Annotated in this window: 44 protein-coding genes, 1 tRNA gene and 1 pseudogene; 17 read left to right on the plus strand and 29 right to left on the minus strand. The window is 71.4% G+C overall.

Going from position 1 to position 50870, the window contains the following annotated elements; translation table 11 throughout:
* Positions 1-172 precede the first annotated feature (172 nt).
* Genes ACWER9_RS23975 through ACWER9_RS23990 form a run of 4 tightly spaced genes read right to left on the minus strand, consistent with a single transcriptional unit; the run spans position 173 to position 2837 of the window.
* Positions 173-931, minus strand: a complete 759-nt coding sequence (locus ACWER9_RS23975) for an energy-coupling factor ABC transporter ATP-binding protein (RefSeq protein WP_452303950.1) — start codon at positions 929-931, stop codon at positions 173-175.
* Positions 928-1698 (minus strand): cobalt ECF transporter T component CbiQ, encoded by a 771-nt coding sequence (gene cbiQ / locus ACWER9_RS23980; protein WP_452303951.1) that lies wholly within the window; start codon positions 1696-1698, stop codon positions 928-930. The genes ACWER9_RS23975 and cbiQ overlap by 4 nt, the downstream gene beginning before the upstream one ends.
* A 15-nt stretch (positions 1699-1713) precedes the next feature.
* The gene (locus ACWER9_RS23985; protein WP_452303952.1) at positions 1714-2124 is read right to left on the minus strand and encodes a PDGLE domain-containing protein; all 411 of its coding nucleotides are present in this window, start codon (positions 2122-2124) and stop codon (positions 1714-1716) included.
* Positions 2121-2837 (minus strand): energy-coupling factor ABC transporter permease, encoded by a 717-nt coding sequence (locus tag ACWER9_RS23990; RefSeq protein ID WP_452303953.1) that lies wholly within the window; start codon positions 2835-2837, stop codon positions 2121-2123. Before ACWER9_RS23990 ends, ACWER9_RS23985 begins: the two co-directional genes overlap by 4 nt.
* Before the next feature lie 177 nt (positions 2838-3014).
* On the opposite strand from ACWER9_RS23990, the gene bcp reads away from it, so the two are divergent.
* The 4 genes from bcp to ACWER9_RS24010 all read left to right on the plus strand — a co-directional run bounded on the left by bcp (position 3015) and on the right by ACWER9_RS24010 (position 5123).
* Positions 3015-3491 carry a thioredoxin-dependent thiol peroxidase gene (gene bcp / locus ACWER9_RS23995; protein ID WP_357352069.1) on the plus strand — a complete coding sequence of 159 codons (477 nt, stop codon included), beginning with the start codon at positions 3015-3017 and terminating at the stop codon, positions 3489-3491.
* 29 nt (positions 3492-3520) lie between these two features.
* A complete protein-coding gene (locus ACWER9_RS24000) occupies positions 3521-4432 on the plus strand; it encodes an HNH endonuclease signature motif containing protein (protein ID WP_452303954.1) in 912 nt (303 codons plus the stop codon).
* Positions 4418-4500, plus strand: a tRNA-Leu gene (locus ACWER9_RS24005). The genes ACWER9_RS24000 and ACWER9_RS24005 overlap by 15 nt, the downstream gene beginning before the upstream one ends.
* 95 nt (positions 4501-4595) lie before the next feature.
* Positions 4596-5123 carry an N-acetyltransferase family protein gene (locus ACWER9_RS24010; RefSeq protein ID WP_452303955.1) on the plus strand — a complete coding sequence of 176 codons (528 nt, stop codon included), beginning with the start codon at positions 4596-4598 and terminating at the stop codon, positions 5121-5123.
* 3 nt (positions 5124-5126) lie between these two features.
* Here the strand turns inward: ACWER9_RS24010 and ACWER9_RS24015 are convergent, their stop codons facing one another.
* The 3 genes from ACWER9_RS24015 to ACWER9_RS24025 all read right to left on the minus strand — a co-directional run bounded on the left by ACWER9_RS24015 (position 5127) and on the right by ACWER9_RS24025 (position 7868).
* Entirely contained in the window at positions 5127-6113 is a 987-nt protein-coding gene (locus tag ACWER9_RS24015) for an expansin EXLX1 family cellulose-binding protein (protein ID WP_452303956.1), read from the minus strand.
* Between the two features lie 98 nt (positions 6114-6211).
* Positions 6212-7030 carry an MOSC domain-containing protein gene (locus ACWER9_RS24020; protein ID WP_452303957.1) on the minus strand — a complete coding sequence of 273 codons (819 nt, stop codon included), beginning with the start codon at positions 7028-7030 and terminating at the stop codon, positions 6212-6214.
* Positions 7031-7034: 4 nt separating this feature from the next.
* On the minus strand, positions 7035-7868 hold the full coding sequence (locus tag ACWER9_RS24025; RefSeq protein WP_452303958.1) for an O-methyltransferase: 834 nt from the start codon (positions 7866-7868) through the stop codon (positions 7035-7037).
* 119 nt (positions 7869-7987) lie between these two features.
* On the opposite strand from ACWER9_RS24025, the gene ACWER9_RS24030 reads away from it, so the two are divergent.
* Complete coding sequence (locus ACWER9_RS24030) at positions 7988-9052, plus strand: LCP family protein (RefSeq protein ID WP_452303959.1); 1065 nt, start codon at positions 7988-7990, stop codon at positions 9050-9052.
* 256 nt (positions 9053-9308) lie between these two features.
* Positions 9309-10739, plus strand: a complete 1431-nt coding sequence (locus ACWER9_RS24035) for a sugar transferase (protein ID WP_452303990.1) — start codon at positions 9309-9311, stop codon at positions 10737-10739.
* 31 nt (positions 10740-10770) lie between these two features.
* On the opposite strand, the gene ACWER9_RS24040 is transcribed toward ACWER9_RS24035, so the two are convergent.
* The 4 genes from ACWER9_RS24040 to ACWER9_RS24055 form a co-directional block, all read right to left on the minus strand.
* The gene (locus ACWER9_RS24040) at positions 10771-12033 is read right to left on the minus strand and encodes a DUF1501 domain-containing protein (RefSeq protein WP_452303960.1); all 1263 of its coding nucleotides are present in this window, start codon (positions 12031-12033) and stop codon (positions 10771-10773) included.
* 1 nt (position 12034) lies between these two features.
* Positions 12035-13303: a DUF1800 domain-containing protein gene (locus tag ACWER9_RS24045; protein ID WP_452303961.1), complete on the minus strand. Its 1269-nt coding sequence runs from the start codon at positions 13301-13303 to the stop codon at positions 12035-12037.
* 117 nt (positions 13304-13420) lie between these two features.
* Entirely contained in the window at positions 13421-14848 is a 1428-nt protein-coding gene (locus tag ACWER9_RS24050) for a glycosyltransferase family 39 protein (RefSeq protein ID WP_452303962.1), read from the minus strand.
* A gap of 191 nt (positions 14849-15039) precedes the next feature.
* Complete coding sequence (locus ACWER9_RS24055; RefSeq protein WP_452303963.1) at positions 15040-15924, minus strand: GH25 family lysozyme; 885 nt, start codon at positions 15922-15924, stop codon at positions 15040-15042.
* A gap of 320 nt (positions 15925-16244) precedes the next feature.
* Here ACWER9_RS24055 and ACWER9_RS24060 point away from each other — a divergent pair, with 320 nt between their 5' ends.
* Complete coding sequence (locus tag ACWER9_RS24060; protein WP_452303964.1) at positions 16245-18299, plus strand: S8 family serine peptidase; 2055 nt, start codon at positions 16245-16247, stop codon at positions 18297-18299.
* 97 nt (positions 18300-18396) lie between these two features.
* Here ACWER9_RS24060 and ACWER9_RS24065 read toward each other — a convergent pair whose 3' ends face one another.
* From ACWER9_RS24065 to ACWER9_RS24095, 7 genes are all read right to left on the minus strand, one after another.
* Positions 18397-19569, minus strand: coding sequence for a glycosyltransferase (locus ACWER9_RS24065; protein ID WP_452303965.1), 1173 nt, complete (start codon positions 19567-19569; stop codon positions 18397-18399).
* Positions 19566-20396: a glycosyltransferase family 2 protein gene (locus ACWER9_RS24070; protein WP_452303966.1), complete on the minus strand. Its 831-nt coding sequence runs from the start codon at positions 20394-20396 to the stop codon at positions 19566-19568. Before ACWER9_RS24070 ends, ACWER9_RS24065 begins: the two co-directional genes overlap by 4 nt.
* Positions 20393-21544 (minus strand): glycosyltransferase family 4 protein, encoded by a 1152-nt coding sequence (locus ACWER9_RS24075; protein WP_452303967.1) that lies wholly within the window; start codon positions 21542-21544, stop codon positions 20393-20395. Before ACWER9_RS24075 ends, ACWER9_RS24070 begins: the two co-directional genes overlap by 4 nt.
* A complete protein-coding gene (locus ACWER9_RS24080) occupies positions 21544-22653 on the minus strand; it encodes a polysaccharide pyruvyl transferase family protein (protein WP_452303968.1) in 1110 nt (369 codons plus the stop codon). Before ACWER9_RS24080 ends, ACWER9_RS24075 begins: the two co-directional genes overlap by 1 nt.
* Positions 22650-24089, minus strand: a complete 1440-nt coding sequence (locus ACWER9_RS24085) for a hypothetical protein (RefSeq protein ID WP_452303969.1) — start codon at positions 24087-24089, stop codon at positions 22650-22652. The genes ACWER9_RS24080 and ACWER9_RS24085 overlap by 4 nt, the downstream gene beginning before the upstream one ends.
* Positions 24076-25617 carry an O-antigen ligase family protein gene (locus tag ACWER9_RS24090; protein WP_452303970.1) on the minus strand — a complete coding sequence of 514 codons (1542 nt, stop codon included), beginning with the start codon at positions 25615-25617 and terminating at the stop codon, positions 24076-24078. Before ACWER9_RS24090 ends, ACWER9_RS24085 begins: the two co-directional genes overlap by 14 nt.
* 202 nt (positions 25618-25819) lie before the next feature.
* Positions 25820-27175 carry a hypothetical protein gene (locus ACWER9_RS24095; RefSeq protein WP_452303971.1) on the minus strand — a complete coding sequence of 452 codons (1356 nt, stop codon included), beginning with the start codon at positions 27173-27175 and terminating at the stop codon, positions 25820-25822.
* A gap of 128 nt (positions 27176-27303) precedes the next feature.
* Here ACWER9_RS24095 and ACWER9_RS24100 point away from each other — a divergent pair, with 128 nt between their 5' ends.
* The 6 genes from ACWER9_RS24100 to hutH are packed head-to-tail and all read left to right on the plus strand — an operon-like array spanning position 27304 to position 35110.
* On the plus strand, positions 27304-28155 hold the full coding sequence (locus ACWER9_RS24100; RefSeq protein ID WP_452303972.1) for a MurR/RpiR family transcriptional regulator: 852 nt from the start codon (positions 27304-27306) through the stop codon (positions 28153-28155).
* 17 nt (positions 28156-28172) lie between these two features.
* Positions 28173-29828 (plus strand): urocanate hydratase, encoded by a 1656-nt coding sequence (gene hutU, locus ACWER9_RS24105; RefSeq protein ID WP_452303973.1) that lies wholly within the window; start codon positions 28173-28175, stop codon positions 29826-29828.
* Positions 29825-31027 carry an allantoate amidohydrolase gene (locus ACWER9_RS24110; protein ID WP_452303974.1) on the plus strand — a complete coding sequence of 401 codons (1203 nt, stop codon included), beginning with the start codon at positions 29825-29827 and terminating at the stop codon, positions 31025-31027. The genes hutU and ACWER9_RS24110 overlap by 4 nt, the downstream gene beginning before the upstream one ends.
* Positions 31018-32385 carry a formimidoylglutamate deiminase gene (locus tag ACWER9_RS24115; protein ID WP_452303975.1) on the plus strand — a complete coding sequence of 456 codons (1368 nt, stop codon included), beginning with the start codon at positions 31018-31020 and terminating at the stop codon, positions 32383-32385. Before ACWER9_RS24110 ends, ACWER9_RS24115 begins: the two co-directional genes overlap by 10 nt.
* On the plus strand, positions 32382-33575 hold the full coding sequence (gene hutI / locus ACWER9_RS24120) for an imidazolonepropionase (RefSeq protein WP_452303976.1): 1194 nt from the start codon (positions 32382-32384) through the stop codon (positions 33573-33575). The genes ACWER9_RS24115 and hutI overlap by 4 nt, the downstream gene beginning before the upstream one ends.
* Positions 33572-35110, plus strand: coding sequence for a histidine ammonia-lyase (hutH, locus tag ACWER9_RS24125; protein WP_452303977.1), 1539 nt, complete (start codon positions 33572-33574; stop codon positions 35108-35110). The genes hutI and hutH overlap by 4 nt, the downstream gene beginning before the upstream one ends.
* 32 nt (positions 35111-35142) lie before the next feature.
* Here hutH and rdgB read toward each other — a convergent pair whose 3' ends face one another.
* From rdgB to ACWER9_RS24180, 11 genes and pseudogenes are all read right to left on the minus strand, one after another.
* On the minus strand, positions 35143-35760 hold the full coding sequence (rdgB, locus tag ACWER9_RS24130; protein WP_452303978.1) for an RdgB/HAM1 family non-canonical purine NTP pyrophosphatase: 618 nt from the start codon (positions 35758-35760) through the stop codon (positions 35143-35145).
* Complete coding sequence (gene rph, locus ACWER9_RS24135; protein WP_452303979.1) at positions 35757-36482, minus strand: ribonuclease PH; 726 nt, start codon at positions 36480-36482, stop codon at positions 35757-35759. The genes rdgB and rph overlap by 4 nt, the downstream gene beginning before the upstream one ends.
* 9 nt (positions 36483-36491) lie before the next feature.
* A complete protein-coding gene (locus ACWER9_RS24140) occupies positions 36492-37661 on the minus strand; it encodes a glycosyltransferase (protein ID WP_452303980.1) in 1170 nt (389 codons plus the stop codon).
* Positions 37658-38797 (minus strand): glycosyltransferase family 4 protein, encoded by a 1140-nt coding sequence (locus tag ACWER9_RS24145; RefSeq protein WP_452303981.1) that lies wholly within the window; start codon positions 38795-38797, stop codon positions 37658-37660. Before ACWER9_RS24145 ends, ACWER9_RS24140 begins: the two co-directional genes overlap by 4 nt.
* A 109-nt stretch (positions 38798-38906) precedes the next feature.
* Positions 38907-39650 carry an MBL fold metallo-hydrolase gene (locus tag ACWER9_RS24150; protein ID WP_452303982.1) on the minus strand — a complete coding sequence of 248 codons (744 nt, stop codon included), beginning with the start codon at positions 39648-39650 and terminating at the stop codon, positions 38907-38909.
* Positions 39651-39873: 223 nt separating this feature from the next.
* A complete protein-coding gene (locus ACWER9_RS24155; RefSeq protein WP_452303983.1) occupies positions 39874-40839 on the minus strand; it encodes a PLP-dependent cysteine synthase family protein in 966 nt (321 codons plus the stop codon).
* 152 nt (positions 40840-40991) lie between these two features.
* Positions 40992-41291: pseudogene (locus tag ACWER9_RS24160) on the minus strand (MoaD family protein); the annotation flags it as partial.
* A 65-nt stretch (positions 41292-41356) separates the two neighbouring features.
* Positions 41357-41845, minus strand: a complete 489-nt coding sequence (locus tag ACWER9_RS24165; protein ID WP_088991173.1) for a Mov34/MPN/PAD-1 family protein — start codon at positions 41843-41845, stop codon at positions 41357-41359.
* Between the two features lie 52 nt (positions 41846-41897).
* Positions 41898-42398, minus strand: a complete 501-nt coding sequence (locus tag ACWER9_RS24170) for a DUF2017 domain-containing protein (RefSeq protein ID WP_452303984.1) — start codon at positions 42396-42398, stop codon at positions 41898-41900.
* The gene (clpS, locus tag ACWER9_RS24175; protein ID WP_357352126.1) at positions 42395-42685 is read right to left on the minus strand and encodes an ATP-dependent Clp protease adapter ClpS; all 291 of its coding nucleotides are present in this window, start codon (positions 42683-42685) and stop codon (positions 42395-42397) included. Before clpS ends, ACWER9_RS24170 begins: the two co-directional genes overlap by 4 nt.
* A gap of 148 nt (positions 42686-42833) precedes the next feature.
* Positions 42834-44384, minus strand: coding sequence for a hypothetical protein (locus ACWER9_RS24180; RefSeq protein WP_452303985.1), 1551 nt, complete (start codon positions 44382-44384; stop codon positions 42834-42836).
* A 193-nt stretch (positions 44385-44577) separates the two neighbouring features.
* Here ACWER9_RS24180 and ACWER9_RS24185 point away from each other — a divergent pair, with 193 nt between their 5' ends.
* From ACWER9_RS24185 to ACWER9_RS24200, 4 genes are read left to right on the plus strand one after another with little or no spacing between them, the layout of a single operon-like run.
* Positions 44578-47256: a LuxR C-terminal-related transcriptional regulator gene (locus ACWER9_RS24185; RefSeq protein ID WP_452303986.1), complete on the plus strand. Its 2679-nt coding sequence runs from the start codon at positions 44578-44580 to the stop codon at positions 47254-47256.
* A 16-nt stretch (positions 47257-47272) separates the two neighbouring features.
* Complete coding sequence (locus ACWER9_RS24190; RefSeq protein WP_452303987.1) at positions 47273-48559, plus strand: nicotinate phosphoribosyltransferase; 1287 nt, start codon at positions 47273-47275, stop codon at positions 48557-48559.
* A gap of 45 nt (positions 48560-48604) precedes the next feature.
* Complete coding sequence (locus tag ACWER9_RS24195) at positions 48605-49186, plus strand: isochorismatase family protein (protein WP_452303988.1); 582 nt, start codon at positions 48605-48607, stop codon at positions 49184-49186.
* A 40-nt stretch (positions 49187-49226) separates the two neighbouring features.
* The gene (locus tag ACWER9_RS24200; RefSeq protein ID WP_452303989.1) at positions 49227-50477 is read left to right on the plus strand and encodes an MFS transporter; all 1251 of its coding nucleotides are present in this window, start codon (positions 49227-49229) and stop codon (positions 50475-50477) included.
* The last annotated feature ends 393 nt before the right edge of the window (positions 50478-50870 follow it).

Raw genomic sequence — 50870 nt, forward strand, 5'->3', positions numbered from 1 at the left:
GCGCGCCCCGGCGCGGCCCGGCCCGGCGCGGCGCGGCGCGGCGCGACCCCGCGATCTTGCACTTTGTGTTGGGGATATGCGGCATTCGCGGTATAGGCGGGGACAGAAAGTGCAAGATCGGCGGGCGGGCGGGTGGAGGGGCGCGGGCGCGGGGGCCGGGAGGGGGTAGGGGTTAGGGGTTGGGGGTGAAGCCTTGGGGGAGTTCCAGGCGGTGCTTCGCCAGCAGGGGGGCGTCGTTGAGCAGGGTGCGGGTGGGGGCGTCGGCGACGATCCGGCCGCTGTCCAGGATCACCGAGCGCTCGCACAGCTCCGCCGCGTACGGCAGGTCGTGCGTGACCATCAGCAGGGTCACCGGTAGGCCGCGCAGGATCTCGGCGAGCTCCCGCCGGGCTGCCGGGTCGAGGTTCGACGACGGCTCGTCGAGCACCAGGATCTCGGGGTGCATGGCGAGCACGGTGGCGACCGCCACCCGGCGGCGCTGCCCGAACGACAGGTGCTGCGGGGCCCGGTCGCGGTGCTCACCCATCCCCACCGCCGCGAGCGCCTCGTCCACCCGGGCGGCCAGCTCGGCCCCGCGCAGACCGAGGTTTGCCGGCCCGAACGCCACGTCCTCCGCCACGGTGGGCAGGAACAACTGGTCGTCCGGGTCCTGGAAGACGATGCCCACCCGGCGGCGTACCTCGGCGAGGGTGGCCCGATCCGGCGTGACCGTCAGCCCGCCCACGCTCACGCTGCCCTCGGTGGGGGCGAGGATGCCGTTGAGGTGCAGCACCAGCGTGGTCTTGCCGGCGCCGTTGGGGCCGAGCAGCGCCACCCGGTCGCCGCGCGGCACGGTCAGGTCGACCCCCTGAAGGGCGACGTGCCCGTCCGGGTACGCGTAGCGAACGCCCCGAACGTCGAGCGAGACAGCGGTCTGCACGACACCGATCATGACAGCACGACGGCGGTGGCGGCGATGGAGGCCGCCACCACCGGCACGGTGGCCGCGACCAGCCACTGGCCGACGCTCGCCGCGCCCTCGCCCTGCCACACGGCGGGCATCCGCCCGGTGTAACCCCGGGACAGCATCGCCAGATAGACCCGCTCGCCGCGTTCGAAGGCGCGCAGGAACAACGCCCCGATCCCGGCGGCGAAGCCGCGCAACTGCCACAGGAAACGCGGGTCGTCGCCCCGGGAGATCCGGGCGACCCGCATCCGCCGCGCCTCGCCGACGAGCACGTCCAGGTAGCGCAGCATGAACGTGGCGATCTGGGTGAGCACCTGCGGGCAGTGCAGCCGGTCCAGCCCCACGATCAGGTCCCGGGTGGTGGTGGTCGCGGCGAGCAGCAGCGAGGCGAGCACACCGAGGGTGCCCTTGGCCAGGATGTTCCACGCGCCGTGCAACCCGTCCTCGGACAGCCACAGGCCCAGCACCTCGACCCGGTCGCCACTGCCGAGGAACGGCAGGGCGACGGCGAACAGCACGAACGGCAGCTCGATCAATGCTCGGCTGAGCAACCACCGTGGTCCCACCCGGGCCAGCGCCGCCACCAGCGCGACCAGCACGGCGTACGCGCCGAAGGCCCAGAACGCCTCGCGCGGGGTGGCCACCACGGCGAGGGTGAAGACCACCATCGCCACGATCTTGACCTCGGGCGGGAGCCGGTGCACCGGCGAGGCCGACTCGCGGTACAGCACGTGCCGGTGACCGGCTCCCATCCGCGTGCCTCCTGCTCAGTTCGTTGCTGTGGCGCGGGCCGCCGTGGCGTCGCCCTCGGTGGTCGTCGACGCGTCACCGTCGGCCGGCGTGCCGCCTCGACGACGCAGCAGCCAGAAACCGCCAGCCCCGATCGCGAAGGTGACCAACACGCCGAGCACCCCGGACAGGCCGGTGGAGACGAAGCTGTTCGTGACACCCCGTACGCCGTAGTCGGCAAGCGGGCTGTCCCCCAGCTCGTGGTCCTTCGCCTGCTGCGCCGGGCAACTGCCGGCGACGATGGTGTCGTCGGCGTCGACGGTGCAGCCCTTGAGCAGGGACGAGTCCAGCCCGTCCGGGTGGGACGAGGCGTAGTTGCTCACCACACCGGCGAGCAGCAGGGCGACAAGCAGGCCACCGGCCAGGAAGGCCCAGGAGCGGTTCTTCATCGGACACCTCCGGCGACCGGGACAGCGGGGGTGGTGGGCGTACGCAGGGAACGCAGCGCGTACACCAGATCGGGGCGCACCTTGGCGACGGTCAGCACCGTGGTCGCGGTGATCAGGCCCTCGCCGATGCCGATCAGCAGGTGGGTGCCGGCCATCGTGCCGGCCAGGCCGGTCAGGTTGCTGCCCAGGTCGGTGGTGCCGCCGAGCCAGTACTCCAGGATGAAGCCCTGCGACGCGACCACCACGCTCAGCATGGCCGCGACGAAGGCGGTCACGGCCAGACCTGCGGGCGTGCGGGGCAGCACCCGCAGGAGCAGCGCGATCAGCACGTACGCCGCGGCGGTGCCGAGCAGCGCCATGTTCGTGATGTTGAGGCCGAGCATCGCCACGCCGCCGTCGCCGAAGATCAGTGCCTGTACGACGAGCACCACCGACACGCAGAGCGCGCCCACCCACGGGCCGACGAGCATGGCGGCGAGCGCACCACCGAGCAGGTGGCCGCTGACACCGGCCGTGAAGATCGGGAAGTTGAGCATCTGGACCGCGAAGATGAACGCCGCCACCAGGCCGGCCATCGGGGCCAGCCGGTCGTCCAGGTCACGCCGACCGCGCAGGACGCAGGCGGTCAGCGCGGCAAGAGCGAGGGCAGCGAAGATCGCTGCCACGGGACCGTCGATGATCCCGTTCGAGATGTGCATCGCCAGTGTCTCCACGCGACCTCCCACGCGTCAGCGGGCCCGGACCGGGCCGGCGAGGCTCAGCCTATTTCCCGGGTCCCGTTGTTGCCATAGTCTGGCAACAACGGGAGGTGATGATCACCTTTCCCGCAGGTGACGAGCCGAAGGCACCAGCGGCGACGGCACCTGCAGACGCGGCGGTAAGGTCGGGCCATGACCGCGCCCGACCGCCTCTCCCCCGGTGACCCCGCGCCCGACTTCACCCTCGGCACCGACACCGGCGACCAGCTCTCCCTCGCCGACCTGCGCGGCCGCAAGGTCGTCCTCTACGCCTACCCGGCCGCGATGACCCCCGGCTGCACCAAGCAGGCCTGCGACTTCCGCGACTCGCTCGCCTCACTCCAGGCCGCCGGCTACGAGGTCGTCGGCATCTCCCCGGACAAGCCGGAGAAGCTGGCGAAGTTCCGAGAGCGCGACGCGATCACCTTCCCGCTGGTGTCGGACCCGGACAAGGCGGTGCTTGTCGCCTACGGCGCGTACGGCGAGAAGCAGCTGTACGGCAAGACCGTCACCGGCGTGATCCGCTCGACGTTCGTGATCGACGCCGACGGCAAGATCGAGCGGGCGCTCTACAACGTCAAGGCCACCGGGCACGTCGCCAAGCTCCGTCGCGACCTCGGCCTGGACTGACTGTCACATTCGGCCATTACTTTCCGTGAATGGCCCGATACAAATACACCCCCGAGGTGCTCGCCACCGCGGCCGCCGCCGCGCGCAACGTCACCGACGTGATGCGGTTGCTCGGCGTACGCGTCAGCGGCGGCTCGCACGCGCACATCAGCCGTCAGCTCAAGAGGTTCGGCATCGACACGTCGCACTTCACCAGGCAGGCACACAACAAGGGGCGGCGCGGCGAACGGCGCATCACGTCCGCACAGCTCCTGGTCGTGCTGCCGGACGGCTCCCGCCGGACGCCCGGCACACGGTTGAAGTGGGCGCTGGGCACGATCGGCGTGCCGGAGGAGTGCGAGGGTTGTGGGGTCGGGCCGGTGTGGCGAGGCGGCCCGCTCGTCCTGCACGTCGACCACATCAACGGTGACTTCCTCGACAACCGGCCACCGAACCTGCGGATCCTCTGCCCGAACTGCCACAGCCAGACGGCCACCTACGCGGGGCGACGGAAGCGGGCCTTCGATCTCCCCGACCTGGCGATACCGACCGATGGGGAGGAACGCTACGACGGGGTGGCTGGCCGCGATCGTGGCCCAAAGATCGTCGACCTGTTCGGTCGGATCGACGCCCAGCAGGTGACGGCCGTGGAGGCGGCACGGCAGTTGGGCTGGACCCCGGCGTATCTACACAAGGTCCGGCGACGGCTGGAGCAGGACGGCGTGTTGCGGCCACGCCCGAACCGCAGTTGGCGTTCGAGGGCTCGTCGGGACGCGGTGATAGAACAGGCGCTGGCGCATCCGGATGCCGGGCCGAAGCGGCTGTCCGCCATCCTTCGCGGTCTGCCGGTCGGGGCGTGCAGAGTTGGTCACGGCACGATCTCGACCATTCTCAGGGAGGCCGGGCTCAACACCGTCGGAGCCAGACGCTCTAGACTCAGGGAGTTGGCGGGAGTGGCGTAACGGCAGCCGCGCAGGTCTTAGGAACCTGTATCCGGAAGGATGTGGGGGTTCGAATCCCCTCTCCCGCACAGGTCAAGAACACCACCTGCTGGGCGGCACGGCGGCTGTCGGGCGCGTCACTGTCGAGGGCTGCGGACGTCGTCGTGCGGGCAGGATGGCCAGCGTGAGTCTGCGCTTCGTCCTCGACCCCGACCTGACCCCGCGGCTGCGTGCCGAGATCGTCGACCTCTGGGTGGACGTCAGCAACGCCGGCGGCGCGGTCGGCTTCGTACCGCCGGTCAGCACCGCCGACGTGCAGGTCACCGCCGGTCCGACCTTCGCCGGCATCACCGACGGACCGGACCGGCTGCTTGTCGCCTACTCCGGGGGCCGGCTGGTCGGCATGCTGATCTTCAGCGACAACCGCTTCCCGCTCACGGCGCACTGGCGTGTGCTGAAGCGGGTGATGGTCCACCCGGACACCCAGGGCACCGGCCACGGCTCGGCACTGATGGTGGAGGCTGCCCGGCTGGGCCGGACGTTCGGCCTTGAGGCGCTGCACGTCACGGTGCGCGACGGTCTGGGGTTGGACAAGTTCTACGGGCGCCTGGGTTTCCGGGAGGTCGGCCGGTTGCCGGGCGCGTTGCGGTTGGCCCCCGATGACGACCGGGACGAGGTTCTGATGTGGCTCGACCTGACTGTCGTCGACTGAGCGTCAGCCCTCGCACCACCGGGCGTTCGCCCGGGCCGAGCTGCTGGTCGGCGCCTCGGTGGCCGGCGCGCTCGTCTGCGCCACCTCGACCTGCCGACGAGCGGGCGTCGGCGTGACCGCCGGTCTCTTGCTCGGCGGACGGGTCGACGCGGACGGGCGCGGGGTCGGCCCGCCGCCGGGTGCGTACATCCGGACCGTGCTGTTCTGCACCTGGCCCGGTGCCATCCGGATGCCGCTGACGGTGACGCGCTTGCCGTACACGTCGCTGACCCGGAGGTTGAACGGGCCCGGCCCGGCGCCGGAGGCGATCAGCCAGTAGTTGTAGTCCTGCCGGGCGGCCGACTGCCAGGGGCCGCTGTCACCCTGCCGTACCTCGACGGACCGCAGTGGGTTGCCGTGGTTGCCGACGCGGACGGCGAACCACCACTGCGACGCGCCCTCCTTGATCCGGAAGGTGAGTGGTCCGGGCAGCGGCGGGTTGACCACCGCGCGGTAGGTGACCGGGACGAGGCCCTGGACCGGGTCGGCGATCCGGGCGAACGCCTCGCGGGACAGGTCGAGGTGGCCGGGTTCGCACTCCGGGCACTGGTCCATGATGAGCACCCGGACGGTGCCCTTCGGGCCGACGACGTCGAGGAAACCGCCGCAGGCGGCACCGGTCGAGTATTCCGTCGGGCCGAGCGCGACGTAGAGCCGGTTGGCCGGGGCGGCCGGGTTGGAGCAGTTGCCGCCGGCGCCCTTGGAGTCGTAGAAGGTCGCCTTGCCCGTGTGGGTGGCGGTGCCGGTGGGCGGGGCGGCGGCGAGTGTCCGACCGGCGGCGCAGGCCGGTGTGGAGCCGGAGCGCAGGGTGAGGGTGAGCCCGAGCGCCGCCGCGAGGACGGTGACGCCGGCGGCGACCAGCCAGGGCTTCGCCCCGGACGGCGGCGCGGGCCGGTCCTCCGGCGGATGGTCCAGGTCGATGGCGATGTCGACCGTGCTTCCGTCCGTCACGACGGCGATGCTGCCGGACCTGGGCGTGTGCGGACAAGCGGGCTAAGCCAAAGCTAAGACAGTGTCGACGGACGGTGACTGAGAGGTGCCGACCGCGGTCAGGGTGCGACGACGACCGGGGCGCCCACCGCCAGGGGTCCACTGTCGAGCGGGACCAGATTCAGTCCGAAGAGGAGTTTCTGCCCGATGTTGCGGTGCCGTCCGAGGGTGCGCAGCGGCTCTCTGGTGCGTACCCCGGTCTCCTGGTCGGTGGTGGTCACCACGCAGCGGCCGCACGGCCCGGCGGCGCGGAACATCCGGTCACCGACGCGCAGTGGCCGGCCGACCCACTCGTCCTCGGCCCAGGCGGGCGCGCCGCCGACCACCAGGTTGGGTCGGAACCGGGTCATCGGCACAGGCTCCTCCCCCACCTCGGCCAGCCAGTCGTTGAGGACGTCGAGGGACGCGGCGTTCGCCAGCAGCAGCGGGTAGGCGTCGGCGAAGCTGACCTGGTCCCCGGTGTCGTGGTCGCGGGTCCCGGCGGCCAGGTGGCGGGTGGGCTGGGCCAGCCAGACCAGCCGGACCTGTCGGCCGAGCAGCGCGCCGAGCCAGTCGTCGGCCGGTTGGCCGGCGGCCAGCGCGGGGACCGGGAACGCGCGGCTGCGGAAGGTGCGCACCGCTACCGGTTCGCCGCCGGCCGGCTCGGGCACGTCGAGGTCGGGCTGCCCGTCGGCGCGCAGCGACAGGCCGCCGGGGCGCACGTCGGCGCACAGGCCGACGAGCCGGGTGGTGTCCCGTTGGGTGACGCCGACGCCGTCGGCGTCGACGACCATCCAGCGCCGGTCGCCGGCCAGGCCCCAGGGGTGCACGAACGCGCCGTCGTGGTCGAGCCGGTGGCAGCCCTTGATGGGGTACGTGTGAATCGAGGTCAGCCGCACCCGGCTACCATGCCACGCCGATCCCGTCGCCCGGATACCAGTGGTTGGCTGGGCTCTCCCGGTAGGCGAGGAACCGCCGCCCGGTGCGTTCGGCCTGCTCGGCGAGGACGTTGGTGCTTGTGACGTTGTCGGTGAGCAGGATCGCGCCCGGGGCGAGCTTGGCCTCCACGGCGTCGAACTCACGCTTCTCGTGGGCCCGGCTGTGGTCGCTGTCGTGCAGGAACAGGTCGACCGGGCGGTCCAGCGCGCCGATCGAGGCGATGGAGTCACCGATCACCAGGTCGACGACCTCCGACCACGGTGCCACCCGGGCGAGGTAGCCGGCCTCGGGGTTGATGTCCAGCGAGGTGACCCGGCCCGGGTGCCCCTCCTGCGCGTTGCGCAGCAGGGCGGACGCCAGGACACAGGTGCCCAACCCCTTGTCCACGCCGGTCTCCACCACGTGGGCGGGTTTGGTGGCCCGGACGATCGCGTACCAGCCGACACGTCTGGCGTAGCGGACCTTCCTGTCGGCGAGACCGCGGCGGGCCGCGGTGGCGGTGGCCTGCTCGATGTGGTGCCGCAGCACGTCGTCGGACTCGATCTCGGCGACGTAGCCACGGACCTGTTGGACCGGGATGTCGCAGACGACGCTGACGAACCAGGTCAGGTGGTGACGGCTCAGCGTGGTCAGCTCGTAGGTGTAGTTGTGATGTTCACGGGAGGTGACGAGCCACCGGGCCGAGGCGCGCAGCACCTTGGCGTCGTGGCGGGCGACCCGGGCGAGCCGCTTGGGGAATGCGGCGACGGGTGCGAGTGGAGTACGGGCGATGGCTCGGCGCAACTGCGTGGCGTCCACCGCTGCTTCATATCAGGTTCAGGCAATGGTTGGTGGAAAAAGCCGTTTAGCCAGGATGTGCAGCCGGATGGACCAGACGGGGGTACATGCTGGTAACCCGGAATCAGTAGCATCGCGGCATGCAGTATCGCCAGGAGTACGTGGAACCTCAGACCCAGTTCTTCGACCAGCAGTCGCCGCCCGAGCCGACTGAGGCGCCCCGATCGCGGCGTCGCCGCCCCCGGTGGCAGAAGGTCGCCCTGATCACCTTTCTGGTGATGGCGTTGCTCGGCGGTGGCGGTCTCATCGCGGGCGGGCTCTACTTCCGTTCGATCAATTCCGGGATCGACCGGGTCGACGCGTTCGCCGACGTTCCCGAGGAGGGTCGTCCGCAGGCTGCGGTCAAGGGCGCTCTCAACATGCTGATTCTGGGTAGCGATTCCCGTGATCCGGAGGGCACGACCGGTTCGCGTACCGACAGCATCATCCTGGCTCACATTCCAAAGGATCGATCCAGCGCCCAGCTCGTCTCGATCCCCCGCGACACCTGGGTGCCGGTGCCGCGTTCCAAGGACGGCAACAACGGCGGCCGGGATGCCAAGATCAACGCTGCGTACGCCTGGGGCGGCGTGCCGCTGATGGTGCAGACCGTGGAGAAGTTCACCGACGTCCGCATCGACCACGTCATGATCATTGACTTCGCCGGATTCGTCGAGATCATCGACGCACTGGGCGGCGTCGATATCGACTCGGAGAAGTCGTTCACCTCGATCCACCCGCCGTTCCGCAACTTCAAGCAGGGCATGCAGCGGATGGACGGCGAGGCCGCACTCGACTATTCCCGGCAGCGTAAGCAGTTCGCCGACGGCGACTTCGCCCGCATCCGGCACCAGCAGCAGGTCATCAGGGCAATCATGGACAAGGCGGCCTCCGGTGGCATCCTCACCAACCCGGGCCGGCTCAACTCGTTCGTGAAGGCCTCGTCAAGCGCGGTCTCGGTCGACGAGAAGATGTCCCTGCTGGACATGGCGACCGACCTGCGCAACCTGCGCGGCGGCAACATGACCTTCCTGACCAGCCCGACGAAGGGCACCGGCCGGGTCGGCAGCGAGAGCGTCGTCTTCGCCAACACCGAGAAGGCCAAGTCCTTCTACGGTGCGGTCCGACGCGACGCCGTGCCGGAGATCCTGGCCGCCGGTAAGTAGGGCTTCCAATTGTCCATCCGGCTCTGGCGGCGCAGCTGAGCGGCTCATATCCTGCGATCGCCCGAAGGCGCGACATGTAAGGCCGAGGGTAGTCACGGGGGAGGAATCGATCATGTCACGCCATTCGGCGGTCAGTTATTCGAGCACGCCTGAAGGCGGCGCGCAGCAGGCGGTGGTGCCGCAGCAACAGTCGGCTCCACAGCAGTCGGTGGCCACGGAGGGCGAGCCGGCGAACGACGCGCCGACCGTTGCCGCCATGCCGCGGGTCGAGCGGCCCGACCCAGCGGTGAAGGCAGCGATGGTCCCCGGTCTCGACACGACCGCGGTGCTGCCCTACGCCAGCTCCAAGGCCTCGACCGGCACTCGTTTCCTGCGCGCCTGGATGATGACGGCGCCCGTCGATGTCGTGGCGCTGCTGACTCCGTTGCTGCTGACCCAGAACTACTGGCGCGGGACGCTCGCCAACGCCGCCCTCACGGTGGCGATCTTCGCGGCGGGTGGGCTCTACCGGGCCCGCCGGCACGTCAGCATCCTCGACGAACTGCCGATCCTCTGCGGGCGGTTGCTGGCCTCGGCCGCGGTGGTGGCCATCATCGCGGCCGAACGGCACGCCTCGGTGGAGTACGTGACGAGCTTCATGCGCGGGGTCGCGCTCTCCGCGGCGCTGGTGATCGCCGGTCGTGCGTTCAGCCGCAAGTTGACGATCGTCGCGCGTCGGCGGCGGTGGGTGGAGCACAACGCCATCATCATCGGCAGCGGCCCGATCGGCGTGGAGCTGGCCCGGCTGCTGCGGCGCTACCCCCAGTACGGCCTGCGCTTCGTCGGCTGCGTCGACGCCGCATCCCGTCAGGACCCGGGCGCGGTTCCGCTGCTCGGCACCCTCGACAACGTCGAACAACTGGTCCGGCTGCTGAACTGCGACGTCCTGGTCATCGCCGACCCGGACTGCACGGAGTCCACGCTGATCGCGACCCTGCTCCAGCCCAACACCTCGCGCTGCGACCTCTGGGTGGTGCCGCGCCTGTGGGGGTCCCGGTCCCAGGCGGGCTACCCCGACCACATCGGCGCCATCCCGATCGCCAAGATCGGCGACACGACCCTGTCCGGTCCGCGCTGGGCCATCAAGCGTGCCTCCGACGTCCTCGTCGCCACCCTGGCGCTCATCCTGCTGAGCCCGGTGCTGCTGCTCTGCGCGATCGCCACGTTCATCGACGGTGGTCGGGGCATCTTCTTCTACCAGGAGCGGATCGGCAGGTACGGCAAGCCGTTCAACGTCATCAAGTTCCGCTCCATGCGCCCGGTCGACGAGCAGGAGTCACAGACCAACTGGTCCATCGCGCACGACCGGCGGGTCGGCCCGATCGGGCGGTTCATGCGCCGTACGTCCCTCGACGAGCTGCCGCAGCTGTGGAACATCGTGCGCGGTGAGATGAGCGTGGTCGGGCCCCGGCCGGAGCGGCCGCACTTCGTGGAGAAGTTCTCGGCCGAGTACCCGAACTACGCGATGCGCCACCGGGTGCCCGTCGGCCTCACCGGGCTCGCGCAGGTCAGTGGTCTGCGCGGCGACACCCCGATCTCCGACCGGGCCAGGTTCGACAACTACTACATCGAGAACTGGTCGCTGTGGCTCGACGTGAAGGTGGTGCTCCGGACGGTCGCGGAGGTGTTCCGGGGTGGCGGTCGCTGACGACAGCCACCGGCCGGTCCGGTCGTGACCGTCAGTCGCGTGCGAGGAACGGCAACATCTTCGGCTCGTAACCGCCACCGACGTAACGCGCCGGATCGGCCTGCAACACCGAGGCCAGGAGGGTGCCGACGACATCGCGGAAGTCCGTCGTCGCCTTGAGGTCACCGTCGTCCAGGTCGGTCAGGCTCGGCTGCTCCCCGTAGAGCCCGCCGGCAACCTGGGAACCCAGCACGAGGACGGGGCCGGCGGTTCCGTGGTCGGTGCCGTCGGAGGCATTCGCCCGGACCCGCCGGCCGAACTCGCTGTAGACGACTGTGGTGACCTGTCGACCAGCCTCGGTGCGGGACAGCCGGCCAGCGAAGCCGGTCAGGGCCTGGTCGAGCTGACGTAGCAGGAACTCGTGGCCGAGCCGCTCCGAGGCGTGCGTGTCGAACCCGCCGAGACTCACCGAGTACACCCGGGTCGGGACCCCGGCCTCGACACACTGCGCCACCCGCGACAGCTGCGCGGAGAGGACGTTCGACCCGCCCGTGCTCGTGGCCGGGCTGTCCGGCTGGACGGTGGCCTCAGGTGGCGCGCTGACCGCCTCGGCGTGCCGGATCAGCTGGTCGATGTTGATGAGGTTGGCGTACGCATCCGCAGCCCGCGCCTGCAGCTCCGACTCGCTCGGCTCCCGACGCCCCAGCGCCCCGACCATGTCCGCGGTGAGTCCGGGCGGCAACTTGAGCCCACCGATGCTCACGCAGGCCCCGGTGCGGGTCTCCCCGGCGAGCAGCGGCGGAAGCATGGGCTCGAAGCTGACCGCGGCCTCGGGGGCGGCCTTGGTGCCGTCCAACCACCGGCCCACCCACCCCGAGCTGGTCGGACCACTTGGCGAGGCGGTCTGCCAGATGTCCATGGAGCGGAAGTGGCTGCGGTCCGGTTTCGGGTAGCCGGCGCCGAGGACGACCGCCAACCGCTGCTCGCCCCACAGGGAGCTCAGGCCCTTGAGCATCGGGTTCAACCCCAACGCGTCGTCGAGGCGAAGCACCCGCTCCGGCTTGTAGGCCAGCTCGGGCCGGGCCGAGTGGTAGGCCGAACTCGCGTACGGCACGACCGTGTTGAGGCCGTCGTTGCCGCCGTAGAGCGTGACGATGACCAGCTTGGGCGTCTTACGGTGGTCTTCAGCGCCGGACGCCTCACTTGCCGTCCGCAGCAGGTTGCCCAGGCTCAAACTCGCCGCGCCGGCGACGAGGGCGCTGCCTCCGGCAACCCCCGAGGCCAGGAGGAACCTGCGCCGGGTCACTGCATCCATGTCACGTCACCAGGTATTCCGGGCTCGCCAACCCGATGGTCAACAGACGCTGCGGGTCGGAGGTGGCCTTCAGGACCGCGTACGTCCTGTTGGTCCAGGTCTCGATGGTGAGGACGTGCGCGACGTCCTCCGGGGTCAGTCGTTGCGCCGGAACCAACTGGGCGATCCGACCGGCGAAGTTCAGGCGGGCCTGCGCCGCCCCGACCGTCAACCACTCCGCGCCGGCCGGCCACCCCTCGACGCTCGGAGGCGCGAACGGCAGCTGGCCCAGCCGCTCCAGGCCATTGAGGACGTACGTCGACATCTCATCAGACAGCTCGCCGGGCCGCAGCCCCAGGTGCCGCATCGCGCCGACGAACCACTCGGTCGGCTGCTTCACCAACGTGTTGACGGTGGCGCGGAACGCCCCGTCCTCGAAGAGCTTGCGCAGCATGGACATGGAGTTCGGGAAGGCGCCCACCATGGCGTCCCGGGTGGACTTCGGGATCGGGGTGGTCGACGACGCGTAGCGGAACCAGAGCCGTTCGGCGATGAAGGCAGCGCACCGCTCCTGCTTGAGCAGGAGGTCGACGAGCGACCGGGCGCCGAAGTTCTTCGTCTCACCCAGAATCGTCTTCGCCCCGTTGTCGTGCCAGCCGGGGCTGAAGTAGCTGCGGGCGCCGTCGTAGTCGATCCGCCAGCCGGTCAGCGCACGACCCGCCGCCTTCACGTCCTGCTCGGTGTACCGGCCGATGCCGAGCATGAAGAGTTCCAACAGCTCGCGGCCGAGGTTCTCGTTGGGGGCCGTCCGCGTGTTGGACTCGCCGTCGAGCCAGAAGACGAGCGCCGGGTCAGTGACCATCTTGTGCGCCAGCACGGCGAAGTCGAGCGTGCTGCGCAGATTCCGGTGCTGCAACAGCATCAGTTGTGGCCGCATCACCTTCCGCACCGAGGTGGCCCAGTGCCCGTGCCAGAAGAACCACAGCTTCTCGCGCGTCTGGTGATCGGCCACCGTGAGGCGGTCCAGCCACCACAGGGTGATCTGCTTCGTCTGCTCCCAGCGCTGCTCGCTCGCCTTGGCCCGCTGGGCCTCGGTCGCGTTGACCAGCCCGGCGAACGGATCCGGGCCCAGCACCGGAATGGGGGCCAGCGACGCACCCACGTCTGGTGCCGTCGGCGCCGTGAGAGCGGCGACGGTTGCGTCGTACCCTGCCTTCTTCGCCGCGGCCAATTCAGCGGCGGTGGGGCCGAAACCGGCGCGGCGCAGTAGCAACGCGAGATCGTCGGCCATGCCAGCAAATGTATGCGACCGCGATGACACGGTCGACCCACGGGTCTGAAATCCACCCACACCGTGCGGATGCCTGCCGACCCTCCCACCCTGCGGGGTCCGCTCCCCCGGGCGCCCCTACTCGGGGCCGGTCGACCCGCTTCGGGCCGCGAGCAGCACCGCTCGCCCGGTCTCGAACGTGTAGGTCTCCCGCACCTCGTAGTGCTGCCGGATGTACTTGACTTTCCAACCCGGCGCGGCGAGAGGGTCCTGCGACGCCCCGTAGACACCGGCCGCCGGACCGATGAGCCAGATGCGGTCGGCCTTGGCCAGCCTGCCCTGAATGTCGATGAACTCGGTCGCCTCAAGCGTCCCGTTGCTGGCCGCCGTCTGCTTCATCAGGACGTCCGGTGGCTGGACCGCCCCCGCCCAGTCCAACTCGCCCAGGTAGTGCGTGAGGGTCGGCCGCATCGACCAGGCGAAGTCGGTGTAGACGACGACGTCGCCGGTGGTCACGTTGTCGTGGATGGCGGCGGCCATGCCGCGGGTGTCCGGAGAGTTGTGTGTCTGCCGGACCGACCGCTGCACGGGCAGCGAAAGGAGCACCAGCGCTGCCACGACCGCCGCCGCGCGGACCACCCACGGCAGCACCGCCACCGCCCGCAGGCGCGAGGTGGTGACTGTCGCAGCCGCCAGCACCGCAACCGGCGCGAGCAGGAAGATGCCGTACCGCGGCACCCACACCGGCGCGATCAGCGAGGCCCCGATGACCACGACGACCGGCACCGTGCCGAGGACGACCAACTCGACGTACCGACGGGTCGGCACGGCGAAGTACGCGGCGGCGGCGAGCAGCACCAGCAGGTAACCCACGACCGGGCTGAAGGCGACGTCGCCGGGCAGCGCGCCGACGGTCTTCCAGGTCGGTGTCTGCACCCAGTGCAGCTGGGAGTACCGCTGGCTCCGGCCCAACCAGATGAGCGGTGACACGAGCACCAGGGCTGCGCCTATCGCGGGGAGCGCCCGCAACAGCCGGCGATCCCGCTCCGGCCACCAGGCCAGGGCCAGGATCACCACGTGCGCGGCAAGCACGGAGAGCGCCACCAGGTGGAAGACCCCGGTGAGCGCCAGGCACAGCCCGTAGCCCACCCATCGCCACCAGGAGGGCGACGCCACGGCCGAGAGCAACAGCAGGGACGAGAGCGTCGCGAAGAGGAACGCGAACGCGTACGGCCGGGCCGTGTGGGCGAAGAACACCAGGCTGGGTATCGCCGAGCAGATGACGCCGGCCAGGATCCCGGCTGCCAGCCCGGCCACCCGCCGACCGATCTCGGCGGTCACGCCGGCACCGAGGGCCATCGCCACCAGCGAGGGCAGACGCAGGACGACGTCGGACTCGCCGAAGACCGTGACCAGCACGTGCAGCACCAGGTAGAAGGGCGTGATGACCGCGTCCTTGTAGCTGGCCAGCTCCAGCAGCTCACCGAACGACCGGGTCGCCGCGGAAAGCGTCGCGCCCTCGTCCCAGTCCAGTGGAACGCTTGTCAACGAAAAACCGGCAACCACCAGCATCACGGCAAAACCGATGCTGAAGGGAACCAGATCGCTCTTTGCGGCGCGCACTAATTCTCCCACCCGTGATGTCGCCTGGAGACTAGCCGACGGGTTGACCGTGCCCGCCGGCGCAGGCCCGCAATTACCCGACGGCAAAGCGTCGACGAGATGAATTGTCGACGTGCCGGTCGTTGTCGCCCCGATCAGCGGAGCTTCGGCAGGATCGGTCGGCGGATCGGCGGTGGGCCCGGGGGCGCGACACTGACCTCGGGGCTGGTGAGCCGGGTGAGGCCCGCGTAGTCGCCCTTGAAGACGTTCTTGCTGTAGTTGCCGGGCTGGGACGGGTCGCCGGGCGCGTACTGCCAGATGGTCTCGGTGGACCAACCGGCGGGCAGCGGCGGCCGGGTCGTGGTGTAGCCGGCGATGTCCAACAGCAGGCCACCGAAGGAGGCGTCGCTGTTGGTGCAGGGGTTCCAGAAGTTGGTGTTCGTGTAGATCATCATCGGTCGGCCGATACGTGCCTTGACCTGGTTGGTGAAGGCCCGCACCCAGTTGGTCAACTCGGCGGGAGTCAGCCCGTAGCAGGTCGGGGCACCGGACCAGTACGGCCACTCGAAGTCGAGCATCGGCACCAGCGTGCGGGAGTCCTTCGCCCACCGCATGTTGTCGATGAAGTAGTTGGCCTCGCCCACCGGGTCGCGTCCGTCCGGGCGGGCGAAGTGGTACGCGCCGACGAAGAGACCCGCCGCCTTCGCCGCCGTGTAGTCGCCGTTGAAGAAGGGATTGAGGTAGTCGTTGCCCTCGGTGGCCTTGATGTAGACGAACCTGTTACCCCCGGCCACCACCGCGCCCCAGTTGATCGGCCCGAGGTTGTGGTCGTGGCTGGAGATGTCGATGCCCTGGATGGTGTAGCCGGCGGGCGGGTCGGCCAGCGCCGACACCGGGCTCTGCCGTGCTCCCAGCGTGCCCCCGGCGATGGCGCGGCCGCCGCCGTCGGGGGTGGCCGCCGCGCCCGACGCCGGTGGCGTGCCGAGCAGGTTGACAGCCAGCGCGGAAGCGAGCAGCACCGGAATCCATTTCCGTGACATGAGTGTCCCGAATCTCCTTACTCAGGAGCCGACGTCTCGCGCTTCGTCAGCGAACGTGGGCATCGCGTGGACCGGCGGATCAACCGGCGCGAAAACTACTGTCGTACTTTACGCAAGTGAGGGCTCTTCGCGCTGCCCTGCTCGGCAGAAGTGAATGGGCCGGTCCGAGGTTAAGAGGCCGCCGGTGCGTTCACCATCAATCGGTCCGAACGGCTGAGCCATCGATGGCACGCTTCAACGAAGATGGGCTGCGTCTCTGCCGAAAGGCGGGGGCTTTCAAGTGCGTCCGCTCTGGACGCTGACCCCACGGGGAGTCTCACGTGTTCCAACTTCGCCGAGCTGGTCGCTCGGTCACGGCCGGGCTCGCCCTCGCCGTCGTCGCAGCCGCAACGTTCTCCAGTGGCGGTGCCGCGTACGCCGCACCGTCGGACGACGTGCAGAAGCTGCCGAAGGCCCTGACGACCGCCGACAAGGGCGCCATCAAGGACAGCTACATCGTCGTCCTGAAGGACACCAAGGCCAACCCGGCCACCGTCAACGCCAGCGTCAAGGCGCTCAGCAAGCAGTACGGGGGCGCCGTCTCCCACACGTACACCCGCTCGATCCGGGGCTTCGCCGCCCGGATGAACGCGGCGCAGGCCAAGAAGCTGGCCACCGACTCCGCGGTCGCGTACGTGGAGCAGAACCGCAAGGTGTCGAAGAACGACACCCAGCTCAACACGCCGTCGTGGGGCCTGGACCGGCTGGACCAGATCTTCGCGCCGTTGAACAAGCGCTACACGTACCCGAACACGGCGAGCAACGTGCACGCCTACGTGATCGACACCGGCATCCGGATCAGCCACCAGGAGTTCGGTGGCCGGGCCAGCTACGGCTACGACTTCGTCGACAACGACACGGTCGCGAACGACTGTGACGGGCACGGCACGCACGTCGCCGGCACCATCGGCGGCACCAACTACGGTGTGGCCAAGGCCGTCAAGCTGGTCGCCGTGCGGGTGCTCGACTGCGAGGGCAGCGGCAGCTACGCCGAGGTGCTCGCCGGCATCGAATGGGTCACCGCGAACGCGGTGAAGCCGGCCGTCGCCAACATGAGCCTCGGCGGCGAGGCCTACGCGCCGATCGACGCCGCGGTGGAGGCCTCTATCGCCTCCGGCGTGTCGTACTCCGTCGCCGCCGGCAACAGCGGCGGCGACGCCTGCCTCGAGTCGCCGGCCCGCGCGGCCTCGGCGATCACCGTGGGAGCGACCGACGAGGTCGACTTCCGGGCGTCGTTCTCCAACTACGGGTCCTGCGTGGACATCCACGCGCCGGGGCACAACATCCCGTCGTCGGTGGCCAGCAGCGACACGGCGATCGGCAAGTACAGCGGCACCTCGATGGCGAGCCCGCACGTCGCGGGCGCCGCCGCGCTCGCGCTGTCGGCGAACCCGACCTGGACGCCCCTGCAGGTGCGTAACAACCTCGTCTACGGCGGCACCCGACGGGTCGTCCGCAACACGGCGTTCACCGCTACGAGCGACGTGATGCTGCGCATCGGCACCACGGCCGTTCCGCAGGTCACCGGCCTGCGCGCGTTGACCAACGGCAAGACCGTCACGGTGGGAACGGGCGGCACCCAGCCGCTGAAGGCCAGCCAGGCTCCGAGCCAGATCGGTGATCTGGAGAAGTTCACCATCATCAGCGCGGGCACCGGCTACATTGCGTTCTCGTCCTGGGCGAACGGCAAGTACGTCAGCGCCACCTCCGGCGGCGCCGGCTCACTGATCGCCAACGCCAGCACCATCACCGACGCGGAGCGCTTCCAGGTGGTGATGCAGGGCGACGGCACCACCACCCTGATCGCGAAGGTGAACGGCAAGTACGTCACCGTGCCGTCGGGTGGGGCCAGCCCGCTGATCGCCAGCTCCACCACTGTCGGTACGGCCGAGAAGTTCATCTGGGCCTCGCCGGCGGCGGTCGTCGTCCTGAACTCGGTGAGCAACAACCGGATCGTGACCGCGCCGAGCGCCACGTCGCCGCTGATCGCCAACGGCACGACGGTCGGCAACCCCCAGAAGTTCGACCTGCTCGACCTGGGAGACGACGGCGTCGCGTTGCGGGCCCACACCAACTGGCGCTTCGTGACCGCCCCGGTCAACAGCAGCTTCAACCCGTTGCCGTTGATCGCCAACTCCACCACCCTCGGCGACCAGCAGTCGTTCTGGCTCTACCACTGGGGTGACGGCAGCATGCTGTTCCAGTCGCAGTGGAACGGCAACCTGGTGGTGGCACCGAGCACCACCTCGCCGATGATCGCCAGTTTCGACCCGTGGGCCGGGGTCGACCCGGGCCCGTCGACGATGTTCACCCACGTCGTTCAGACCGTCGGCTGAGCACCAACACCTGACCGTCGCGTCCTGACGCGACAAACCCGGAAGGGGCCGCCGAGACATCCGTCTCGGCGGCCCCTTCGCCATCCGGGCTGGTTCGTCAGCGAGTCGGTCCGGCGTCCACCCCTGACCGCCGCGAGAGCGAGGCGTACGCCGCCTGCAGCTGCTGGCGGACCGCTGCCGAACTGTGGTGGGCCACCACCCACTCCCGTCCGTTGACGGCCATCCGCTCGGCGGTCTCCGGTGCGGACAGCAGCGCCGCGACCTTCGCGATCCAGCCGGCCCTGTCGTCGGCGACGCTGACGTGCACACCGTCCTGCACACCGGCACGGTCGGCCACCATGCTCGTCGTCACGCTCGGCACACCTGCGGACATGGCCTGGATGAGCTTCAGCTGCACCCCGGTGCCCCGGAAGATCGGCGCGATGGCGACCGCCGCGTCCGCGTAGTAGGGCTCCACGGCAGGCGCGTTGGCGTGCAGCTCGATGCCGTTGCCGACGAGCGCCTGGACCGCCTTCGGCGGGTCCGTGCCGACGATCCGCAGCCGGGCGTCCGGGACCGCGTCGCGGATGCCCTGCCAGCACTCGCGGACGAACCACATGAGGCCGTTGACGTTCGCCTCGTAGCTGAGCCGACCCACGAACAGGACCGTCGGTGCGATCGGGCCCTGCTGCCGCTGTACGGAGAAGTCGCAGGGGCTCCGGACCAGATAGGTGTTGGGCCGTTCCTGACCGGGCAGGGACGGCGCGGAGAGCATCAGCGGCACGCCCTTACGGACCAGCTCGTCCTCGCGCGCCCGCATCCGGCTCCCCTCCACCCGACCCAACGCCCGCCAGGCGAGGTTGGGCCCGTGGGAGGCCAACTGCTCGTAATACTCGCTGCGGAACTCGTCCAGGTCGACGATGACCGGCGTGTCGCCACAGGCCTCGACCAGGTGGACGGTGCGGAAGACGTTGAGGTGCACCACGTCCGGCTGGAACTCGTCCAGCTGCTGCCGCAGGGCGTCGGTGAGCGCCTTCGGGCTCGCGTACCCCGTCTGCAACGAGACCCCGGTGCCGAGCGCACGGGCGGAGCGCAGCATGGAACCGGCGCGCGGGTTGGGGACGAGGGTGCGCTCCTTGACCGGCAGCTGGTCGGCCAGCTCCACCTCCTTGTCGTCGTGCGTCAGCGCGAGGAAGCGGACATCGTGTTCGGCGGCGAGCATCTCCAGGATCACCAGGCTTCGCGGACGAACCGACGCCGGGATCCAGGGTGCTACGAACAAGATCTTCAAATCGGCAGCCTCCTTAGGGCGGACGCGAGGATTCGCTGAGCTCGCGTTCCGTGCTTCGCGAAATAGACCTGCATGCCGGCCCGGTACAGGTTGTTCTTGCCGACCGCAGCGGTGCTGGTGCTCTCCTTGTGCTCGGCGACGCTCGTCCCGATCGACTTCACACTCCAGCCCCCGGCCCAGAGCCGGGTGCAGAGGTCGACGTCCTCGAAGTAGAGGAAGAAGTCGCGGTCGAACCCGCCGACGGCCCGGAAGGCATCCCCTCGGACGAGCATGCAGAAGCCCGACACCCAGGCGGCCTCGCGTACCTGACCTGTCGGTTCGACATCGAGGTAGTCGAGCATCTGGAACTTCTTCCGCAGCGGCGCCGCCTGCGCCAGTGACCGCTTCAGGCCGCTGGGCACGAGCTCGTCGACGCGGAGGGCGGCCAGCCACTCCTTGGCCATGCTCGGCGAGGGACCCGCCGAGATCCCGAAGCGTCCGTCGGGGTAGCGCATCAGCGGCGCGGCCACCCCCAACGTCGGGTCGGCCCGCAGCGCCTCGACGAGGTGCGCGAAGGACTCGGCCGTGATGTGGCAGTCGGGGTTGAGCAGGAAGTAGGCGTCCGCGTCCGGGACGGCCTCGGCGGCGGCGTTGATGGCCTTGCCGAAGCCGACGTTCGGCAGCGAGATGACCTGGTACCCGAAGGACTTCGCCACCTCGACGCTGTCGTCGGTGGAGGAGTTGTCCACCACCACGACGTGCTCGATCGGCAGGGCACCCAGGCAGCCCAGGCTGAGGGGAAGCTCTTTGGCCGAGTTGTAGGAGACGATGATGGCTGCGATCTTCACTGTCGACCCGCAATCGCGTAGGCGTCGAGGTACGAGCGGACCGTGTCGTCCCACCGGAACGTCCGCTCGATGTGGGCGCGAGCGTTCCGGCCACGCTGCGCGGCGTCCTGCGGTGATTCGACAGCGGCCCGGACGGCCGCCGCGATCTCGTCCGCGCTGGACGCGACGAACAGCATCGAGGCGTCCCCCCGGACCGATTCGGCCGGACCGCTCGACGTGATGACCGGGCAGCCCAGGGCCATGGCGTGCGCCACCTTCATCAGCACACCACCGCCCACGATCGACGGTACGACGACGGCGTGGGCGCCGAGCATCTCCGACTGGAAGTCGGGCACCGCGCCGGTCACCACCACCCGGCTGTCGTGCTCGCCGAGACCGATCACGTCGGCTGTGGGATCCGCCCCGACGATCCTGAGTTCGGCGTCCGGCAGGCTCTGCCACACGATCGGCATCACCTCCCGGGCGAGAAGCTCGGCGACGAGAACGTTCGCACGTCGCCACATCGCCCCGGCGAACACCAGACGCGGTCGGCTGGTCACCGGCGGCGGCGACCAGGACCGCTCCCCCACGTGGATGCCGGGCCGGGCGAGAACGGTGTTGGCGTTGTACGTCCGGGCCACCGCGAAGTCGGCGTCGGACAGGGTGATGACGGCCGCCGCCTGCCGGATCGCCGTCCGCTCGAACCGTCGGGTCCGCACCAGCTCGGCGAGGCGGTACGGCCGTTCCAGGCCGGACGACGCCCGGTACGACTCCCGCATGACCTTCTCGGTGATGTCGTGCAGGCCCAGCACCGACGCCCGGCTGAGCCCGACGACCTCGGCGGACTGGAGGTACTCCGCGTGCACCACGTCGGGCTGGATCCGGCGGATCAGCTCGGCCGCCTCCTGGGTCGCCTCGCGCGGCCACGCCTGGCGCAGCCAGGCCGGTTCGACCCGGAGACGGTCCAGGTGACTCGGGCGCGCGACGACCTCGGACGGCAGCAACGTGTACTTCAGATCGTCCCGTTCGGACGCCGCGGTGTTCCCCGGGGAGTACACGAACAGGTCGACCTGTTCGGCAAGCCGCGGCGTGAGCTGCACGATCGTGTCGGCCGCGGCGTGGTTGTGCTGGCCGTTGGGCGCGAATGGGGTGAGCAGCAGGACCCGCATCAGTCCAGCCGCTTCAACAGCGTCGTGACGAACCCCTGCGCGATGCGTCCCTGGGCGGCGACCCGGCCGGCGGCCTCCCGGAACTGCTCGGTGGCCGCCGCGGCCTGGGTGGCCTTGCGGTAGAGCGTGTCGGCGTCGACGTCCGGCGGCACCACGTACTCGCTGAGCCCCAGGTCGACGAAGGCGTCCTGGACCTTCCGCTCGTAGGCGATGGCCACCGTGGGAACGCCGATCGCCACGGCGAGGAGGGCCGCGTGCAGGCGGGTGCCGAGGACGAGCTGATTCGTCGCGAGCGCCTGCAACCAGGTGCGGAGCGCCCCGGCGAGCGGCTGGCTGCCGTCCAACGGGGTCGGGTCCAGGGTCAGCAGGTCGCGGAAGGCACGCTCGTAGATGACGCGGTCGTCCTCGCCGTGCGCTCCCCGACCGAAGGCCATCGGCAGGAAGGTGCCCGACCACCCCTCCTGGCGCAGCCGGGCGGCGCAACCGGAGGTCGCCGCCAGCAGGGGGGTCTCCAGCTCCGGCGCGAGCGGCCGCATCGACAGCGCGAAGCGACGACCGGCGTCGACCCGCTCCAGGTCGGGCAGCGGCAGGGTGTACGCCATGTCGCCGATGACCTCGGCGCTGGAGCCGAAGTGCGACGCGGTGCGTTCGTCGCGCACACCGACGCCGACACACGCGGCGCCGATGACACGGAGCAACTGGCGACCGAACGGCGTACCGCCCTCCCGGACGCCGACGCCGACGGTGGCGACGGGCGTCCCGGCGATCTTGGCCATCGCGATGATCCGGGCGAACATCGGCAGGGTGCCGGGCCAGGCCAGGTTGGGGGAACGCTCCTGGAAGACCGTGCCGGGGCCGAGGAGCAGCAGGTCACAGGACTTGATCGAGCGTTGGACCGCGACCTGACGCTCCGAGGCGCCCCGAGCCCGCAGCACGGGCATGTTCTCCGTCTCCACGCCGTGCAGTTCGGCGACCCGGTCCGGGTTGGGGCAGAAGACGACGAATGTCGCGTTCTCCTTGACCGCGCGGACGCAGGTAATGAGCGAGTGGAGCAGGATCTCGTCTCCGAGATTGTCCGATCCGAACCACCCGACTATTCCGACCCTCACATGTCCTCCGTCGTCGCGGCCTGCAGGTGACCTGCGGCCCTCCGTTGAGCCAACAATTTGGCGATAGCCAGCACGAGAATGACGCCGCCCAGGATGAAGGACGCCAGGGCCGGTTCCAGGACGGACAGCAGCAGGGCGAGCGCGCCGACCGCCGCCGCCACGGTCACGAACGAGATCACGACCGGCCGTACCAGTTCCTTTATCCGCAGGAACCAGAGCAGCGACCCCGCCACGACCAGTTCGTTCAGCACCATCGCCGTGGCGGAACCGAATGCGCCGTACGTGCCGTCGAGGGCGAGGTTCAGGCCGACGCTGCCACAGATGCTCAACACCAGGACGATCAGCCGGCTGGAGGCACGGCCCTGGGAGAGCAGGATTGCGGACAGGCCGAAGTTGCCGAATCGCAGGACCAGGAAGAAGGTCAGCACCATCGCGAGCGTCGGGATGTTGCCCGCGTGGTCGCCGAACAGCACGGCGGTCCCGATCGGGATTCCGATGAACATGACGCCGGCGGCGGCCTGACCGGCGAGCCCGAAGAACCGGAAGATCGTGAGCGGGTCGTTCGACTGGGCGGCCCCGGACGCCCGGCGCGGCGCGGCGTAGGCGAGCGCGCCGACGCCCATGGACGCCGCGACCTGGACCACCGGCCCGACGATCGCCGCCGCCGACACGTACTCACCGACCTCCGCGGCGGCGACGAAGAACGCGAGGACGAACACGTCGCCGCGGAAGTAGAAGAGACCGAAGAGGTCGGCGGCGAAGTACGGCAGGGCCTGCCGGACGTGCTGGAACGCCCGGACACCCCGGGAGTCACGCAGCGCCGGCAGGATGCGCACGATGAGGAACGCGCCGGCTGACCTGAGGACTGCCGCTATCGACATGTAGACGGCGGCGTCGCCGAGGGAGAGCCCGTCCAGTAGCCACACGTCGACCGCGCACGCGCCCACCAGCAGAAGACCTGCGGACACGTTCGTGAGCGGCTCGGCCCACGCCGAGGGCGTACCCCGGATGAGCACCCACGCCGTCTCGTTCCACTGCTCCAGCAGACTGGCCACGAAGATCAGGAAGAAGGCGACCTGCGCCTGCGGAGGAAGGACCGCGCCGATCACGGGGTACGCGACGGCAGCGGCCACCATCAACGCGAGGAAGCGCCCGCAGTGGATCCGCGCGACCACCGGCGGTGACACCGTGCCCGCGGCGGCTTCCCTGGTCAGGTAGGTCGGCAGGCCGAGGGAGAGCGCGGCGGCGGTGAAGGACGCGATGAGCGTGGCGAGACCGTAGAAGCCGACCGCCTCGGTGCCGGCGCCCCTGGTCAGGAACGCCATGACCACCAGGGTGGTCGAACGGGTGGCCAGGGTGGAGATGCCCAGCAGACCCGACACGATCCCCAGGGACGGTCGCCGTCGCTCCGGCGTCGTGACCTCAGTCGCGACCATAGCCACTCGTCACTCGTACGTGTCGCGACCGGGCGTAGAAGTAGCCGGAGATCAGCGCCAACATCAAGAAGTACGGTCCTTGCATGAGCCCCCATCCCGTCATGCCGATCAGGACAAGGCCTGGCAGCGCGCTGACCAGGACCCGGGGCGCCAGTTCCGAGGTCCGCACCCGGAACACGGCGTGCATGGCGCTGGTGGCGGTCATCGCGAACGGCAGCCAGAGCAGCAGCGCGCCGATGATGCCCAACTCCGCGGCACTGAGCAACAGCACGTTGTGCACGGGCACACCACTCGCGGTCAGTTTGTCGGTGGCGCCGGCGATCGCCACGTAGCTGTTGGGGCCCACGCCTGCCCACGGGTTGTCCCGGATGACGTCGAAGGCGACCTGGAGCAGGTGCTGACGGTCGCCGCCCTCGGGGTCGGCCGTGAACCGCTTGATCAGCCACGGCACCGACAGCAGGCCGAGCAGGCCGGTGATCCCGAGGACGACGAAGTACTTCTTCTGCCAGCGCCCGGTCACGAACTCGAGCACCACCAGGAGGAGGACCATGGAGACCACCGCCGCGAGGACGGAGCGGCTCTGGGTGAGGGAGACGCCGAGGAAGACGGCACCGAGCGTGCTCCAGGCCACCCACCGTTGCCGCACCGTCTTCTGCGGCAGCGTCAACGCACACATCCCGCAGAAGAACAGCAGCTTCGCCAGCTCGCCCGGATGGCTGGTCAGGCCGGTGGCGCGACCGAGCACGTCGAGCGCCTGCTGGCCGGCGATCCGGCGCAGCGGAAGACCGATGACCGCCATCGTGATCGCGAAGAGCTGCAACCACGCCACCGCCGCGAAGGCCCAGAGCAGGACGGAGTTCCGTCGGTCGGCGCGTTCACCGCCGACCCCGATGGCGAACACGATCGCCACCAGGCTGAAGTGCACCAGACCGCTCACGGTACGCAGGGAGGAGTCCCAGGCCAGCACGGCGAACAGGAGCATCCAGCCGAGGAACGGCACCCACGGGAAGAAGGCACGGGCGAGTTGACGCCGCGTCTGGATCCCGATCACGACCACGGCCACCGCGATGGCGATCGTGTACGTGTAGAGCATCGGCGTGCCGGTGGCCACACCGCTGTAGATCACCACCTCGGACGGCGCGAGGGCGATCGGCGCCAGACCGAGTGACGCCACGAGCACGGCCAACACGGCGACGATGCGTTGATCCGGATCGGATCGCAGGCCCTCGACGAACGCCCGGACGGCCGAGGTCAGCTCCGTGAGCAGGCCCGGGCCTCGATGGCGGCCCGCCGAGTGCGGGTCGGGCGTCTGCTCGGCGGGGACCGCGGCCGGCTCGGCGGGGACCGCGGCCGGCTGGACGCTGCGCTGGGCCAGCACCTCGCTGGGGTTCAGCCGGGCCGTCGGGGCATGGCTCAGGTCATCCTGGGGATGACCATCGCCGACGCCGGGCAACATGACGATCTCCGTATCAGCGTTGGTCAACCAGTCACCGCCAGGGCTGCGCTGGTCGTGCGGGGGTCTGCTCACGCCTTGCGGCCAGGACGTAGAGGTGAAGACTCAGAACCGGTGACGATCGGCTCGGGCGAAGCGGTGTTGCGGGCGCTCATCATAGGGGTGGTGTCGACAACGTACACAGGGCCGGGCATGGCTGACTTTCGGGTAAGCGGGCAGCTAGTTCGCCGGTACCGTTGATACGTCTTTTCGGCGGCCGGAACAAGTGGCATGTCGGTCAGAAACGCGCGTTGTCACGCACGGAGTTGACCACTCGGCGAATGTCATTCATATAGTCTGGTGGCCCGGTCATCCGTAGCACCAACTGGCGGTCGATAGCACCGTCCGGTGACGAACGCCAGAATGCCACAAGAACAATGCCGTACTTTTCGGCGCCGTTCAGTTTCACGGTCTCGGCCAGAACGACATACTGCCCGGCGCTGCGCCATTGCAGCCCCCACGCCTCTTCGGCCTTGCGCAGGGCGACCCGTTGGTCCTCTTTGCAATCACGGCACTCGCGGACGATCAACTCGCCGCCGACCTCCGAGTTGTCCCCGATCGAGGCGCCGCAGTTGTACTCGACCTGCCCCTCGGCGCTGCTGCCCGGGGTGCAGTCCCAGTTGGCGGGCGCCAGGAACGTGATGCCCAGTCCCTCCGGGTTGAGGGTGCGAACCGCCCCACCCTGGACGAAGGACGGCCACGTGGGCCAGTCTCCAGGGCGGGGTGGCTCCAGGCCCGGCTGCTGGGGCGGGCCGGCCGGCAACGAGGCCGTCGCACGGGACTCGGCCACCCCGGTGGGCGTGGGGCTCGCCGTCGTCGGCTCGGACGGCCCCCCGAAGCTGCTCCACGCGAGGGCACTCCCACCGGCCACGAGGACCACCACCAGGGCGGCGATCCCGACCCAGAGCCCGGTACGGCTCTTGCGTGGCGGCGAGGGGCGGATCCGTTGGGTCGGCGAGCTGAACGGGTCGTGCGCCGGCGCGACGAAAGTGTCCGGGCTCGATCTGCTCGGCGGTGGGGTGTACGAGGCCGGCGGTGACGAGGTCGCGCCGGCCGGCGAGGTGGGTACGCCGGAGACGGAGTGCGGTGCGGCGGAGACCAACTGGCCGGGGATCGGGCCGGACTGCACCGCCCAGGGGGCCTGCGGGCCGCCGGAGACGGGCTGCGGCGGGCCCGACACCGGCGGGGCGGACACCGCGGGTGGGGCCGAGACGGAGGGCGGAGCGGAGACCGCGGGCGGGGCGGAGACCGAGGGTGGGGCCGACGTCGGTGGGGCCACCGTCGGCGCGGGGACGTAGTCGACACCGAGCGCGCGGAACAGCTTCTCGGCGCCCGGGCCCGCCTCGGCGGGGTAGGCCACCCACGGCGCGGCGGCGGAGAAGTCCGCGTACGTGTAGGGCATCGGATCGGCCGACTGCGCCAGCAGGTCGGCGGCGCCGGCGAACGCCTCACGCCAGCCGGGTGTGGCGGCCACGGCGGCGTCGAGGACAGCGACGGTGACGAATCGACCCTGCTCGTCGATCGCGGCCCATGCTTTCCCCACCGGAGACCCGCCGAGCGCGTGGGTGTACCTGTAGGGGCCTTCCGGCTGCATCCGCACTCCTCCGTTGAACCGCCGTGCGGATAGTACCGACCGTCGGCCAACCCGGCCTGCCCGCCCGGGGCGGGCGGGGAGGGCTGGGATCGCTTGCCAGTGAAAGTTCTCATGCATAGAGTCGGCCCATGAATGAAGGAGCTGTCGAGCCACCCGCTGACCGGGTGCTCGACCTGTTCCAAGGGGTGCGGCTCACCCCCACACAGCGCCGGATCGCGCACTGTCTGGTGCAGCACGCCCCCACCGTGGCCTACCTGTCCGCCGCCGAGGTCGCCGAGCTGGCCGGGGTCAGCCAGCCGTCGGTCACCCGGTTCGCCGTCGCGCTCGGCCACGACGGCTACCCGGCGCTCCGCCGCCGCCTGCGGGACCTGACCACGGCGTCGCCCGGCGGGTCGACGGACGCCGGCAACGAACTCCAGCAGGCGGTACGCGCCGAGATGGTGAACCTGGACCGACTTGCCGGTCAGCTCGCCGACCGGGACCGGATCGCCGAGACCGGGCGGTTGCTCGCGGGAAGTCGTCCACTGCCGGTGCTCGGCCTGCGTGCCGCCGCGCCGCTGGCCGCCTACTTCGCCTACTTCGCGGCAAAGGTGCACCCGGACGTACGGGTTCTCGACGACGGCGGCAGCCTGCTCACCGACCGGCTGGAGCAGGCCGCCGAGGCCGGGGCGTCCGCCGTGCTCGCCTTCGTGCTGCCCCGCTACCCCCGGGAAACCCTCGACGCGCTGCGCGATGCCCGCCACGCCGGGCTGACAGTGGTGGCGATCACCGACTCGCCGGTCAGCCCGGCCACCGAGCACGCCGACGTGGTGCTCGCCGCCGCCGTCGGCGCGCACCTCGTCTTCGACCTGCACACCGCACCGATGACCCTGGCCATGGTGCTGTTGCAGGCGATCTGCGATGCCGCGCCGGCCGACACCCAGCGCCGACTGGAGGCGTTCGAAGCCTCCGCGGCCCGCCGACAGTTGTTCCTCGGTTGACCGGAGGAGATGCAGAGATGACCACGCCGATCCGTGCCGCACGGGGCAGCCAGCTCACCACCCGCGGGTGGCAGCAGGAGGCCGCCCTGCGGATGTTGATGAACAACCTCGACCCCGAGGTGGCCGAACGCCCCGACGACCTCGTCGTCTACGGCGGCACCGGCAAGGCCGCCCGGGACTGGCCGTCCTACCACGCGTTGGTCCGTACGCTCACCGACCTGCGCGAGGACGAGACGATGCTCGTGCAGTCGGGCCGCCCGGTCGGGGTCATGCGCACCCACGAGTGGGCGCCCCGGGTGCTGCTCGCCAACTCGAACCTGGTCGGTGACTGGGCGACCTGGCCGGAGTTCCGCCGCCTCGAACAGCTCGGCCTGACCATGTACGGGCAGATGACCGCCGGTTCGTGGATCTACATCGGCACGCAGGGCATCCTCCAGGGGACCTACGAGACGTTCGCGGCGGTGGCCGCCAAGAGGTTCGACAGCACCCTGGCCGGCACGCTGACGCTCACCGCCGGCTGCGGTGGGATGGGCGGCGCGCAGCCCCTCGCGGTCACCATGAACGACGGCGTCTGCCTGATCGTGGACGTGGACCGCACCCGGCTCGACCGTCGGGTGCGCGACCGCTACCTGGACGAGGTCGCCGACTCCCTGAACGACGCGATCGAGCGGGTGCTCGCCGCGAAGCGGGAGCGTCGGGCGCTGAGCGTCGGCGTGGTCGGCAACGCGGCCGAGGTCTTCCCCGAGTTGCTGAGCCGTGGCGTCGAGATCGACATCGTGACCGACCAGACCAGCGCGCACGACCCGTTGGCGTACCTGCCGGTGGGCGTGGAGCTGGCCGAGGCCCGGGACTACGCCGCCGCGAAGCCGGCCGAGTTCACCGACCGGGCCCGCGCGTCGATGGCGAAGCACGTCGAGGCGATGGTCGGCTTCCTCGACGCGGGCGCCGAGGTGTTCGACTACGGCAACTCGATCCGGGGTGAGGCGCAGCTCGGCGGCTACCAGCGCGCCTTCGACTTCCCGGGCTTCGTGCCCGCGTACATCCGGCCGTTGTTCTGCGAGGGTAAGGGCCCGTTCCGGTGGGCCGCGCTCTCCGGCGACCCGGCCGACATCGCGGCCACCGACCGGGCCATCCTCGACCTGTTCCCGGAGAACGAGTCGCTTGCCCGGTGGATCAAGCTCGCCGGTGAGCGGGTCGCCTTCCAGGGCCTGCCCGCCCGGATCTGCTGGCTGGGCCAGGGCGAACGGGACCGGGCGGGCGTGCGGTTCAACGACATGGTCGCCTCCGGTGAACTCTCCGCCCCGGTGGTGATCGGCCGCGACCACCTGGACACCGGCAGCGTCGCCAGCCCGTACCGGGAGACCGAGGGGATGGCCGACGGCTCCGACGCCATCGCCGACTGGCCGCTGCTCAACGCCCTGGTCAACACGGCCAGCGGGGCTTCCTGGGTCTCCATCCACCACGGCGGCGGGGTGGGCATCGGCAGGTCGATCCACGCCGGTCAGGTGTGCGTGGCCGACGGCACCGCCCTGGCCGGCCAGAAGATCGAGCGGGTGCTCACCAACGACCCGGCGATGGGCGTCATCCGGCACGTCGACGCGGGTTACGACATCGCCCGCGACGTGGCCGAGCGCACCGGGGTCCGCGTCCCCATGACCGAGGGACCTCAATGACAGACGACCTTTCCGCCCGGTTCCGGGCGCTGTGGGACGAGATCGCGCCGGTCGGGCGGGACGCCGGCAGCGGCGGCTACCTGCGGTACGCGTTGACCGACCCGGAGCGGGAGTTGCGCGCCTGGTTCCGCACGCAGGCCGAGCGCCGCGCCCTGCCGGTCACCGAGGACGGCAACGGCAACCTCTTCGCGCACTGGGGTGACCCGGAGGCCGCCGACGCGGTGCTCACCGGCAGCCACTTCGACTCGGTGCCGCACGGCGGGGCGTACGACGGGCCGCTCGGCATCGTGAGCGCCTTCCTCGCCGTGGACGAGCTGCGCGCCGCCGGCGTCACCCCCACCCGGCCGCTGGTCCTGGGCGCCTTCGTGGAGGAGGAGGGGGCGCGCTTCGGCGTACCGTGTCTGGGGTCGCGGCTGCTCACCGGGGCGCTGCCGGCCGAACGCGCGGCCGGCCTGCGCGACGCGGCCGGGGTGAGCTTCGCCGAGGCGCTCGGTGACCAGCCGGCGGGCGCCCGCCCGGATCTGCTGGGCCGGTTCGGCGCCTTCGTGGAGTTGCACGTCGAGCAGGGCCGGGCGCTCGTCGACACGGACGCGCCGGTCGCGGTGGCGAGCGCGATCTGGCCGCACGGTCGCTGGCGCTTCGACGTCGTCGGGGAGGGCAACCACGCGGGTACCACCCTGATGGCCGACCGTCGCGACCCGATGCTCACCTACGCGTTCACGGTGCTCGCGGCCAACAAGGAGGCCCGGCTGCGCGGCGCGCACGCCACCGTGGGCCGGGTCGCCGTCGAGCCCAACGCCACGAACGCGATCCCGTCGAAGGTGACCGGCTGGCTGGACGCCCGGGCCGCCGATCCGGAGACGCTCACCGGGCTTGTCGACGCCGTGCGCGGCAAGCTCGCCGAGCGGGCCCGCCGCGACGGTACGACGGTGACGGTCACCGAGGAGTCGGCCACCCCGGTGGTCGCTTTCGACGGTGACCTGGCCAAGCGGCTGGCCACGCTGCTCGACGCGCCGGTGCTGCCCACCGGCGCGGGACACGACGCAGGAGTGCTCGCCGCGTACCTGCCCACCGCGATGCTCTTCGTGCGCAACCCGACGGGCGTCTCGCACTCCCCCGCCGAGGCCGCCACCGACGACGACTGCGCCGCCGGGGTTCGGGCGTTGGCCGGGGTGCTGGAGGAGCTGACATGCCGGTGACACCGACCCGCTGGCTCGCCGAGTACGCCTGGCTGCCCGAGCACGCCGAGCCCACCCCCGACGTGCTGATCGAGGTCGACGACGGCCGGATCACCGCGGTGACGCCGCTCGTCGGGGCCGGAAGCCCGGAGGCCGGCGTCGAGGTGTTGCGGGACGCCACCCCGTTGCCCGGCCTGACCCTGCCGGGCATGGCCAATGCGCACTCGCACGCCTTCCACCGGGCGCTGCGCGGGCGTACCCACGGCGGGCGGGGTGACTTCTGGAGCTGGCGGGAGCAGATGTACGCCGTCGCCGACCGGCTGGACCCGGACACCTACCTCGCGCTGGCCCGCGCCGTCTACGCCGAGATGGCGCTCGCCGGGATCACCGGTGTGGGCGAGTTCCACTACCTGCACCACCGGCCGGACGGCGGCGCCTACGACGACCCGAACGCGATGAGCGCCGCGCTGGTGGAGGCCGCCGCGCACGCCGGGGTCCGACTCACCCTGCTGGACACCGCCTACCTGACGTCAAGCGTGGACGGTCGACCCCTCGCCGGGCCGCAGCGCCGCTTCGGCGACGGAGACACGGGCCGCTGGGCGCAGCGGGCCGCCGCGTTCCAGCCGGCGGACCCGCACGTGCGGGTCGGCGCGGCCGTGCACTCGGTGCGGGCCGTCCCGGCCGACCAGCTCCGCACGGTCGCCGACTGGGCGCGGGAGCGGCACGCGCCGCTGCACGTGCACCTCTCCGAGCAGCCCGCCGAGAACGACGAGTGCCGGGCCGTGCACGGGCGCTCGCCGACCGCGCTGCTCGCCGAGCACGGTGTGCTCGGGCCGCACACCACAGCCGTGCACGCCACCCACCCGACGAGCGTCGACCTGTCCCTGCTCGCCGACAGCGGGACCGGGGTGTGCCTCTGCCCGACCACCGAACGGGACCTCGCCGACGGGATCGGCCCGGCCCGGCTGATGGCCGACGCGGGGATCCGGCTCAGCCTGGGCAGCGACAGTCACGCCGTGGTCGACCTGTTCGAGGAGGCCCGCGCGGTGGAGCTGGACGAGCGGCTGCGGACCCGCCGGCGCGGCCACTTCGCACCGCTCGACCTGCTGACGGCGGCAAGCGTCGCCGGGCACGCCGCGCTGGGCTGGGCCGACGCCGGCAGGATCGCCGTGGGCGCCCACGCCGACCTGGTGACGGTACGCCTGGACAGCGCCCGCACCGCCGGGGTGCCGCCGGCGGGTGCGTTCTTCGCCGCCGGGGCTGCCGACGTCGAGCAGGTCGTGGTGGACGGCCGGGTGGTGGTGGCCGAGGGCCGGCACCTGACCGTCGACGTGCCGGCCGAGCTGGCGGCGTCGATCGAGGCGGTGCTCCCCGGATGAGCGGCAGCCTGCTTGTCGGCAACATCGGAGAGCTGGTGACCAACGGTTCCGGCGAGGGCCCGCTCGGCATCCGCCGCAACGCCGGAGTGCTCATCGAGGAGGGCCGGGTGGTCTGGGTCGGGCCGTCCGCGTACGCGCCGGCCGCCGACCACCACGTCGACGTCGGTGGGGCGGCCGTGCTGCCCGGCTTCGTGGACAGCCACGCCCACCTGGTCTTCGCCGGGGACCGGGCCACCGAGTTCGCCGCCCGGATGGCCGGGCAGCCCTACACCGGCGGGGGCATCCGGACCACCGTCGGTGCGACCCGGGCCGCCACCGACGACGAGCTACGGGCCACCGTGCGCCGGCTGCGCGGGGAGGCGCTGCGCCAGGGCACCACGACCATGGAGATCAAGAGTGGGTACGGCCTGACCGTCGCCGACGAGGCCCGCTCGCTGCGGATCGCCGCCGAGACCAGCACCGAGACCACCTTCCTGGGCGCACACGTGGTGCCCGCCGAGTACGCCGACCGCCCGGACGACTACGTCGGGTTGGTGTGCGGGCCGATGCTCGCCGCCGCCGCGCCGTACGCGAAGTGGATCGACGTGTTCTGCGAGGAGGGCGCCTTCGACGTGGACCACGCCCGCGCCATCCTGGCCTGCGGTCAGGCCGCCGGACTTGGCGTACGGCTGCACGCCAACCAGCTCGGCCCCGGCCCCGGGGTGCAGCTGGGCGTGGAGCTGGGCGCGGCGAGCGTCGACCACTGCACCCACCTCAGCGACGCCGACGTGGACGCGCTGGCGTCGACCAGGATGGACTGGACGTCGGGGTCGGAGACGACCACCGTGGCCACCCTGCTGCCCGGCGCGGAGTTCTCCACCCGCTCGCCGTACCCGGACGCCCGTCGGCTGCTCGACGCCGGGGTCACCGTCGCGCTGGCGACGGACTGCAACCCCGGTTCGTCGTACACCTCGTCGATGCCGTTCTGCGTGGCCCTCGCGGTCCGCGAGATGCGGATGACCCCGGCGGAGGCGGTCTGGGCCGCCACCGCCGGTGGCGCCCACGCGCTGCGCCGCGACGACATCGGTGTCCTCACCCCCGGCGCGCGGGCCGACCTCGTCGTCCTCGACGCGCCGTCGCACCTGCACCTGGCCTACCGGCCCGGTGTCCCCCTGATCCGCCAGGTAATACGCAACGGAGTTCCGCAATGACGAACGTGACCATCCAGCCCACCGGGATCACCGCCGACGACGTTCTCGCGGTGGCCCGCGGCACCGCCACGGTCGTCCTCGCCCCGGCGACCATCGACGCGATGGCGACCAGCCGGGCCATCGTCGACGGCATCGAGTCGTCGGGTCGTCCCGTCTACGGGGTCTCCACCGGGTTCGGGGCGTTGGCCAACACCTTCATCGCCCCGGAGCGGCGGGCCGAGCTGCAACACGCGCTGATCCGGTCGCACGCCGCCGGGGTGGGCGCGGCGATGCCGCGCGAGGTGGTCCGGGCCATGATGCTGCTGCGGGTCCGGTCCCTCGCCCTGGGCCGCTCCGGGGTCCGCCCGCTGGTCGCCGAGGCCCTCGTCGACCTGCTCAACCACGACATCACCCCGTGGGTGCCGGAGCACGGCTCGCTCGGCGCCTCCGGCGACCTGGCACCGCTGGCACACTGCGCGCTGGTGTTGCTCGGCGAGGGTTGGGTGCTCGGCCCGAACGGTGCGCGGCAGGACGCCTGCGACGCGTTGACCGCCGCCGGGCTCAAGCCGATCGAGCTGGCCGCCAAGGAGGGGCTGGCGCTGATCAACGGCACCGACGGCATGCTCGGCATGCTGCTGCTGGCCATCCACGACGCGGCGCACCTGTTCGCCATGGCCGACGTGACGGCCGCGCTGGCCATCGAGGCGATGCTCGGCTCGGAGCGGCCGTTCCTGCCCGAGCTGCACGCGATCCGGCCGCACCCCGGTCAGGCGGCGTCGGCGGCGAACATCCACCGGTTGTTGCAGGACTCCCGGGTGATGGACTCGCACCGCGACGACCTGGCGCACGCCGTGCAGGACGCGTACTCGATGCGCTGCGCGCCGCAGGTGGCGGGCGCGGCCCGCGACACCCTGGACTTCGTCCGCACCGTCGCCGCCCGGGAGCTGGTGTCCGTCGTGGACAACCCGGTGGTGCTGCCGGACGGCCGGGTCGAGTCGACGGGTAACTTCCACGGCGCGCCGCTCGGCTTCGCCGCTGACTTCCTCGCCATCGCCGCCGCCGAGGTCGGCGCGATCGCCGAGCGGAGGGTGGACCGGCTGCTCGACGTCACCCGCTCCCGGGAACTGCCGGCGTTCCTCTCCCCCGACGCCGGGGTCAACTCCGGGCTGATGATCGCCCAGTACACCGCCGCCGGGATCGTCGCCGAGAACCGTCGGCTTGCCGCCCCCGCCTCGGTGGACTCGCTGCCCACCAGCGGAATGCAGGAGGACCACGTCTCGATGGGCTGGGCGGCGGCCAAGAAGCTGCGGACCGTGCTTGACAACCTGACGAGCCTGCTCGCGGTGGAGCTGCTCGCCGGCGTACGCGGCCTTCAGCTGCGCGCCCCGCTGGAGCCGTCACCGGCCGGCCGCGCGGCCGTCGCCGCGCTCGGTGCGGCAGCCGGTGAGCCCGGTCCGGACGTGTTCCTCGCCCCGGTGATGGAGGCGGCCCGCGCCGTCGTCGCCGGGCCGGACCTGCGCGCCGCCATCGAACGAGAGGTGGGCCCGCTGGGCTGATCTCCGTCGGGTGGCTGTCGTCCGCCGACGGGTCAGGCGGCGGGCGGCAGCACCTTGGCGACCAGCTTGGCCAGCTCGCGCAGCGCCTTGCCCCGGTGGCTGATGGCGTCCTTCTCCTCCGGGGTCAGCTCCGCGTTGGTCCGGTCCTGCCCGTCGCCCAGGAAGATCGGGTCGTAGCCGAACCCGCCCTCGCCGCGCGGCGCGCGCAGAACCCGACCGGGCTGACGGCCATCGACCAGGTGCTCCTTGCCGCCGGGCAGCACCAACGCCACCGTGCAGACGAACGAGGCGGCCCGCTGCTCGTCGGGCACATCGGCGATCTGGTCCAGCACCAGCTGAAGGTTGGCCTGGTCGTCGCCGTGCTTGCCGGACCAGCGGGCGCTGAACACCCCGGGCATCCCGTTGAGCGCGTCCACCGCGATCCCGGAGTCGTCGGCGATGGTGGGCAGCCCGCTCTGCCGGCAGCCCTCCCGTGCCTTGATCAGCGCGTTCTCGCCGAAGGTCAGGCCGGTCTCCGGCAGCTCCGCGTACTGCTCGACGTCGTCAAGGCCGAGCAGCGCGATCCGGTGCGCGCCGAGTGCGCCGTCCAGGATCCGCTGCAGCTCGACGAGCTTCTTGCGGTTGCGAGTGGCGAGCAGGACCTTGTTCATGCGAGTGCCTTCCGCTGGGCTTCGGCCAACTCGGCGCAGCCGGCGACGGCCAGGTCGAGCAGGGCGTCGAGCTGGTCGCGGGCGAACACGCCCGCCTCGCCGGTGCCCTGCACCTCGACGAAGTCGCCCGCGCCGGTGCACACCACGTTCATGTCCACCTCGGCGGCGACGTCCTCCTCGTAGCAGAGGTCGAGCCGGGCCTCCCCGGCGATGACGCCCACGCTGACCGCGGCCACCGACCGGTGCATCACCTTCTCCGGCTTGCCGGCCAACGCCTTGCGGGCGGCGAGCCAGCCCACCGCGTCGTGCAGCGCGACGTACGCGCCGGTGATCGCGGCCGTGCGGGTGCCGCCGTCGGCCTGGAGCACGTCGCAGTCGAGCACGATCGAGTTCTCGCCGAGCGCCTTGAGGTCGATGCTGGCCCGCAGGCTGCGACCGATCAGCCGGGAGATCTCGTGGGTGCGGCCACCGACCCGACCCTTGATGCTCTCCCGGTCGGAGCGGGTGTTCGTGGCCCGGGGCAGCATCGCGTACTCGGCGGTCACCCAGCCGAGCCCGGAGCCCTTGCGCCAGCGGGGCACCCCCTCGGTGACGCTCGCCGTGCAGAGCACCCGGGTGCCGCCGAACTCGACGAGCACCGAGCCCTCCGGGTGGGTGCTCCAGCCACGGGTCAGGGTCACCGGTCGAAGTTGAGAGGGCCCTCGCCCGTCAGGTCGCGCCATCCCTGCACCCTATGCGGTCCGGCTCTCCACCTCGCTCGGGGTGTCCCGGAGAACGTCCGCGCCGTGCACACCGAGGAACCCGGCGACCGCCGCCGGCCAGCCGAACTCCTCGGCCCGCGCCCGCGCGGCCCGCCGCCGCAGCGCCTCCGGCCGGGCCGTCAGGCGGGTCACCGCCGCCGCCATCGACACCCCCGAGGCGTACGCCGCCAGCCCGGCCTCGCCGACCACCTCGGGCAGCGCACTCGCCGCGTTGACCACCACCGGAGTGCCGCAGGCCAAGGCCTCCAGGCCGGCGAGACCGAAGGTCTCCACCGGGCCCGGCGCCAGCACCACGTCCGCGCTGGCAAGCAACGCGGCCACCGCGGCGCGGTCCGGCAGGAAGCCGGTGAAGGTGACCGGCAGCCCCGCCGCCCGGCGGGCCAGCGGGCCACGCAACGGGCCGTCGCCAGCCATCACCAGCACCGCCGGTACGCCCGCGCGGCGCAGTTCGGCGAGGGTCTGCACGGCCAACTCCGGTCGTTTCTCCGGAGAGAGCCGCGCGCAGTGCACCAACAGCACCTCGGTGGCATCGGCGTAGCGCTCGCGGACCTGCGGGTCGGCCCGGTGCGGGGCGAAGGTGTCCAGGTCCACCCCGAGCGGCACCAGATCCACGTTGTCCGCGCCGATCCGGTCGAACTCCTCGGCAGCCCACCGGGTCGTGCAGACGATCCGGTCGTACGCCCGACTGGTCGCCACGTTGAGCCGGTCGGCCGTCGGCCGGCGCAGCGCCTCCGGCACGCCCCACTGGCCGAGCAGCCCGGTCAGCGACTCGTGCGACACCATCACCGAGGGCAGCCCGTGCGACCGCGCCCACCGGCCGGTCCAGCGCAGCGACGACCGGTCGGAGACCTCCAACCGGTCCGGTGCCAGGTCGGTGAGGACCCGGGCCAACCGGCGTCGGCCGGCCAACACCCGGTAGCCGCCGGTGCCCGGCAGCTGCGGCCCGGGCAGGGTGACCACCCGCCCCCACGGGTACGTCTCGTCGGCGGCCCGCGGACCGGGTATCACCAACACCGGGTCGTGCCCGGCCGCCCGGTAGCCCGTGCCGAGGTGCCGCAGCGCGGTACGCAGCCCGCCGGAGCGTTCCGTCACGAAGTTGGCGAGCCGCACGATCCGCAGCCCACGTGCCGCCCCGGTCACGACGCGGCCGGCAGGCCGGCGGTGGCGGCCACGGCGCGTACCGCGTGGTAGTGCCCGACCAGCTCGTCGCCGACGGCCGCCCAGCTACGGCGGCTGACCGCGACGCGGGCGGCCAGCCCGTAGGCCCGCCGCCGGTCGGCGTCGACGGCCAGCTCGGCCACCGCCGCGGCGATCGCGTGCCCGTCGTTCGGCGGCACCAGCAACCCGGTCACGCCCTGGTCGACCAGGTCGACGGGGCCGCCGCTCGCCGGTGCCACGACCGGCACCCCGGAGGCCAGCGCCTCCTGGATGGTCTGACCGAAGGTCTCGTGCGGTCCGGTGTGCACGAACAGGTCCAGGCTGGCGTAGAGCCGTGCCAGATCGTCGCCCTGCTGCACGCCCAGGAAGGTCACCCCGGGCAGCTCCCGCTCCACCTGGCGGCGGGTCGGGCCGTCGCCGGCCACCACCACCCGTACGCCGGGCAGTCGGGACGTCGCCGCCAGCAACTCCACCCGCTTCTCCGGGGCCAGCCGACCGACGTAGCCGACCAGCAGCTCACCACCGGGCGCCAGCCGGGCCCGCAGCGCCGCGCACCGCCTGGCCGGGTCGAAGCGAACGGCGTCCACCCCGCGCCGCCACAGCCAGATGCGCTGCACCCCGTTGGCGATCAGGTCGGCGGCGGCCCGGGTGGAGGGGGCGAGGGTTCGTTGCGCCGAATTGTGGATCTCGCGGATCCGACGCCACGCGGCCGCCTCACCCCAGCTCACCCGATAGGCGCGGGCGTACGCCGCCACATCGGTCTGGTAGACCGCCACCATCGGCAGCCCGTGCCGGCTGGCCAGCGTGGCCGCCCGTGCGCCGAGGACGAACGGACTGGCCAGGTGGACCACGTCCGGCTCGGCCGAGAGCAGCGCCCCGGTCAGCCGGGCGTTCGTGGGCACGCCCAGCCGGAAGCCCTGATAGCGGGGCAGCGGCACGCTCGGAATGCGCACCACCGGGTAGGGCAGCCGGTCGACTCCCGGCCGACCGGGCGGGGCGGGCGCGATGACCACCGGCTCATGGCCCCGGTCGAGCAGGTGCTCCGCCGTCCGCACCACTGAGTGCGCGACGCCGTTCACATCCGGTGGGAACGACTCGGTCACGATGGCGATCCGCATGCCCACACCGTGCGGGTGCCACGGGTGCGCCAGACGACCGCCCGCTGACCGGACGGCAAACAGTACGGCACAACACCGCGGCCCGGCCGCGCGAAGCGGACGGGGTGCGTCAGACGTCGTAGCTGGCGCCGGGCCGGACCACCTCGAGGGGCCCGCTGTACGCGGCGGCGGCCGACTCCAGGGTGTGCGCCTCACTGCCCCAGGCGGGCACCAGATGGGTCAGGAGCAGCCGGCCCACCGCGGCCTTGGTCGCCGCCTCGCCGGCCTCCCGACCGGTCAGGTGCAGATCCGGCGGATTGTCCACGCCGTCGAGGTAACTGGCCTCGCAGAGGAACACGTCGGCGTTCTGGGCCAGGCGCAGCAGCGCGTCGCAGGGCGCGGTGTCCGACGAGTAGCACAGCGACCGGCCGTCGTGCTCCAGCCGCACGCCGTACGTCTCGACGGGGTGGTTGACCCGGTCGACGGTGACCGCGAACGGGCCGATCGGGAAGGTGCCCGGCTGTAGCGCGTAGAACTGGTACACGTCCTCCACCGAACCGTCGTCGCCGTACGCGGCGCTGAGCCGGTCCGGCGCGCCGGCGGGCGCGTAGACGGGCAGCGCCGGGTAGGGGCCGTCCGGGGCGTACCGGCGCACCACCACGTACAGCACGGCGTCGAACATGTGGTCGCAGTGCAGGTGGGTCAACAGGATCGCGTCCGGGGCGTGCAGCCCCGCGTACCGCTGGAGGCTGGACAGCGACCCCGAGCCGAAGTCGACGAGGAGCCGGAAACCGTCGGCCTCGACGAGATAGGCCGAGCAGGGGGACTCGGGGCCAGGGAAACTGCCGGCGCTCCCCAGAACGGTCAGTCGCATCGAGTGGTCTCGCTGTCACTGTCAGTAGCACCCGTGCCGGCGACAGTCCCGGCCATGATCTCTACCGACGCGTACGCCACGCTGCGCAGCCTACGCTGGCGCACCCTGCAGCAAGAATGATCCAACGGAAGTTGTCACGAACGTGACACCTGCTCGCGGTCCGCCGGGCAGCATACGGGCCGTCGACACATGTCGACGGCCCGTAGTCGGCAGACCGGATCGGTCAGGCCCAAAGCTGCCCCTCCAGGGCGTCCTCGGCATCGGCGAGCGTGCCGCCGTACGCGCCTGTCGACAGGTACTTCCAGCCGCCGTCGCAGACCACGAAAGCCACATCGGCCCGTCGGCCGTCGCGCACCGCCTCGTGCGCCACCGCGAGCGCGGCATGCAGGATGGCACCGGTGGAGAACCCGGCGAAGATGCCCTCCACCTCCACCAACTGGCGGGTGCGCAACACCGCGTCCCGGGTGCCGACCGAGAACCGCCGGGAGAGCACCGAGGCGTCGTAGAGCTCCGGCACGTACCCCTCGTCGATGTTGCGCAGGCCGTAGACCAACTCGCCGTAGCGCGGCTCGGCGGCCACGACCTGAATGCCCTCGACCTTCTCCCGCAGGTAACGCCCGGTGCCCATCAGGGTGCCGGTGGTGCCCAGCCCGGCCACGAAGTGCGTGATGCTCGGCAGGTCGTGCAGCAGCTCAGGCCCGGTCGTCTCGTAGTGCGCCCGCGCGTTGGCCTCGTTGCCGTACTGGTAGAGCATCACCCAGTCCGGGTGCTCGACGGCGATCTGCTTGGCGGTGGCGACCGCCTGGTTGGAACCGCCGGCCGCCGGCGAGAAAATGATCTCGGCCCCGTACATCCGGAGCAGCTGGACCCGCTCGGTGGAGACGTTCTCCGGCATCACGCAGACCAACCGGTAGCCCCGCAGCTTGGCCACCATCGCCAACGAGATGCCCGTGTTGCCGCTCGTCGGCTCGAGGATGGTGTCGCCGGCCCGGAGCCGGCCAGCCTCCTCCGCCGCCCGGACCATGAACAGCGCCGCGCGGTCCTTGATGCTGCCGGTGGGGTTGCGGTCCTCCAGCTTGGCCCAGAGCCGCACCGGAGGAGCCCCGTCGGGCACCGTCGGGGAGAGCCGGGGCAGGCCGACGAGCGGCGTGCCCCCGCAGGCGTCGAGCAGGCTGTCGTACCGCGCCATGGCGGCCGACCTCAGCGAGCCGCGACGGCGTCGCGGGCCCCCGCGGCGCTGTGCGAGCTGGCCCCCGCTGCCGCGGCGCTGTGCGAGCTGATCGCCGCTGCCGCGGCGCTGTGCGAGCTGATCGCCGCTGCCGCCGCGCTGTGCGAGCTGATCGCCGCTGCCGCCGCGAAGCCGAACGCGCCGCCGGCCACGGCCGGCAGGATGGTGACGCTGTCGCCGTCGGAGAGCTTCGCGTCGAGCGCGCCGAGGAAGCGGACGTCCTCGTCGTTGACGTAGACGTTGACGAAGCGGTGCAGCGTGCCCGCGTCGGTGATCAGCCGGCCGCGCAGACCGCCGTGCCGGGAGTCAAGGTCGGTGAGCAGATCGGCGAGCGTGTCGCCGCTGCCGTCGACGACCTTGGCGCCGCCGGTGTAGCTGCGCAGGATGGTGGGGATGCGAACCTCGATGGCCATGATGTCGAACTCCTCGATCGGGTGTGCCTACGGTGACGGGACGAGACGGCTGCGGCGCTGACAGGTCAGCGACCGGAACACTCGTAATCGACCGTCGCCGGGCTCTGCCCGAACATGTAGGACTGCACGGCATGCGGGTCGACCCCGGCCTCCACGACCTGGACCGGCTCCTCGGTGACCACGCCGTCGACGATTCGGAACGACCGGATCTCCTCCGAGTCGGGCTCACGGGTCGAGACGAGCAGGTAGTGCGCCCCCGGCTCACCGGCGAAGGAGACATCCGTCCGCGACGGGTATGCCTCGGTGGCGGTGTGCGAGTGGTAGATGACGACGGGTTCCTCGTCCCGGTCGTCCATCTCCCGCCACACGCGCAGGTGCTCCATCGAGTCGAACTCGTAGAAGGTCATCGAGCGCGCGGCATTGTCCATCGGGATGTGCCGGGTCGGGGTGTCGCTGCCGACGGGACCGGCGACCACGCCGCACGCCTCGTCGGGGTGGTCCCGGCGCGCGTGGGCGACGATCGCGTCGATGATCGACCGGTCGATGCTCAGCACGTGCACCAGCCTAACGCCTGACGAGCACGGGCCGAAGTGGTGCCGGTCACGCTTAGTCGATCAAGGCGTTGAGCAGCGACTCCTGTAGATACCCGAGATAGGCGTAGACCGAAAGCTGGAACACCCGGCTGGACCCCGGGTCGTCAGCGACCGCGTCGTCCAACTCCTCGCCCAGATCCGTGCCGTCCTTGATCTCCAGGCGAACGCCCATCGCGAGCCGGGCGTCGTTGAGCGCCCGCAACCACGCCTCGGCTGCCTCGGCGTCCAGCCGCACCTCGCCACCGGCGTCGTCGGGCAACGCGGCCAGGATCGCCCCCGCCTGATCGATCTTCGCGGTCTTCAGGTCGCCCTCGGTGTAGCGGCGGAACTCGGCGGTGCCCGGAGCGTCCTGTGGGTAGACCGCCGGGAAGAGCCGACCGACGACCGGGTCGGTGTGGTCGAAGCCATCGGTGAGCAGACCCACCACCTCGGAGGCGACCTTGCGCAGCACCCGCACCTCGTCGACGGCGAAGACGGCGACGTAGCGACCGGCCTGGCGCCGGAACATGCTCATGATCTGTCCACCGTCGCCCACAGCCCGTACGCGTGCAGCTGCGACGCGTCGTGCTCCATCCGCTCCCGGGCGCCGGTGGAGACCACGGCACGGCCCTTGTGGTGCACGTCAAGCATCAGCTGTTCGGCCCTCTCCCGGCTGTAGCCGAAGAGCTTCTGGAAAACCCAGGTCACGTACGTCATCAGGTTCACCGGGTCGTCCCACACGATCGTCACCCACTGCCGGTCGGACGCCGGCACCTCGTCAGTGTCCGGCGTCTCGACCGGTACAGCCTGCGGAGCCGCCATGCCCCCCATCGTGCCACCGGTTTCCCGGAACCGAGGAACCGGAACGCCGGCCCGGCGCGGATCACCCACCCCGGGCACTCCCGACCCGCCCCGGACGCCATCGGACCCGGGGTCCGACCCGGACCCCGACCAACCGGTGAGCGCGCCGTCAGGCGAGCAGGATGCCGTGATCGACTGCATCGGAGAGCACCACGCCCAGCGAGAGGCGGATCACCTCGAACCGTCGGGAGATCTCCCTGGACAACCCCAACTCGACCTCACGCACGGCCCGCTGGGACCAGGCCCGCGCCGCGCTGTGGTCGTCGTTGCCAGGCGTACGCCACTGCTGCCAGCACCCGCCGGAGAGCGCCACCGCGACCGGCGGGAGCACCTCGTCACGGGACGCCGCCGGATAGCTTGCGGCGGCGTCGATCGCCTCGGCGCCGGTCAACTCGGCCACGCCGGCCGTGCTCGTGATCAGCAGCACCTTGTCCAGTTCGTGGCCGGGCCGGTGATCGGCCAGGCCGTACTGCACCGCGGCGGCGATCCGGCGTCGCACGCCCTCGGCCGGCGGCGCGCCGAGCACCCGGGACGCGACATCGGTCATGATGCCGCGCACCGCCTGGTCGCACTGCGCGGTGGCCAACAGCGACAACGCCGCCATCTCACGGTCGAGGAGATCCGGTAGGCCGGCACAGCCGACGCCGAACACGATCTCCTGAACGGCCCGCAAGTGAATGTTCGCCAATTCCAGAGCGAGGTGCTGGCGGATCCGCTGGGCACACGAGCGGGTGTGGCGATCCAGCCGTTCCGACCAGTCGCCCGGATCGGCGGCCACCGCGACGCGACCCTGCTGACCCGGCAGGACCGGTGGGTCGACGCTGGCCCGCTGCAACCCCTCACGCGACGACCAACCCACAAGCGCCCGCCGAAGGTCGGCGGCGGTGTCGGCGTCGTCCACCGGGAACCACCGTGCGGCGGCCAGCGCCGGCACCGCGGCCAGCAGCGCGGCCCGGTGTGCCTCCACCGTCACCGCGACCGCGTCCACCTCGGCTTCCGCATCCCTGACCGGCGGGACGGACGCCCCCGCGCCCTCCGTATTCGCCGCGCCGTCGGCAAGCGGAGCCCAACCCGACGCGCCGGGAGTGACCGCGAAGACGACCTCCACCGAGGTCGGGGCGACCTCGGCGAGCAGATTCAACTCGGCGGCGGTGAAGGCCTGGTCGGCGGCGATCACGAAGAGCAGCGCGCCGGCTCGACCCGCCGCCTCGAGCAGCACCCGGGTGCCGGACACGCCGAGGGTTGCGGTGTCCGGAACATCGATCAGGGTGAAGTGCCGAAGTAGCGGCTCGGGCACGCTCAGCTCGACCCGTCGGGGCGGGCGGGCCAGCGCCGGACCGGCGGCGTCCCGGTCCGCGCCGTACGAGTGCGGCTGGCGGTAACCGGGCACGAACGCCGCGCGGGTGGGCACCTTGGCGTTGCGCACCACCAACCAGCTGCCGCCGGGCACGGTAAGCATGACCGGGTCGAGCCCGAGCAGGGTGGCGAGCACGGCACGCCGCTCGGCACCGGCCGGGCCGACGGCGACCACACCGAGCGGCTCGTCCGGTGCGGGGCCGGACACGCCGACCCGGCTGGGCAGCGGACCGCAGGTGGGTAGGTCGGCTGGGCCGGTCATGTCGCCCGGCGAGTCGACCGAAGGGAGAGGGCCCTGCTTCATCAGGTGCCTCCCGTTGCAGGTGACCGGGGGTCCGGTCGCGAAAATTCCGGTGCATGACCCGGATGTCGGAAGACTACGGGCGGGCCGGCGACCGAGCGGAACACCTCGGGTACTCACCGGTAATTGTGCGATTACTCAACTTCGTACGGTGACGGTGCGGGCGCGGACGGATTCCGGTCGATATGCTGCGCGAATGAGTCGGTGGGAGTTCGTCGGCCGCACGGATGAGCTCAACCGCCTGCTGGAGGCGGTGACCGGCGAGGCCGGGCGCGGGCTCTTCTTCAGTGGCAGCGCCGGCATCGGCAAGAGTCGACTGCTGCGCGAGGGTGTCGGCGCGTTGCCCACCGACAGGTTCGCCATCTGGTCCATCGCGGCCAGCGCCACCACCGCGGCGTTGCCGTTCGGTGGGCTGGTCCAGGTCCTCCCCGCCGAGCAGCCCCAGGGCCTCTCCCCCGCCGGCGTTCTGCGTTGGGCGCTCAACGTGCTGCAACAGCAGGCCGCCGGCCGACGGATCGTGCTCGCCATCGACGACGCCCACCTGCTCGACCCGCCCTCGGCCGCGCTTGTGCACCTGGTCGCCCGCGCCGAGAACGCCACAGTGGTCGGCACCCTGCGCGACGGCGAGCAGATCCCGCTGCCGATCCGCGCACTCTGGACCGACGACCTGGTCGAGCACGTCGAGCTGACCCCGATGCCGCAGGAGCAGACGACGGACCTGCTCGCGGCGATCCTGGGTGGTCCGGTCGACGCCAACTCCGCCGACCGGCTCGGCCGGCTCTCGTCCGGCAACCCGCTGCTGCTGCGCGAGCTTGTGCACGCCGCAAACGGCAGCGCCGAGTTGAAGCGCACGTACGGCATCTGGAAGTGGACCGGCCGCCTGGAGCTGGCGCCCAGCCTGACCGACCTGATCGACACCCGGGTCGGCAAGCTCACCGACGGCGTCCGCGCGGTCGTCGAGCTTGTCGCGTTCGGCGAGCCACTCGGCCTGCACCTGCTGAAGCAGGCCGCCGACCAGTCGGATGTGGAGACCGCCGAGGAACGCGGGCTGATCACCGTGGATCAGCACGACCGGCGCACGAACGTCCGGCTGGCGCACCCGCTCTACGGCGAGGTGATGCGCCGCCGCTGCCCGGTCAGCCGCACCCGCCGACTTCAGGCGCACCTCGCCGAGCTGCTGGAGCAGGTCGGCAAACGTCGACGCGACGACCTTCTGCGGGTTGCCGTCTGGCGACTCGACTCGGGCACCGCACAGGACCCGGCCCTGCTGCTGGACGCCGCGGTGCAGGCGTTCACCCGCTACGACGTGCCGCTGGCGACCCGCCTGGCACGGGCCGCGCTGCACGCCGACGGCGGCTACGACGCGGCGGAGCTGCTGGCCACCATCCTGATGTTCGCCGACCGACCCGACGAGGCGATCGACGTCCTCGACGCGGTCACCCCCGAGCCCGGCGACGAACGGCGGTTCTGCCGCTGGCTGACCGTGCGCGGCATGGTCAGCTACTGGGGGTTGAGCCGAGAGTCCACGGTGGAGGAGATCGCGAGCCGGGCCGAGCAGCTCGGTGACTCCGCCGACAGGTCCCGCGTGCACGCCTTCGAGGCCATCATGCGCCTGCACCGACTGGACACGGCCGCCGCGGTGCGGCTCAGCCAACGGGTCCTGGACCGACCGGCGGCCGGCGTCGCCGCCCGCGAGCTGGCCCGGTCCACAATCGCGTACGTCCAGGCCGCGCAGGGCGAGCTGACCCGCAGTGGTACGGCGATCGCCCAGGTGCACTCGGCCGCGGCCAGTTGGCGCACCGACATGCCGTACCTCCAGTTGGCCCTGGAGCTGGCCCGGGGCACCCGCCTCATGCTCACCGGCGACCTGGCCGGGATCGACGCGATCGTGGCCGACGAGTTCGCCGACCTCGCCGGGGCCGGCGACTTCCGCCTCGGCACCGGCTACCTGGCCATCCTCCAGGCGTACGGGGCCCGGATGCGCGGGCAGAGCGACGCGGCCATGCGAACCTCCTTGGGCGCCTGCGCGGTGCTGGCCACGAGTCGGGTCTACGCCGGTCTGGCCCAGGCCGAACGCGCCCAGTCGGCGGCGCTGCGTGGTGACGCCGCGCAGGCGGTTGCGGCGATGGCCGAGGCCGACCGCACCCACGCGCCGGGCATGGCGGTGCTCTACCCGTGGCTGGAGCAGGCCCGGGGCGCGTCCCTCGCCGCGTCGGGCGACCTGCCGGGCGCGGTCAAACACCTCGGCGACCTGGTGGATCGGCTCCGTTCGGACGGCTTCGCCGGGCACGAGGTGCACGTCCTGCACGACCTCGTGCGACTGGACCAGGCGGGCATGGCGGTCGGGCCCACCTGCTCCGATGGTGGGCGGCGCACCGTCGCGCAGCGCCTCGCCGAGCTCTCCGAGCAGGTCGACGGCGTACTCCCGCCGCTGTTGGCCCGGCACGCCCGCGCCGCGGTCACAGGCTGCCCCACCGACCTGCTCGCGGTCGCCGACGACTACGCCGCCCTGGAGTTGACCGTGTACGCCGCCGAGGCCACCTCCCAGGCCGTTCAACGCCTGCGCCACCAGCACTCGGCCGCGGCGAACGACGCCCGGGAGCGCCTCGCCGGCTTGCTCGGGCGCTGTGACCTGATCCGGACGCCGGCGCTGCAGGCCGGCGCGCCAGTGCTGACCGAGCGGGAGTGGCAGGTGGCCCGCCTGGCCGCACACGGCGCCCCCAGCCGGGCCATCGCCGAACGGCTCTACCTGTCGGCGCGCACCGTGGAGAACCACCTCCAGCGGATCTACGCCAAGCTCGGCGTCACCGGTCGGGCCGAGCTGTGGGCGGCGTTACGTTCGATCCCGGGCCACGACGGCGGCGACCCGAGCTGAACCTTAGGCTGGGGCGGTGAGCACCCACCGACCCGCGCTCCTGACCGACCACTACGAGCTGACCATGGTCAGCGCGGCGCTGAAGGACGGCACCGCCGACCGACGGTGTGTCTTCGAGGTGTTCAGCCGCCGGCTGCCGAGCGGCCGCCGCTACGGCGTGGTCGCCGGGACGGCCCGGCTGATCGAGTTGATCCGCGACTTCCGGTTCGACCCCACCGAGGTCGACTTCCTGCTGCGGACCGGGGTGGTCGACGAGACGGCGGCGGCGTGGCTCACCGACTACCGCTTCACCGGCGACGTCGACGGGTACGCCGAGGGTGAGCTGTTCTTCCCGGGCTCACCGATCCTCACCGTCTCCGGCGGCTTCGCCGAGTGCGTGGTGCTGGAGACGCTTGTGCTCTCCGTGCTCAACCACGACAGCGCGGTCGCCGCGGCGGCAGCCCGGATGGTGACCGCGGCGCGGGGCCGGGCACTCATCGAGATGGGTTCGCGGCGGGCGCACGAGGAGGCGGCGGTGGCCGCGGCGCGGGCCGCGTACCTGGCCGGGTTCCGGTTCACCTCCAATCTCGCCGCCGGCGCGCGGTACGGCATCCCGACTGCGGGTACGGCGGCGCACGCGTTCACCCTGCTGCACGACGACGAGCGGGCGGCGTTCGCGTCCCAGGTGGCCACGCTGGGCAAGGACACCACGCTGCTCGTCGACACCTACGACATCAGCCAGGGCATCCGCAACGCGATCGCGGTGGCCGGGCCGGAGCTGCGGGCGGTACGGATCGACTCCGGCGACCTCGCGGTGATCGCCCAGCAGTCCCGGGAGCTGCTCGACTCGCTCGGCGCCACCGAAACCAAGATCATCGTCTCGGGTGACCTGGACGAGTACGCGATCGCCGCGCTCGCCGCCGAACCGGTGGACATGTACGGCGCCGGCACGGCAGTGGTCACCGGCTCCGGGGCACCGACCGCCGGCCTGGTCTACAAGCTCGTCGAGGTCGAGGGGCGACCGGTGGTGAAGCGTTCCGAGCACAAGGCGACAATCGGCGGTCGGAAGGTCGCGGTCCGCCGGCACAAGCCGACCGGCACCGCCACCGAGGAGATCATCGTCCCGCAGGGCGTTCCGGACCGGCAGCCCAACGACCGCCTGCTCCAGCAGTCGTACGTGGTCGCCGGTGAGCCGGTGCCGCTGCCCACCCTCGACGAGTCACGGGAGCACCTGCGGGAGTGCCTGATCTCCATCCCGTGGGAAGGGCTGAAACTCTCGGCCGGCGACGCTGCCGTGCCGGTCACCGTCGTACCCGCTGGCTGAGTCACCCCCGAGCGCCACCGACCGCGCGGAGAGAGGAACCCCCCGATGGCCAACGCGCTGATCATCGTTGACGTGCAGAACGACTTCTGCGAGGGCGGTTCGCTGGCCGTCGCCGGCGGCGCCGGGGTGGCCGCCGGCATATCCCGGTTGCTCGCCTCCGAACCGGACCGGTGGGCGCACGTGGTCGCCACCAAGGACTACCACGTCGACCCGGGCGCCCACTTCGGCGATCCGCCGGATTTCGTGGAGTCCTGGCCCCGGCACTGCGTGGTCGGCACCAGTGGTTCGGAGTTCCACCCCGCACTGGACACCGACCGGGTCGAGGCGATCTTCCACAAGGGCGAGCACGCGGCGGCGTACTCCGGTTTCGAGGGGCACGCCGACGACGGCGAGTGCCTGGCCGACTGGCTGCGTCGACACGACGTGGACCGGGTCGACCTGGTCGGCATCGCCACCGACCACTGCGTCCGGGCGACCGCGCTGGACGCCGCCCGGGAGGGTTTCGCCACCACGGTTCTGCTCGAGTTGACGGCCGCCGTCGCACCGGCGACCACCGACGTGGCCCTGCGCGCGATGGACGGCGCCGGGGTGGTCATGCAGGGCCAGCCTGTGATCAGGGCCGCATGAGGCGCTAATAGGTTGGCCAAGATGCCGCCGCCGGTCGAGGATGTCGCCGGAGGTACGGATCCACGTGAACATGAAGCCTTACCGGCAGGCACTCGCCCTGCCCGGTCTGCGGTCGCTGCTGCTGGTCGCCGTCCTCGCCCGCGTCCCGCTCACCGCGACCGGGGTGACGCTGACCTTCCACGTGGTGCTCGACCTTGGCCGGGGCTACGGGGCGGCCGGCCTGGTCGGTGCCGCTGTCACAGTGGGCGCGGCGATCGGCGGGCCGCTGCTCGGTCGACTTGTGGACCGGCGTGGACTACGCCCGGTCCTCGTGCTCACCGGGATCGCCGAGGCGATCTTCTGGTCCACCGCGCCCTCGCTGTCGTACCCCGTGCTCCTGCCGGCCGCGTTCGTGGCCGGCTCCCTGGCGCTGCCCATCTTCTCGGTGGTCCGGCAGTCGATCGCCGCGTTGGTCCCCGACGACCAACGTCGACCGGCCTACGCATTGGACTCGATGTCGGTGGAGTTGTCCTTCATGATCGGCCCGGCGTTGGCGGTGGCCCTGGTCACCGCGATCTCCGCGCAGACCACCATGTATCTGGTCGGTGGTGGCATCGTCGCCGCGGGGATCGCCCTGTGGGTGGTCAACCCGCCGATCCGCGAGGCCACCACCGAGCCGAGCGGCCCACCGCGTCGAGTGCCGCGCCGGGAGTGGCTGACTCCCCGACTGCTCGCCGTGCTGGCGCTCAGCGCCGCGGCGACCCTGGTGCTCGGTGGCACCGACGTGGCGGTGGTCGCCGTCCTGCGGGCCAGTGGTGAGGTCGGCTGGACCGGCGCGGTGCTGGCCATCTGGGCGGTCGCCTCGCTTGCCGGCGGTTTCGCCTACGGGGCCGTGCACCGCTCGTTCTCCCCGCTGGCGCTGACCGCCGCACTGGCCCTGTGCACCATTCCGGTGGGGCTGGGCGGTGCGCACTGGTGGCTGCTGTGCCTGGCGCTGATCCCCGCCGGCGCGCTCTGCGCGCCGACCATCGCGGCCGGCTCGGACGCGGTCAGCCGCCTGGTCCCGGCCGAGGTACGCGGTGAGGCGATGGGTCTGCACGGTTCCGCCGTCACCGTCGGCATCGCGGTGGGCGCGCCACTTGCCGGCGCGGTGATCGACGCCAGCGCGCCACTCTGGGGCTTCGTGGTGACAGGTGCGCTCGGCGCACTCGTCACCCTGGTGGTGCTCCCGATCGAGCTGCGCCGCCGCCGCAACGCCGAAGCGACCACCCCGCCGCCCGTCGAAGCCGACCTCGCCTCCTCCGCCCGCTGACCCCAGTCCCGCCTCGCAGAGCCTCCGCGCCCCTGCGCGGCCCCGGCCCCGCGTCCTGCGCACCAAGATCCGAGCAACTCCCCTGATGTTGCTGCCTGCGGCGGTCGGGAGGCAGCAACATCCCTGATGTTGCGCGGATCTCCGGGGGCAGGCGCGCTCGCGAGTAGACAGCACGACGTCAGCGGGCGAGCAGCACCGAGTCCACCTCACTGACGACGCGCCTCGTCTCAGCCTGCGCCGATCTTGCACTTTCTGTGGCGACAAAAGGTGCCGAAGTCCGCAGATCGGCTACACAAAGTGCAAGATCTGTGAAGGTTGCTGTCAAGCGGTGGCTTCGAGGATGCGCCAGATTTGGCGGGCTATGTAGCGTTTGAGGCTGCGGGTGATCTCGGC

The organism is Micromonospora sp. NPDC003944 (genome assembly GCF_053605225.1).

Bases quoted from the DNA above. Each gene is read 5' to 3' on its own strand.
- cbiQ (WP_452303951.1), bottom strand. From the start codon at position 1,698: ATGGGAGCCGGTCACCGGCACGTGCTGTACCGCGAGTCGGCCTCGCCG.
- ACWER9_RS24100 (WP_452303972.1), top strand. From the start codon at position 27,304: ATGAATGAAGGAGCTGTCGAGCCACCCGCTGACCGGGTGCTCGACCTG.
- hutH (WP_452303977.1), top strand. From the start codon at position 33,572: ATGACGAACGTGACCATCCAGCCCACCGGGATCACCGCCGACGACGTT.
- ACWER9_RS24155 (WP_452303983.1), bottom strand. From the start codon at position 40,839: ATGGCGCGGTACGACAGCCTGCTCGACGCCTGCGGGGGCACGCCGCTC.
- ACWER9_RS24030 (WP_452303959.1), top strand. From the start codon at position 7,988: ATGCAGTATCGCCAGGAGTACGTGGAACCTCAGACCCAGTTCTTCGAC.
- ACWER9_RS24045 (WP_452303961.1), bottom strand. From the start codon at position 13,303: ATGGCCGACGATCTCGCGTTGCTACTGCGCCGCGCCGGTTTCGGCCCC.
- ACWER9_RS24055 (WP_452303963.1), bottom strand. From the start codon at position 15,924: ATGTCACGGAAATGGATTCCGGTGCTGCTCGCTTCCGCGCTGGCTGTC.
- rph (WP_452303979.1), bottom strand. From the start codon at position 36,482: ATGGCGCGACCTGACGGGCGAGGGCCCTCTCAACTTCGACCGGTGACC.
- ACWER9_RS24150 (WP_452303982.1), bottom strand. From the start codon at position 39,650: ATGCGACTGACCGTTCTGGGGAGCGCCGGCAGTTTCCCTGGCCCCGAG.
- ACWER9_RS24095 (WP_452303971.1), bottom strand. From the start codon at position 27,175: ATGCAGCCGGAAGGCCCCTACAGGTACACCCACGCGCTCGGCGGGTCT.
- ACWER9_RS24110 (WP_452303974.1), top strand. From the start codon at position 29,825: ATGACAGACGACCTTTCCGCCCGGTTCCGGGCGCTGTGGGACGAGATC.
- ACWER9_RS24040 (WP_452303960.1), bottom strand. From the start codon at position 12,033: ATGGATGCAGTGACCCGGCGCAGGTTCCTCCTGGCCTCGGGGGTTGCC.
- ACWER9_RS23975 (WP_452303950.1), bottom strand. From the start codon at position 931: ATGATCGGTGTCGTGCAGACCGCTGTCTCGCTCGACGTTCGGGGCGTT.
- hutU (WP_452303973.1), top strand. From the start codon at position 28,173: ATGACCACGCCGATCCGTGCCGCACGGGGCAGCCAGCTCACCACCCGC.
- clpS (WP_357352126.1), bottom strand. From the start codon at position 42,685: ATGGCGGCTCCGCAGGCTGTACCGGTCGAGACGCCGGACACTGACGAG.
- ACWER9_RS24195 (WP_452303988.1), top strand. From the start codon at position 48,605: ATGGCCAACGCGCTGATCATCGTTGACGTGCAGAACGACTTCTGCGAG.
- ACWER9_RS24115 (WP_452303975.1), top strand. From the start codon at position 31,018: ATGCCGGTGACACCGACCCGCTGGCTCGCCGAGTACGCCTGGCTGCCC.
- ACWER9_RS24170 (WP_452303984.1), bottom strand. From the start codon at position 42,398: ATGAGCATGTTCCGGCGCCAGGCCGGTCGCTACGTCGCCGTCTTCGCC.
- ACWER9_RS24145 (WP_452303981.1), bottom strand. From the start codon at position 38,797: ATGCGGATCGCCATCGTGACCGAGTCGTTCCCACCGGATGTGAACGGC.
- ACWER9_RS24000 (WP_452303954.1), top strand. From the start codon at position 3,521: ATGGCCCGATACAAATACACCCCCGAGGTGCTCGCCACCGCGGCCGCC.
- ACWER9_RS24075 (WP_452303967.1), bottom strand. From the start codon at position 21,544: ATGCGGGTCCTGCTGCTCACCCCATTCGCGCCCAACGGCCAGCACAAC.
- ACWER9_RS24035 (WP_452303990.1), top strand. From the start codon at position 9,309: ATGCCGCGGGTCGAGCGGCCCGACCCAGCGGTGAAGGCAGCGATGGTC.
- ACWER9_RS24185 (WP_452303986.1), top strand. From the start codon at position 44,578: ATGAGTCGGTGGGAGTTCGTCGGCCGCACGGATGAGCTCAACCGCCTG.
- hutI (WP_452303976.1), top strand. From the start codon at position 32,382: ATGAGCGGCAGCCTGCTTGTCGGCAACATCGGAGAGCTGGTGACCAAC.
- rdgB (WP_452303978.1), bottom strand. From the start codon at position 35,760: ATGAACAAGGTCCTGCTCGCCACTCGCAACCGCAAGAAGCTCGTCGAG.
- ACWER9_RS24200 (WP_452303989.1), top strand. From the start codon at position 49,227: ATGTCGCCGGAGGTACGGATCCACGTGAACATGAAGCCTTACCGGCAG.
- ACWER9_RS24085 (WP_452303969.1), bottom strand. From the start codon at position 24,089: ATGGTCGCGACTGAGGTCACGACGCCGGAGCGACGGCGACCGTCCCTG.
- bcp (WP_357352069.1), top strand. From the start codon at position 3,015: ATGACCGCGCCCGACCGCCTCTCCCCCGGTGACCCCGCGCCCGACTTC.
- ACWER9_RS23985 (WP_452303952.1), bottom strand. From the start codon at position 2,124: ATGAAGAACCGCTCCTGGGCCTTCCTGGCCGGTGGCCTGCTTGTCGCC.
- ACWER9_RS24180 (WP_452303985.1), bottom strand. From the start codon at position 44,384: ATGAAGCAGGGCCCTCTCCCTTCGGTCGACTCGCCGGGCGACATGACC.